General features: G+C 34.3%; 43 protein-coding genes and 3 tRNA genes (1 of these 46 running past the window's edge). 12 read left to right on the top strand and 34 right to left on the bottom strand.

The window, feature by feature from the left end; genetic code table 11:
• On the top strand, positions 1–1,686 hold the 3' portion of the coding sequence (locus EOD40_RS16755; protein WP_128197511.1) for a protein-disulfide reductase DsbD family protein. Its footprint begins 357 nt before the window's first position; only the last 1,686 of its 2,043 coding nucleotides appear in the window; the start codon falls outside the window, past its left edge; its stop codon occupies positions 1,684–1,686.
• A 292-nt stretch (positions 1,687–1,978) separates the two neighbouring features.
• Here EOD40_RS16755 and EOD40_RS16750 read toward each other — a convergent pair whose 3' ends face one another.
• A complete protein-coding gene (locus EOD40_RS16750) occupies positions 1,979–3,514 on the bottom strand; it encodes a YifB family Mg chelatase-like AAA ATPase (protein WP_128197509.1) in 1,536 nt (511 codons plus the stop codon).
• Between the two features lie 606 nt (positions 3,515–4,120).
• Here EOD40_RS16750 and EOD40_RS16745 point away from each other — a divergent pair.
• Entirely contained in the window at positions 4,121–5,446 is a 1,326-nt protein-coding gene (locus EOD40_RS16745; RefSeq protein WP_128197507.1) for an ammonium transporter, read from the top strand.
• 462 nt (positions 5,447–5,908) lie between these two features.
• On the opposite strand, the gene ypfJ is transcribed toward EOD40_RS16745, so the two are convergent.
• From ypfJ to EOD40_RS16660, 17 genes are all read right to left on the bottom strand, one after another.
• Entirely contained in the window at positions 5,909–6,775 is an 867-nt protein-coding gene (ypfJ, locus tag EOD40_RS16740; RefSeq protein ID WP_128197505.1) for a KPN_02809 family neutral zinc metallopeptidase, read from the bottom strand.
• A 22-nt stretch (positions 6,776–6,797) separates the two neighbouring features.
• Positions 6,798–10,862, bottom strand: coding sequence for a PAS domain S-box protein (locus EOD40_RS16735; protein WP_128197504.1), 4,065 nt, complete (start codon positions 10,860–10,862; stop codon positions 6,798–6,800).
• A 117-nt stretch (positions 10,863–10,979) separates the two neighbouring features.
• Complete coding sequence (locus EOD40_RS16730) at positions 10,980–11,735, bottom strand: hypothetical protein (RefSeq protein WP_128197502.1); 756 nt, start codon at positions 11,733–11,735, stop codon at positions 10,980–10,982.
• Positions 11,736–11,820: 85 nt separating this feature from the next.
• Positions 11,821–12,510, bottom strand: a complete 690-nt coding sequence (locus tag EOD40_RS16725) for an RluA family pseudouridine synthase (protein ID WP_128197500.1) — start codon at positions 12,508–12,510, stop codon at positions 11,821–11,823.
• 171 nt (positions 12,511–12,681) lie between these two features.
• Positions 12,682–13,500, bottom strand: coding sequence for a 3-methyl-2-oxobutanoate hydroxymethyltransferase (gene panB / locus EOD40_RS16720; RefSeq protein ID WP_128197499.1), 819 nt, complete (start codon positions 13,498–13,500; stop codon positions 12,682–12,684).
• An 82-nt stretch (positions 13,501–13,582) separates the two neighbouring features.
• On the bottom strand, positions 13,583–14,947 hold the full coding sequence (locus tag EOD40_RS16715) for an MGH1-like glycoside hydrolase domain-containing protein (protein WP_128197497.1): 1,365 nt from the start codon (positions 14,945–14,947) through the stop codon (positions 13,583–13,585).
• 25 nt (positions 14,948–14,972) lie between these two features.
• On the bottom strand, positions 14,973–16,262 hold the full coding sequence (locus EOD40_RS16710; protein WP_164905500.1) for an acetylxylan esterase: 1,290 nt from the start codon (positions 16,260–16,262) through the stop codon (positions 14,973–14,975).
• A gap of 80 nt (positions 16,263–16,342) precedes the next feature.
• Positions 16,343–17,671, bottom strand: coding sequence for a rhamnogalacturonidase (locus tag EOD40_RS16705; RefSeq protein ID WP_128197493.1), 1,329 nt, complete (start codon positions 17,669–17,671; stop codon positions 16,343–16,345).
• A gap of 213 nt (positions 17,672–17,884) precedes the next feature.
• A complete protein-coding gene (locus EOD40_RS16700) occupies positions 17,885–19,183 on the bottom strand; it encodes an APC family permease (protein ID WP_128197492.1) in 1,299 nt (432 codons plus the stop codon).
• A gap of 200 nt (positions 19,184–19,383) precedes the next feature.
• Positions 19,384–20,085 (bottom strand): VIT1/CCC1 transporter family protein, encoded by a 702-nt coding sequence (locus EOD40_RS16695; protein ID WP_128197489.1) that lies wholly within the window; start codon positions 20,083–20,085, stop codon positions 19,384–19,386.
• A gap of 171 nt (positions 20,086–20,256) precedes the next feature.
• The gene (locus EOD40_RS16690) at positions 20,257–20,808 is read right to left on the bottom strand and encodes a dihydrofolate reductase family protein (RefSeq protein WP_128197487.1); all 552 of its coding nucleotides are present in this window, start codon (positions 20,806–20,808) and stop codon (positions 20,257–20,259) included.
• Positions 20,809–20,915: 107 nt separating this feature from the next.
• On the bottom strand, positions 20,916–21,467 hold the full coding sequence (locus EOD40_RS16685; RefSeq protein ID WP_128197484.1) for an LURP-one-related/scramblase family protein: 552 nt from the start codon (positions 21,465–21,467) through the stop codon (positions 20,916–20,918).
• A gap of 164 nt (positions 21,468–21,631) precedes the next feature.
• On the bottom strand, positions 21,632–22,534 hold the full coding sequence (locus tag EOD40_RS16680; RefSeq protein ID WP_128197482.1) for an AraC family transcriptional regulator: 903 nt from the start codon (positions 22,532–22,534) through the stop codon (positions 21,632–21,634).
• 161 nt (positions 22,535–22,695) lie between these two features.
• Positions 22,696–23,121 carry a DMP19 family protein gene (locus tag EOD40_RS16675; protein ID WP_164905499.1) on the bottom strand — a complete coding sequence of 142 codons (426 nt, stop codon included), beginning with the start codon at positions 23,119–23,121 and terminating at the stop codon, positions 22,696–22,698.
• A gap of 198 nt (positions 23,122–23,319) precedes the next feature.
• Positions 23,320–24,549: an ATP-binding cassette domain-containing protein gene (locus tag EOD40_RS16670; protein ID WP_128197477.1), complete on the bottom strand. Its 1,230-nt coding sequence runs from the start codon at positions 24,547–24,549 to the stop codon at positions 23,320–23,322.
• Between the two features lie 224 nt (positions 24,550–24,773).
• Positions 24,774–25,538, bottom strand: coding sequence for a patatin-like phospholipase family protein (locus EOD40_RS18260; protein WP_128197475.1), 765 nt, complete (start codon positions 25,536–25,538; stop codon positions 24,774–24,776).
• A gap of 47 nt (positions 25,539–25,585) precedes the next feature.
• Positions 25,586–26,023: an acyl-CoA thioesterase gene (locus tag EOD40_RS16660; protein ID WP_128197473.1), complete on the bottom strand. Its 438-nt coding sequence runs from the start codon at positions 26,021–26,023 to the stop codon at positions 25,586–25,588.
• A 205-nt stretch (positions 26,024–26,228) separates the two neighbouring features.
• Between EOD40_RS16660 and EOD40_RS16655 the strand changes: the two genes are divergently transcribed.
• A complete protein-coding gene (locus EOD40_RS16655; protein ID WP_128197471.1) occupies positions 26,229–27,071 on the top strand; it encodes a transglutaminase-like domain-containing protein in 843 nt (280 codons plus the stop codon).
• Between the two features lie 24 nt (positions 27,072–27,095).
• Here the strand turns inward: EOD40_RS16655 and EOD40_RS16650 are convergent, their stop codons facing one another.
• Together EOD40_RS16650 and EOD40_RS16645 are read right to left on the bottom strand one after the other, a co-directional pair.
• Positions 27,096–28,379 (bottom strand): serine hydrolase domain-containing protein, encoded by a 1,284-nt coding sequence (locus EOD40_RS16650; protein ID WP_128197469.1) that lies wholly within the window; start codon positions 28,377–28,379, stop codon positions 27,096–27,098.
• Between the two features lie 289 nt (positions 28,380–28,668).
• Positions 28,669–29,058, bottom strand: coding sequence for a DUF1398 domain-containing protein (locus EOD40_RS16645; protein ID WP_128197467.1), 390 nt, complete (start codon positions 29,056–29,058; stop codon positions 28,669–28,671).
• A 283-nt stretch (positions 29,059–29,341) separates the two neighbouring features.
• Here EOD40_RS16645 and EOD40_RS16640 point away from each other — a divergent pair, with 283 nt between their 5' ends.
• Positions 29,342–29,824, top strand: a complete 483-nt coding sequence (locus EOD40_RS16640; protein ID WP_128197465.1) for a hypothetical protein — start codon at positions 29,342–29,344, stop codon at positions 29,822–29,824.
• Positions 29,825–29,889: 65 nt separating this feature from the next.
• Here EOD40_RS16640 and EOD40_RS16635 read toward each other — a convergent pair whose 3' ends face one another.
• The 10 genes from EOD40_RS16635 to thrA all read right to left on the bottom strand — a co-directional run bounded on the left by EOD40_RS16635 (position 29,890) and on the right by thrA (position 42,612).
• Entirely contained in the window at positions 29,890–30,288 is a 399-nt protein-coding gene (locus EOD40_RS16635; RefSeq protein WP_128197463.1) for a ribosomal maturation YjgA family protein, read from the bottom strand.
• Between the two features lie 162 nt (positions 30,289–30,450).
• On the bottom strand, positions 30,451–32,862 hold the full coding sequence (locus tag EOD40_RS16630) for an outer membrane beta-barrel family protein (RefSeq protein WP_128197461.1): 2,412 nt from the start codon (positions 32,860–32,862) through the stop codon (positions 30,451–30,453).
• A 9-nt stretch (positions 32,863–32,871) separates the two neighbouring features.
• Positions 32,872–33,639 (bottom strand): phosphatase PAP2 family protein, encoded by a 768-nt coding sequence (locus EOD40_RS16625; RefSeq protein ID WP_128197459.1) that lies wholly within the window; start codon positions 33,637–33,639, stop codon positions 32,872–32,874.
• A gap of 67 nt (positions 33,640–33,706) precedes the next feature.
• The gene (locus tag EOD40_RS16620; protein WP_128197457.1) at positions 33,707–34,051 is read right to left on the bottom strand and encodes a hypothetical protein; all 345 of its coding nucleotides are present in this window, start codon (positions 34,049–34,051) and stop codon (positions 33,707–33,709) included.
• 154 nt (positions 34,052–34,205) lie between these two features.
• Complete coding sequence (locus EOD40_RS16615) at positions 34,206–34,793, bottom strand: hypothetical protein (RefSeq protein ID WP_128197455.1); 588 nt, start codon at positions 34,791–34,793, stop codon at positions 34,206–34,208.
• Positions 34,794–34,970: 177 nt separating this feature from the next.
• A complete protein-coding gene (locus EOD40_RS16610) occupies positions 34,971–36,575 on the bottom strand; it encodes a coiled-coil domain-containing protein (RefSeq protein ID WP_128197453.1) in 1,605 nt (534 codons plus the stop codon).
• A complete protein-coding gene (locus tag EOD40_RS16605; protein WP_128197451.1) occupies positions 36,572–37,594 on the bottom strand; it encodes a hypothetical protein in 1,023 nt (340 codons plus the stop codon). Before EOD40_RS16605 ends, EOD40_RS16610 begins: the two co-directional genes overlap by 4 nt.
• 158 nt (positions 37,595–37,752) lie before the next feature.
• Positions 37,753–39,042, bottom strand: a complete 1,290-nt coding sequence (gene thrC, locus EOD40_RS16600; RefSeq protein WP_128197449.1) for a threonine synthase — start codon at positions 39,040–39,042, stop codon at positions 37,753–37,755.
• A 121-nt stretch (positions 39,043–39,163) separates the two neighbouring features.
• Positions 39,164–40,084: a homoserine kinase gene (locus tag EOD40_RS16595; protein WP_128197447.1), complete on the bottom strand. Its 921-nt coding sequence runs from the start codon at positions 40,082–40,084 to the stop codon at positions 39,164–39,166.
• Between the two features lie 80 nt (positions 40,085–40,164).
• Positions 40,165–42,612 (bottom strand): bifunctional aspartate kinase/homoserine dehydrogenase I, encoded by a 2,448-nt coding sequence (thrA, locus tag EOD40_RS16590; RefSeq protein ID WP_128197445.1) that lies wholly within the window; start codon positions 42,610–42,612, stop codon positions 40,165–40,167.
• A 670-nt stretch (positions 42,613–43,282) separates the two neighbouring features.
• On the opposite strand from thrA, the gene EOD40_RS16585 reads away from it, so the two are divergent.
• From EOD40_RS16585 to EOD40_RS16575, 3 genes are all read left to right on the top strand, one after another.
• Positions 43,283–43,927 (top strand): DUF47 domain-containing protein, encoded by a 645-nt coding sequence (locus EOD40_RS16585; RefSeq protein WP_128197443.1) that lies wholly within the window; start codon positions 43,283–43,285, stop codon positions 43,925–43,927.
• A gap of 29 nt (positions 43,928–43,956) precedes the next feature.
• Entirely contained in the window at positions 43,957–45,303 is a 1,347-nt protein-coding gene (locus EOD40_RS16580; protein ID WP_128197441.1) for an inorganic phosphate transporter, read from the top strand.
• 77 nt (positions 45,304–45,380) lie between these two features.
• Positions 45,381–46,229, top strand: a complete 849-nt coding sequence (locus tag EOD40_RS16575) for an EamA family transporter (protein WP_128197439.1) — start codon at positions 45,381–45,383, stop codon at positions 46,227–46,229.
• Here EOD40_RS16575 and rimK read toward each other — a convergent pair.
• Together rimK and EOD40_RS16565 are read right to left on the bottom strand one after the other, a co-directional pair.
• Positions 46,210–47,601, bottom strand: a complete 1,392-nt coding sequence (gene rimK, locus EOD40_RS16570; protein WP_394343678.1) for a 30S ribosomal protein S6--L-glutamate ligase — start codon at positions 47,599–47,601, stop codon at positions 46,210–46,212. The genes EOD40_RS16575 and rimK overlap by 20 nt on opposite strands.
• Before the next feature lie 147 nt (positions 47,602–47,748).
• Positions 47,749–50,298: an ATP-dependent Clp protease ATP-binding subunit gene (locus EOD40_RS16565; protein ID WP_128197436.1), complete on the bottom strand. Its 2,550-nt coding sequence runs from the start codon at positions 50,296–50,298 to the stop codon at positions 47,749–47,751.
• Between the two features lie 256 nt (positions 50,299–50,554).
• Here EOD40_RS16565 and gyrA point away from each other — a divergent pair, with 256 nt between their 5' ends.
• The gene (gene gyrA / locus EOD40_RS16560) at positions 50,555–53,197 is read left to right on the top strand and encodes a DNA gyrase subunit A (RefSeq protein WP_128197434.1); all 2,643 of its coding nucleotides are present in this window, start codon (positions 50,555–50,557) and stop codon (positions 53,195–53,197) included.
• A 40-nt stretch (positions 53,198–53,237) separates the two neighbouring features.
• Positions 53,238–54,512 (top strand): tetratricopeptide repeat protein, encoded by a 1,275-nt coding sequence (locus tag EOD40_RS16555; RefSeq protein WP_128197433.1) that lies wholly within the window; start codon positions 53,238–53,240, stop codon positions 54,510–54,512.
• Positions 54,513–54,564: 52 nt separating this feature from the next.
• Here the strand turns inward: EOD40_RS16555 and EOD40_RS16550 are convergent, their stop codons facing one another.
• Complete coding sequence (locus tag EOD40_RS16550) at positions 54,565–55,326, bottom strand: C40 family peptidase (protein WP_128197431.1); 762 nt, start codon at positions 55,324–55,326, stop codon at positions 54,565–54,567.
• A gap of 13 nt (positions 55,327–55,339) precedes the next feature.
• Entirely contained in the window at positions 55,340–56,518 is a 1,179-nt protein-coding gene (locus tag EOD40_RS16545) for an acetyl-CoA C-acyltransferase (protein WP_128197429.1), read from the bottom strand.
• A gap of 252 nt (positions 56,519–56,770) precedes the next feature.
• Here EOD40_RS16545 and EOD40_RS16540 point away from each other — a divergent pair.
• The 3 genes from EOD40_RS16540 (at position 56,771) to EOD40_RS16530 (ending at position 57,045) form a co-directional block, all read left to right on the top strand.
• Positions 56,771–56,854: transfer RNA gene (locus EOD40_RS16540), tRNA-Ser, on the top strand.
• A 13-nt stretch (positions 56,855–56,867) separates the two neighbouring features.
• Positions 56,868–56,942 (top strand) — tRNA-Pro (locus EOD40_RS16535).
• A 29-nt stretch (positions 56,943–56,971) separates the two neighbouring features.
• A tRNA-Arg gene (locus tag EOD40_RS16530) sits at positions 56,972–57,045 on the top strand.
• Positions 57,046–57,671: the final 626 nt, after the last annotated feature.

Below are 57,671 nucleotides of genomic sequence, written 5' to 3'. Positions count from 1 at the left end.
CTAAGTAAGGTTGAAGTAGAACTTAACTACCAAGCCTGTAAAGAAGTGTGTATTAATCAGTCTAAGAAATTTACATTACAAATTCCTGCTTCTGCAATTGCTGCCGTTACTTCAAATCAAAAAGAGAATCTTCTGAATGAATCAGTTCAAAATACAAAGCTTACTGATAGTACAAAAACAGATACGTTAACTCCCAGTCTTGGTGCAAGCGATATTGTGATTGCTCCTGAAAAAGCAGCTTTGCCAAAGACTCCCGAAACTGCTCCAAGAAGTGTTTGGTCTATCTTTTTTGTTGCTTTCTTGTTTGGGTTTACCGCTTTGCTGACACCATGTGTTTTTCCTATGATTCCAATGACGGTTAGTTTTTTTACCAAACAGAGTAAAACACGTGCCAGAGGAATACGAAATGCTGTTGTTTACGGAATTTCGATTATTGTTATTTATGTTCTGTTAGGTTCGATTGTTACGGCTGTTTTTGGTGCTGACGCATTGAATGCTTTGTCGACTAATGTTTGGTTTAATCTGGCATTTTTTGTTTTATTGGTCATTTTTGCGATTTCTTTTTTAGGTGCTTTCGAAATTGTATTGCCTAATTCCTGGGCAAATAAAGTAGATAATCAGGCTGATAGAGGTGGAATATTGGGAATTGTGTTTATGGCATTGGCCTTGGCTATTGTTTCGTTTTCTTGCACAGGACCTATCGTAGGAAGTTTGTTAGTTGAAGCTGCTTCTAATGGTGGTTTGGCACCAATTGTTGGGATGTTTGGTTTTTCTTTGGCATTGGCCTTGCCTTTTATGTTATTTGCTTTTTTCCCAGGTTGGTTGCAATCTTTACCAAAATCAGGAGGCTGGTTGAATACTGTAAAAGTAGTTTTAGGATTCTTAGAATTGGCTTTAGCCTTTAAATTTTTATCGAATGCCGATTTGGTTTTGCAGTTGCATATATTAGAAAGAGAAGTTTTCATCGCTATTTGGATTGCTGTTTTCGGAGCTTTGGCATTCTACTTATTTGGAAAAATAACGTTGCCGCATGATAGTCCAACGTCAAGTATTTCTGTTGGAAGATTATTAATGGGATTATTGGCTTTGACCTTTACTATTTATTTAATTCCGGGACTTTGGGGAGCACCTTTGAAAATAATCAATGCTTTTCCGCCACCGATGGAATACAGTGAAAGTCCAATGGGATTAAATGTTGCTGGGAAAAGAGAGTCTAAAATTGATTTACCGGAAGGTGCAAAAATAGGGCCTCATGGTTTGGTAGTTTTTGATAATTATCAAAATGGTTTGGCTTACGCCAAAAAAGTAAATAAACCCATAATGCTTGATTTTACAGGCTATGCTTGTGTAAATTGTCGCAAAATGGAAAATAACGTTTGGTCAGATCCTAAGGTATTGTCTATTTTGAAAGATCAAATCGTTTTGATTTCGCTTTATGTGGATGATAAAAGGGAATTACCAAAATTACAACAGTTTATTTCTCCAACAACGGGTGCTGAAATTGAAACCATAGGGGATAAGTGGACTGATTTTATGATATCTAAATACAAAACCAATACGCAGCCTTTATATGTGTTAACAGATTTAGAGGGCAATAGTTTAAATAATGAGCAGCCAACAATTAGTTATGTAGGAGTTGAAGAGTATTATAATTGGTTAAAAGCTGGAATTGCGAAGTTTAAATAAAAGTTGTAGACTGTAATTGTTTCGTTGTAAAAAAATAAACTAATCAAAGTTGTTTTTTGTTCAAAATCAGAAATTATGGCTTAATAATTTTCTTTTTTGCTTGATCAAAAAAGAAACAAAAAAATCAAGTCTTACGCTTTCTCGTCGGTCAAATTAGTTTTCGAATACTAAAAGAAAATAACTCGCTACGCTCAAACAGATTTTCTTTTTACGTATTCTTCAAACATTTGACTCTCGACTGCGGAAGCTAAGGACGTTTGGATCCAGTGAAAAATTACGATTTGGTTTGAAACTACCCCAACCACCCATCACGATCCAAACTTCTGTATTGAATGGCTTCGGCAATGTGATTAGAAATTACATCTTCGGAAGCTTCTAAATCAGCGATGGTGCGTGCTACTTTTAAAATTCGGTCGTAGGCCCGGGCCGAAAGATTCAATCGTTCCATAGCATTTTTCAATAATGATTTTGAATCTTCGTCCAGAACACAATATTCCCGGATGTGTTTGGTGCTCATTTGTGCATTGTAATGAATATTGTCCATTTTTTCAAATCGAGTCGATTGAATTTCGCGCGCTGCGGTTACTCTTTTTCGAATCGTCATACTGTTTTCCGTTTTTTGATTGTCGGATAATTTTTCGAAAGGAACAGGAGTAACTTCAATATGAATGTCAATTCTGTCTAATAAAGGACCTGAAATTTTACTTAAATAGCGTTGCATTTCATAAGGAGAAGCGGTTTGCGCAGTACTTGGATCATTAAAAAATCCACTTGGACTTGGGTTCATGCTCGCTACCAACATAAAAGAAGAAGGATAGGTAACCGTGAATTTGGCTCTTGAAATAGTTACTTCTCTATCTTCCAGTGGTTGACGCATCACTTCTAAAACATCTCGTTTGAATTCGGGTAATTCGTCTAAAAATAGAACGCCATTGTGTGCCATAGATATTTCGCCTGGTTGTGGATAACTACCGCCTCCAACTAATGCCACATTCGAAATTGTATGGTGTGGTGAACGGAACGGCCGTTGATTCATTAATCCTACTTCTTTTAATTTTCCGGCTACACTATGAATTTTAGTGGTTTCTAAGGCTTCATGTAAGGTCATTGGCGGGAGAATACTTGGTAATCGCTTGGCGAGCATTGTTTTTCCTGCACCCGGAGGACCAATTAAAATTATATTGTGTCCGCCAGCCGCGGCAATTTCCATGCATCTTTTAATGCTGTCCTGACCTTTAACATCGGAAAAATCAAATTCGGGAAAATCCAAATCTTTATAGAATTCGGCGCGAGTGTCGATTTTTGTTGGTTCCAGATTTCCTTTTCCTTCAAAGAAATCAATTATTTCCTGTACGTTTTCAATTCCATACACATCGAGTCCTTTTACTATGGCAGCTTCTTTTACGTTTTGTTTTGGAAGAAAGAACCCTTTAAAACCTTCTTCTTTAGCCTTAATCGCAATGGGCAAAGCACCGCGAATGGGCTGGAGGCTTCCATCAAGAGATAATTCTCCCATGATGATGTATTGGTCAATTTCCTCTCCTTTAATTTGTCCTGAGGCAACTAGAATACCTAAAGTTAGGGTAAGGTCATAAGCGGAACCTTCTTTGCGTAAATCGGCGGGAGCCATGTTGATGGTTATTTTTTTGCCGGGTAACATATAACCATTGTTTTTTAAAGCAGCTGCAATCCGATAACTACTTTCTTTTATGGCATTATCAGGAAGTCCTACTAAATGATAGCCGACCCCTTTGTCAATGTTGACTTCCACTGTAATTGTAGTTGCTTCTACTCCAAAAACGGCACTTCCATAGACTTTTACTAGCATATAGGATATTTTTTATTAAAAATAATGAATTTTGAAATACAAGATTAGTTTGGTTCGAACTTTTAATAAAAAATAAATAGATTTTAAGATTGTTAAATCGAACATTAATTTTTAACATTAATTACTGATTTTAAAAGAAATACTACTAATTTTTTTATCGAAAAGGAGAATAATATGATGCAAATAATAATTTTTATTACTAATTTTAGTACCTAAGTTCTTGATATGTTATAATTTAAATGGTTTGTTAAATAGTCTTGCTTTTTGTTTAGGTGTTTTTATTAAATATTTGATGAGCTTTTTTCTTGAAATTTGGATTATATCGATAAAATAATTGGTTAAATGGTTTTTCTATTGCGAAAAATAAAATACAGTAAGAATTCACTTTAATAAAAAGCTGTTGAAATTTAAGTTTTTGATAAAAATTCAAAAAAACGCAGTGTTTGAATTTAACAAATCGTTATTTTTTGCATATTTTGAGGTTAGTACCCGTAAATTTTTAGGGGGTAAATTGAATTAATGGTAAAAGTTTGAACATTTGTTGGTGTTTTTTAGGGGGGGTGTTAATGATTTTATATTTTTGATAAAATTTTAAACCAAATAACAATGAGAAAAATTATTTTAAGTGTGATTCTAATCGCAATTCTAGTATTATCTATTTTTTCAATGAATCTTTTTCCTGATTCGGCAACACTTGGTGCCCATGTTGTGAAATTAAAAATAGATACAGGAGATACAGCCTGGATGATCGTAGCTACTGCATTTGTATTATTAATGACTCCGGGATTAGGTTTCTTTTACGGAGGTATGGTTGGTAAGAAAAACGTTATTAGCACGGTACTACAAAGTTTTATTGCCATGATTATAGTAACTGTTTTATGGGTTGTTATTGGATTTGGATTATGTTTTGGTCCTTCAATCAATGGTTTAATTGGAGATCCGTCTACTAACTTATTCTTTCAAGGAGTAAGCGCTAATACAGCATGGGAATTGGCTCCAACTATTCCTTTCATTTTATTTGCTTTATTTCAGGCAAAATTTGCAATCATCACTCCTGCGTTAATTACCGGAGCTTTTGCTGAACGTGTTCGTTTTTGGGCATATCTTCTTTTTATGGTTTTATTCATAATATTTATTTACGCTCCATTATGTCACATGACTTGGCATCCTGATGGAATGTTCTTTAAAATGGGAGTATTAGATTTTGCCGGAGGTACAGTAGTACACATGAGTGCCGGATGGGCTGCTTTAGCTGGAGCTATGTTCTTAGGAAAAAGAAAAATACAACAAGTTTCACCTGCCCGTATTACTTATGTATTATTAGGTACTGGTTTACTTTGGTTTGGATGGTTTGGTTTCAATGCGGGATCTGCTGTTGGAGCGGGTAGTTTAGCTGCACAAGCTTTAGGAACTACAACAGTTGCTGCTGCTGCTGCTGCAATGGGATGGGTTTTCCTTGATAAAATTCTTGGACACAAACTTTCTGCAATGGGTGCTTGTATTGGTGCTGTAGTAGGTTTAGTAGCTATTACACCTGCTGCTGGATTTGTTAGTATTCCTCATGCAATTGCAATTGGTCTTATCGCTAGTTTTGTAAGTAATTATATGGTGTCTAAATTCCCTAAAGGTAAAATTGATGATGCTTTAGATGTATTTGCTTGTCACGGAGTTGGAGGTATGGTAGGTATGTTGTTAACTGGTGTTTTTGCTTCAAAATCTGTAAATCCAATTGTTGGTGACAATGAAGGTTTAATCTTTGGAGACGCTACTTTATTTTTAACTCAATTAAAAGCACTTATTGTAGTTTCTATTTTTGCATTCACTGTTTCTTATTTATTATTTTTCATTGTTAATAAAATTACTCCTTTAAGAGTTAGTGAAGACAAAGAAGAATTAGGATTGGATATTTCTCAACACGGAGAGTACTTGTAATCAATATTTCAGTCTAAATAATAGAAAAGCTTAGTTAACTTGTTTAACTAAGCTTTTTTTGATTTTATAAGCCTAGCAATGAAATTTTTATAAAAAGTAAAGAATTAGATTTACCAATTTTCTTTTTTGCTTGATCAAAAAAGAAACAAAAAAATCAAGTCTTACACTTCCTCGTCGGTCAAATTAGTTTTCGAATTAGCTTCGCTCTATTCGCCTTCGGTTCGAGTCTAAAAGAAAAGAAACTCGCTACGCTCAAACAGCTTTTCTTTTTACATATTCTTCAAACATTTGACACTCGACTGCGGAAGCTAAGGACAGTTGAGTATGCTTTAGATAATTAGAGGTTTCTTCCATACGATGTTTTTTGTGTATCGTTATTTCAGGACGGGACAGCACATAAAAAAAACAGGGATTGCTATTATCAGCAATCCCTGTTTTTTTGTTTATAATAAGTAGTTTTGTTTAGAAACCTAGTTCTTCAAAAGTATTTCCTTGTTTAATATCTCCTGATTCATAACCTTTCATAAACCAATATTTACGTTGTTTAGAGGTTCCATGTGTGAAAGATTCAGGAACAATATGACCTTGCATTTTAGCTTGAATTGCATCGTCTCCTACAGCATGGGCAGCGCTTAGCGCTTCGTCAATATCACCTTCTTCCAGCATATTGTTCATTTGCTGGTTGTAATGCGTCCAAACTCCGGCATAAAAATCAGCCTGTAGTTCTAAGGCAACCGATAATTTATTGGCTTCAGCCTTAGTTTTGCCTCGTTGCATTTGTCTCATTTTATCCGAAGTTCCTAATAAGGTCTGTACATGATGACCTATTTCGTGAGCAATTACATAAGCAGTGGCAAAATCACCTCCTTGTGCTCCAAATCGGGTTTTTAGTTCTTCAAAAAAAGTCAAATCCATATAGACTTTTTGGTCGGCGGGACAATAAAAAGGACCGGAATCGGAAGAAGCATTGCCGCAGCCTGTTTGAACTTCTCCACTAAACAAAACCACATTTGGCTTTTTGTATTCCAAATTATTTTCTTCAAAAATTTTAGACCATACATCTTCATTGTCAGCAAGTATCGTTTTTACAAAGGCTTGTTCTTCGAGTTCTTTTTTAGTTAAATCTCTTTGTTCAGTTGGTTGTTGGTTTTGTCCTTGATTTAATTGTTCCAGCACAGGAGTAATCATTTGGGCATTATCACCTCCAAAAACTTTTATTAATAAAATGATAATCGCAAGGACTCCACCGCCAATAACTGTTTTTCCTCCAGAGGACATTCCTCTGCGGTCTTCAACATTGCCACTTTGTCTTCTACCAATCCATTTCATAGTATTGTTTTTTAGTTGATTATTATTTAATCCATTTTGTCAGTGTTTTTTCGATGATTCCTTTTACAATTGGTTTCGAAATATAATCATTCATATCCATTTCGATGCATTTGTTTCTTTCTTCTTTTTCTGTTCCGGCAGTAATGGCTATAATAGGAACATTTTTTCCTAATGTTAGTTTTCTAATTTCCTCTGTAGCTTCATAACCATTCATTATTGGCATTTGAATATCCATAAAAATAATATCAGGAAGACTGTTTTCAAATTGAGCAATAGCCTCAAGACCATTTGAAGCCTCAAAAATACTAGCTTCAGGAATTGTGTTTTTTATGATGGTTTTTAGCAAAAGCATGTTTATTTTGTTGTCTTCAACAAGTAAAATCTTTGAGTTTTGTAAATTAGGATTTGCCTCAAGAAAGTTTGTGTTTTCTACAGTTGTTGTAAGTTGTTTAGAAGGTTTTGTCTCTAATGTTTGATTGTTTGTTTTTAAATCTAAATCAAAATAAAAACAACTTCCTTTTCCTATTTCGCTTTTTAACTTTAAGTGACTGTTCATCAGATTCAAAAGTTTGTTTGAAATAGTCAATCCAAGACCGGTTCCTCCAAATTTTTTGGTAGTCGAACTGTCTTCCTGGGAGAAGGCCTTGAATATTTTTCTTTGATTTTGTTCTAAAATTCCGATACCGGTATCAATTACTGAAAAGCGTATTACAGTTTGTGTATCGCTTGATTTTTGTTTTACAGAGATATTTAATTTAACGGTACCTTTTTCTGTAAATTTAACCGCATTAGATAACAGATTGATCAATACTTGTTTGATTCTCACAATGTCAATCCAGAAATAATTAGGAACGTCTTCGGCAATATTTAGCTCTAATTTTAAGTTTTTTTGATTGGCTTCAAAATGAATTAAGTCTACTACTTGGGTTAGTAATTCTTTTATTTTTTGTTTTTCAATATGCAATTCAAGCTTGCCGGCTTCTATTTTTGAAAAATCTAAAATGTCATTTACAATTTCCAGTAGAGTATGAGCCGACTGATTAACTGTAATCATGTGTTTTTCCTGAATATGATTCAGTTCGGTTTTCATCAACAAATCGGTAAAACCAATTATTCCATTGAGAGGAGTTCTGATTTCGTGACTCATATTAGCTAAAAATTCCGATTTGGCTTTATTGGCTGTTTCGGCATATTCCTTGGCTTTAATAGCTTTTTCGGCTTCCTTACGTTTACTGATGTCCAGCATGATACCTTCGATGTATTTAATTTCTCCGTTTTTAACAACGGTATCTATAAATTCATCTATCCAAACCATGTCTCCTTTTTTGTTTATGATGCGATAGGTCAAATGAAAGGCTTGCAGTTTTGATAATTTGGCACTCGATTTTATAAGTGTTTTTTCTAAATCATCAGGATGAATTAAATCTTTGAATCGGATTCTTTTTTCAAGGAAATCCTCTTTTGGATAACCTGTGAGTTTTTCAATTTCATCGTTAAGATATATTTTGGTATAATCTTCATCGTTTTCAGATAAGTAGACTGTTCCGGGGATATTATTGGCTAATAACCTGAATTTTTCTTCACTTTCGTTAATGGCAATCTCGTTTTCTATTCGCTCTATAGAAGAGCCAATATTCATGGTTAAAGTTTGCAAAATTTGGACTTCATCATCAGCCCAAATTCTACCTTCATTCAAATCATTTAAGCCAAGGACACCATGAAATTTATTTTTAACAAAAACAGGAAAAAGTATTAACGAAGCAGCATCCAGTGCTTCAAGTTTTTTCTTTAATAAAGGGTCTTTTATGTTTGAAACGACAACTGGGTAAACTTTGTTTTCTATTTTGTCAGGGTTAAATTCACCAAAAAAAGAATAAGGTAAATTTTGATAGTTGGGATTTAATTCGGTTAAAGTATCATTACCATTTGTCCAACGGTATTTTTGACTAATGGTTTGATTGGTGCTGTCATTTTGGTAATAAAAACTACGATATGAATTTGTTGCTTTTCCAATAATAATCAGTACATCAGAGAACACATTGTCAATGTTTTTTACATTTAAAAATCGTTCCGTACATAAACTCATTGCCGAAAGCAAATCACTTTTGTAAGTTAATTTTTGTTCTACTTCGAGTCTTCTTTTAGATTCAAAAGCAATGGTAATACTGTCAGCGATTGCTCTGGCAAAATTAATATCTTCATTATCCCATTGTTTGTTAGCATCGGTCACTTCTATGCAAAGAATACCTATGAGTTCCCCGTTTATAAAAACCGGAGTGTCTATCATAGAAAAAATATTGTTTTCTTCAAGATAGTCAGCATATAATTCTCTTGTTATGGGATTGTTTTTAACATCAGAAGCGACTAATGGCGTTTTGTTTTCTATGGATTGAAAATAATTAGGATAAAGCTCTTTAGTTAATTGACAGCCATTTGTAAATTCATTTGTTTTTAAATCATAGAGTTGGAGACATTTAATGGTGTCTTCAAAATATTCCCAATAACTCACTCTATTGGCTTCGATTGTTTTAGTAGTATTTTCGAGTATTGATTTTAATTTTGTCTCTAAGGTTTCTTGTATTGAATAACTTTTAGCATTAAATTGTTTTAAATTTTCATTGTACTTTTTATTTTTTTGTTCTCTTTTTTGCTTTTCAATTTCAATATTTTTGAAAAAAGTAATGTCTCTGGAAATACTGGAGAATCCTTTAATTTTGCCTAAATCGTTGTGGCTAAACATAACTTTTTGGGTTACCCATAGTATTTCGCCGTTTTTTTTCAAAATAGGGAGTTCCAGTAATGGAAATTCCAAGCCATTTTCTTGAATACTATTATTGTAAAAGGTATTTAGGATTGTTGTATAATCTTCTCTGATAAAGTTAGAGTAGTGCTGATTCAATATTTCGGTTTCAGCATAGCCCAGGGTTTTTAGTGTATAATTGTTTACAAAAACAATTTTGCCTTCTAAATCAATTTCATAAATGAAATCTTGAGCATTTTCAATTAAATTTCGGTATTGATTTTGAATTTGGACTTCATTACTTATGTCTTGTCCTATTCCAATAATTAAATCATCAGAAAATTGTTTGTTATTCCATTGAATAAACTTGATGTCCCCGTTTTTACATCTTAATTTTCGAATAAATATTTTGTCATTTATCTGACTTTCAAAAGATTCTTTTGAAGTTATTTCAGGATTTTCGGTTAGATTATAATAGCCAAAACCCATGATTTCTTTGATGTCATAGCCTAAAATACTTTTTACGTTTTCGCTGCAAAAAACAATTTTATTGCTTTTGTTTTTTGCCATAATCAGCGAATTTCCTTTATTGATAATTTGATTGTAAAACTGGAATTTGTCGTTTACATTTTGAATCGACATGTGACGAATATAATTGATAAAAACCACTACTAAAGTGTAATTAAAAATTACGGTGAGCCTGTTTAAAGGTGCCAGTTTTAATAATGAAGCACTAATAAGATAACTAAAAGTGAATACAACAAAAAGCCAATAGAATTTTGATGGTTTTAAAATATTGTATGAGAAATAAACAAATAAAAGAAAACTTAAAAAAGGGATATTATCATCTGTTAAGTGAATTAAATTCCGACAGACATTAAAAAAAGTAAGAACAAAAATGATACGGAATATCTTTTTTATATTGCGAAAAACAAAATCTGATTTGGTACTGGCATAAGCAATTCCTATTAAGATCAAAGAAATGCTAACATTGATAAATAGCATACTTTTAGGCCTTAACTTGAAAAACTCAAAGGTTATTTCTAAGATTAAAATAATGATTCCTAAGATGAGAAAATAAAGCTGATATTCTTTGTTTTCTGAATTTTGAGGACTAAAGTTCCGGATGAATTTATTCCCCAAGGCATATTTAATCCTTTGGAATTTATAAATCAACAAAAAAATAATTAAAAAGACAAATGGCACAACAGTTCGATAAAGGTTTTTATCAATAGGTAACTGATCCATGATATCAAACATTTTAATCACAGTAAAATTATGACCACTACTAAGACTAACAATACTTTCTGTAAAGGTTTTTAATAAAAAAGTATAGAGTAGTATCATATTTTAATAATTAAAATCGTATTTTTTTAACAAATGGTTGTTGAAATTTTGTTAAAAATAACAATAATTAAAAGAAAAACGTAATGCTTTTGTTGAAAAGATTTCAGCTGTTTACTTTTATTCTTCAAATCCAATAATGCTTCTGTAGATAGCATAATTCATAGAAGACATAAAAGGAAAGGTGAAGAAAAATCCAATAAGGAAAAAGAAAAAACCTGTTAGCATGGCTAAGTAAGCAATAACCATAAGTCCCAAAAGGAGTAGGGGCTGTCTTGAAACCAAGCTGGCACTGGTAGTTATGGCTTCTATAGCATTAAATTTATCGAAGATAATTAATGGAACTGCAAGTATACTTAAGAATGAAACACTCAAAGAAGCCAGAAATCCTAAAATAGGAATTCCTGTTTTGTCAAGAATTGAAGTAAATCCTAGGCTTAGGATTGAAATGATTAGTGTGGCTAAAAATAATTCTATGAAATAAGAGAATTTATAGTATTCGAAAACAGTAGAAACATGAAATTCTTCGTCTATTTCAGCGCAATGTGCCATTTTGATAAATCCGGCAAAATAAGGACTAACCAAACAGCTGAAGAAAGTGACACAGCCAACGTAAGCCAATAAAAAATTATCGGATAAGTTTTTTGGTTCAAAATTTTCAGGTTTCATTAGTGCCTGGAAATTAGCCAGACCATAAGTGAAGGCTATAATCAAAAAACTCGCAGCTATGAAAAATATAGTGGAAACTAAAAATAATAAACCGGCATATAGTGCTATTTTTTTATAATTTTCAAAAGCAAGATTGAAAACAGCTTCAAATTCTAAAGAATATCCATTGTTTTTTAAGTCTTGAATTCGGTCTTTTTTTGATTTCATAATGGCTTGAATAATGATATATTATCTGTTTTTAAAAAGGTATAAATCTAAGATATTTATTTTTTTAATCTGTCCGAAAAATAAATTATACTGCGTTCCAGATAGCATCGTTTGGCGTAGGAGCAATAATGGTAAGGATTTCTTTAGAAACAGGGTGGATGAAAACTAATTTTCGGGCGTGCAAATGAATTCCTCCATCGGGATTGCTTCGGTCAAAACCATATTTTAAATCCCCTTTTATGGGACAGCCTATTGCGGCTAATTGCGCTCTGATTTGGTGATGTCTTCCTGTATGCAAATTGATTTCCAGAGCAAAATAATTATTGAGTTCTTTGATGATTTGGTAGTCTAAACTTGCCATTTTACTTTCAGGAACTTCTTTTAAATGGGCTTTGGAAGTATTGTTTTTCTCGTTTCTTTTGATGTAATGAATTAATTTGGCTTCGTTTTGCGCAGGTTTATTTTTTACAACTGCCCAATAAGTTTTTTGGGTTTCTCTGTTTTTAAATAAATCGTTAAGTCTTGTTAAAGCCTTGCTGGTTCTGGCAAAAACCACAATTCCGGTTGTGGGACGATCTAAACGATGAACAACTCCCAGAAAAACTTCGCCCGGTTTATTGTACTTGTCTTTGATGTATTCTTTAACAATTTCGCTTAGTGGTTTGTCTCCCGTTTTATCGCCCTGGACAATATCTCCCACACGTTTATTGATTACAATAATATGATTGTCTTCATGCAAAACCTGAAGGTTATTTTTATTTGAAAGTTCTTTCATTAATGGCTTTATTTGAGTACAAAAATAGCGGTTTTATAATTGTTGTCTTTTTAGAATAATTGTGTTTTATTTTAAAAAGATCAATGCTCGAAACAGCGTTATCTTCATTATAAAGAGGAGCGGCATTTCGAGCATTAAAAGAAGTATTACTTTAAGGAGTTCGAGGAATAGTTAATATTGCTCTCTCTCGTTAGGAAAGTCTTTCGATTTCACATCGTCTACATATTGACTAATAGCCGAAGTCATTCCCTCGTATAAATTCATGTATCTGCGTAAAAATCTAGGGCTAAATTCGTTGTTCATTCCCAGCATATCGTGGATAACCAATACCTGACCGTCAACGCCTGAACCGGCGCCAATACCTATTACAGGAATCGAAATGCTTTCGGCAATTTGCTGGGCTAATTTTGCCGGAATTTTTTCTAAAACTAAGGAAAAACAACCTAGTTTTTCCAGCAGTTTGGCATCTTCAATCAACTTCAGGGCTTCTTGTTCTTCTTTGGCCCTTACGGTGTAAGTTCCAAATTTATAGATAGATTGCGGTGTTAAACCTAAATGTCCCATTACAGGAATTCCTGCGTTCAATATTTTTTTGATGGATTCTTTGATTTCTTTGCCTCCCTCTAATTTTACTGCATGTCCGCCACTTTCTTTCATTATTCGAATGGCAGAGCGCAAGGCTTCTTTTGGATCCGATTGGTAACTACCAAAAGGTAAATCGACTACAACTAAAGCTCTGTCGGCACCTCTTACTACAGAAGAAGCGTGATAAATCATCTGGTCTAAGGTAATAGGCAAAGTGGTTTCGTGTCCAGCCATAACATTAGAAGCCGAATCTCCCACAAGAATGACATCGATACCTGCAGAATCAACAATCTTAGCCATTGTATAATCATAAGCAGTCAACATGGAGATTTTTTCTCCTTGTGCTTTCATATCAATTAAGGACTTTGTTGTAATTTTTTTATAGTCTTTTTTCGCTGTTGACATAGTCGTAGTTTTATGAAATGCAAAAGTAGTAAAACAAATTTGGATGAAATGTAGAAAAAAGAATTTGCTTAAGATATATTGGCTAAAATTCTTCTACGACTGTTTGACCATCTAACCATGCAATCATGTTTATAACAAGATAATTCCAGTTTTGAAAGCCTTTGTTCAATAAGGGTTCTCCGGTTTCGGGTTCGTAATATTCGTGTAGTGCACCATTTTTTTCAAAATCCTTACCAAATAAACTAATTGTTTTTTCAGCTAACTCTTTAGCCTCTTTTTTGTATCCGTATTTTTCTAATCCTTTAAAAACCATATAGTTTGATATTCCCCAAATAGGACCTCTCCAATTGGATGGATTAGCACTTGCTCTTACACTGTACATTTTTTCCATTTTAGAAAGTGTCCTTACACCTGTAGGAGCATTAAAAGTTTTAGCGTTCAGATAATGTTCCTTAACGATTCTGTCAGCTTGTTCAGGAGTTGCAATACCAGACCAAAGTGCTAAAAATCCACTCCAACTCCCTATGCGCTGAATTAAACAATCATAATCTCGGGGATAGCCACTATGAATTATAAATGACTTACCTAAAGTATTGTCCTGATGGTTATCTATTGGTTTTAAATTCAAATCAACACTATAAAAGAAACCATCACGTTCATCCCAACAATTTTTTTGAATGGCTGCTTTTAGGGCAACTGCATCATTGGCAAATTCGTCTCCTATGGCTGTTTGATTTAATTGTTTGGCAAGATATACCATAGCCTGCAATTCTTTGTACATTAAACAATTGAGATAGATGGAAGCCGAACTTTTGTTAGGTCTGAAAAAAGTGCTTGGGTCATTATCAACACCGATGGCTACATCATTTTGCCAATAATAAAGTCCTGTTGCCTGGTTTCGATGATGGGCTTTGTAACTATTGACAAATGCCTGAAGGTGAAAGAATTTTTCCCTCAGCCATTCGGCATTACCTCTTATGTTTTTTGTTATAAATGCTGCATGTTGTGCTAAAACAGGTTTGTGCATATTAACATCGTAGATGTTTTCAGGTCGAATATCGCGTGGTTTTGAATCTTCCCAAATAACAATAGGCAAGTAGCCGTCCCAATCCCCATAATGTAAAAAATTGAGCACACAACCCTGTTCGTATTTTAGTGCTTCTTGTTTGTCTTTTGCGGTACCGATATCGGTAAGAATTTGACGAAGTGCAATATTACTTAGCCATGAATCCCAGTCCCATAATACATTGTCGTATTGATTGCTGCCAGGGGTAAGAAAAGGGTAGATTAATGATCCACTCCCTTTGCGATACATACCTTTATAATCCTTATAGATTTTTGATTTGATAATACTTTTATAATTTACATTGCTTTCGTTTTGCTGGCAATAGACAGAAAACGAATAACTAAGTAGTAACGATAAAAGAATAGTGGTTTTTTTGGTCATTTTTTTTGAGGTTAAGTTTGTTGTTTTATTCTATTCCACATTTTTCTTTCAACCACTTCATTGATTTATCATCGGTTTCTTTAAATCGCCAATGTGCCGAAATAGGGGTAATCACAATTTCTTTAGGCGCTTTTACTGAATTAAATGCCGAAAGGGTAGAAGTAGGAGGACAGGTATTGTCGTTATATCCTGTGGAATAAAATCCCGGAATGGTGATTTTTTTTGCAAAATTTACTATATCATAATATTCCATCGTCTTTATTTTCTCAGGACTGTTGTTTTTGTCACTAAACATAGCTGGCCAGCCTCCGGCTCTGTTGTTTAAATAGCCAGAGTTGTCGCTTAAAGCAGGATAAAATGAGCTAATATAATTGACTCTTTTGTCAATACCGGCAGTAACAATAGTCAATGCACCTCCCTGACTGCCTCCGGTTACCACTACATTTTTCTTGTCAAATTCAGGAAGACTGCTCAGGAAATCAATAGCGCGCACACAGCCTAAATATACACTTTTATAATAATAATTGTCTTTGTTGTCCAGGTTTATTGCCCAATAATCTTTTAGTTTTTCTCTTTCTTTTTGGAAATCTTTTTCATCCATTTCAGGCGAAATACCGTGAATTTCAGTTGTTAGGCTGATGAATCCCTGTTCGGCAAAAGAAGTTATGGGAGTTATTTTTTTAACACCTGCTCCCGGAGGATTCAATAAAACCGGGTGTGGTTTATTGTCTTTGGGTTTACTTAAATAGCCATAAAGATAATGACCCAATTGGTAATTTTGCAGACGCACCAAGTACACATCTACTGTAGCCGTAGAAAATTCAGGTTTGTGAGTTACTACAGCATCTAATGGAATTTTATTATTTTCGGCAATTGCTTTTTTCCAAAAATTATCAAAATCTTTTGGCATACTTACAGTTGGCTGAATTTCAAAAGGAGCATAGCCGGCTTTTATTTCGTCCTTGTATACATAGCCGTCAATCTTGGCTTCTACTTTCAGCTGGCGAAAGCCGGGAGTGTTCATAGTTCCAATGTTGATTTCGCCAACACCGTTTTCTAATTTAAGTGTTCCTTTCTTCTCTGGAGTTAATTGTTCAGGACCGTATTGGTATTCTATTTCTACATTTTCAACGGGTGAACCATGTTTAAGGACACTTACTTTTATGGTTGCTGCTTCGTTGAGTCTGTAATTCCAGTCAGGGTGATTTGCAGTCAGGACAATGTTTACTAATTTAATCGGAGCCGGGGTATTTTGGGCTCTTAGGCTTATCGTCAGCAAGCCAAGGAATAATGAGAAATAGGAGAGTAGCTTCATAGAAAAAGGTTTAAAAAAATAAAAGGGCATAATGATTTAAATTATACCCTTTGGTGATTAGAATAGTTATGTTGTAGTAATTATTTAATTACTTTATTATTAACAACTACGTTTTTAAGTTTTAAGCCTTTGATGATACTTTTATCAATTGCATCATTTTTAGCTTCAATTTTTAAGTTTTCAAAAGTAAAGTTGGTTAATTTATCACGATCGGTAACTTTCATATCGTAGAAAACATCACATTTGATGTCTATGTTTCTCATGGTAATATTATCGCAATAAGATACCGGTGCATCTTTTCGTCCTTTTAAATCAAAAAATTGAGTCCAGGGTTTTACATAAATCATGCTTTTAGCATAGCCTGTAATGTTTTCAACAGTAATGTATTCGTATTTTTGAGGAGTATCGGGACGCATTTTCAACCATAAAAGACGTACCGCATTGTTAACAGTACAGTTGCGAACAATAATATTTTTGTTGTGAATGGCTTCACTACCAGAAGTTAAAGCTCCGTGACAGAATCCAAAATCACAGTTTTCAATAATAATATTTTCGTTTCCACCATTACTAGCATCTTTATCAGCCCACGGTCCTTTTCCACCTTTTAAAGCAATAGCATCATCATTTACAGCCATATAGCAACCTTTAATTAGCATATTAGTACATACATCAATATCGATAGCATCTGTACTTGGTGCTTTTACCGGTTCGTGTGGAGAGAAAATGTGTAAATCAAGAATTTTTACATTGTTACATTGGTAATAATGACTGGTCCAGAAACCTGAATTGTGTAGTTTAACGTCCTGCACCTGAACATTGTCACATTTCCAAATGAATACTAAACGCGGTCTGGAAACTTCAAGATTGGTACAGTTTGGATTTTCTTTTCTTCTTTGCCAAAAAGCTTCCCAGTATTTCAATCCGTTTCCGTCGATAGTTCCTTTTCCGGTAATGGTAAAGCCGTTAACACCATAAGCATTGACTAAAGCCGTGAAATATTCGATGCTTTGACCTTCAATTCTGGAAGGCATTTTAGGATAATCATCAATATTGTTAGAACCTTTTAAAATTGCTCCTTCTGAAACATGTAAATGAGTGTTTGGTCTAAAAAATAAAGCACCACTCATGAAAGTTCCTTTTGGAATTACAACAACTCCACCGCCATTACGGTAAGCTTCGTCAATTGTTTTTTGGATGGCAGCAGTTTGTACAAGAGTACTGTCGTTTAGCGTTCCATAATCGGTAACAGAATAAAATTTGCCTAAATCGCTCGGATTTATTTTTGATGCGTCTAAAAACCAGGCAGGAATTTTAGTTCCATCAGGAAAAAGATCTTTATTGTTTTTTTGCGAAAATGTTTTTGGAGTAATTGCTAATAAAGCAAGAATGAATAAACAGATTTTTTTCATTTTTCTTAATAAAGGTTAATAAAGTTGGTCTCCACAAAAAGAATGCCTTTTAATTTTTAGCTTATTAAAGCATTTAAATTTTGGAAGAAACGAAGATATGAAAATTAAGAGCAAATATTCATCCTGCATTTCAGGCAGGATACTATGACTACCAGAAACAACAAAGCAGGTTTAGAATGCTAAACCTGCTTTGATATATTAAAAGTGAGTGATTTATTTTTTAATTTTTGAAAAGCGAATTAAAGCATAAATGACAGATAGTACGCCAATTGCAATGAGCGTTCCAATGATTTCATTTTGAGTCAAATTCGATAAAAAATAAAGAATGATAGTGATGGAAAGAATTGGGACACTTAATCCTCCGGGAATAGTAAATTCGTCCGGATTTGATTTTTGGGTATAACGCAATTTGATTACCGAAAATACAACTCCTAAATAAACAATCAATATGGAACTGCTTGCAATAACCACCAGACTTTCAAAACTGCCCGTTGCGGCAATTAAAAATCCCAGAAAAGCATAAACAATAATCGATAGGTAAGGAGTGGCAAAAGAAGAATGAATTTTAGCCAAAGCCTCAATCGGGATTACTCTGTCACGAGCCAGTGCATAAAGCGTTCGGGGATTATTTAAAATATCACCACTCAAAAATCCGAACATCGATATGGCAGCTCCCACAGTCAGAATTACAAAACCGATTGGCCCAAAAACAACATTTGCGGTAGCAGCAAGTGGGGTAGCGGTAAATTGCGGTAACTGATTTCCCAGAACTCCCTGCGCTACTGTTTGAATCAGCATATAAAGCACCACAACTGCCGAGATACTGATGAAAATGGCTTTTGGAATCGTGCGTTTAGGATTAATGACTTCACCGGAAACCACAATTCCCGATTCGCAACCCTGAAACGCAAAAAATAAGACCAGAGACGTTTTGCCCAGTTGTTGGATGTCGGGGAAACTTTCTATTGTCAGGTTGCTTGTCGCTACCGATTCCCATCCAAAAATAACCAGTAATAACAATGGAATCAGTTTAGCGATGGTGTTGATTTTTACCAGTCCAATACCTTGTTTTACACCAATGACATTAATAAAAGCCAGGCCAAAAAAGACGGTAGTTAAAAATAATAAACGCAGCCATTCTTCTTTAAACAGAGGATGAGCCGAACCCAAAACATTAACCAGGGCATTAGAAACGGCGGCATCGGCAAGAAGGGTTCCGCCTACAGTAAAAATCCCGGCTATGAAACCGGCGTAAGGACCAAAAGCAGTTTCAATATAAGAGTAGACGCCTCCTGTTTGGGTTACTTTGCTGGCAGCTTCGGCAAAACAAAGCATGATAAGTGCCATCAATATTCCACAAAAAATATAGGCAATAATGCTGGAAGCCCCCATGGATGCAGCGACAATGGCGGGAAGAGCAAAAATTCCGGCGCCAATAATAACATTCATAATATTGGCAGATAAGCCAAATACACCGATGGTTCGTTTAAATTTTTCTTCTTGGTTTATCATTTTTTTCTGGTTTACTAATAACTTGGTTTTATTTAGCTTTTGGAAAACGAAGTTATGCAAAAAAGATTTTGCCTGACCAAAGAAAAGCGGCTGGAGCAGAAATTAAACATTTTTGTGAAAACTTTGAAAAAATGTTAGGTTGTATGATTTTGAGTTTTTGAAAGTCTTACGACGACAATAAAAATAAAATTGGAAGTCAATTAAACTTTTACACCGAATAAATATCCAACAAAAGCTGATAATCCCATAGCAATTGTACCCCAAATCGTAATTCTTAGAATAGCTTTAATGATACTGGAACCGCCAGTTTTTGCCGATATTGTCCCTAAAACAATTAAAAATAAAATTGTAAAACCATAAAGCCAATACTCTAGACTTTTTACGGCTGCTAAGAGTACAACTAAGAGCGGTAAAAAGCCACCTACTGCAAATGATGCTCCTGAAGCTAAGGCAGCTTGAATAGGGTTAGCCTGACTGATCTCATTGATACCTAATTCTTCCCTAATATGTGTTCCCAAGGCATCTTTCTCAGTCAACTCAATTGCTGCTTGCATTGCAGTTTCTTTTTTCATGCCTCTTCTTTCAAAGATTTCAGCCAATATTTTTAACTCTTCTTCCGGCGTATCTTTAAGTTCCTGGGTTTCTCGTTCAATATCTGCTTTTTCAATATCCGTTTGAGAACTTACCGAAACATATTCACCGGCAGCCATTGATAGTGCTCCTGCTACAAGACCTGCTACAGTTGCTAAAATAATTGGTTCCCTTGTAGAACTAGCAGCAGAAACACCTATTGCAAGACTTGAAATAGATATAATTCCGTCATTTGCGCCTAATACTGCAGCCCTTAACCAATTGCTTCTGTGTATGTAATGATTGTCTAAATAGTTGTCAATTGTAATCATCTTTGATATATTCTACAAATGTTATTTAAAATTACATCTTACTTTCCGCCACTTGGCACAGTAACGGATTTTTATTAATTAGTTTTAAATGTAGGTAAAATTTCAACTCAATTCCCAGTTAAGAAAAATTAAATCAGAACATTTCGCTTAACAGCCAGTCTTGTTTGCTGTTTATTTTCCAGCAGGCTCATAATAAAGGATGATGGCTCCCGAATCAAAGGTTTTGGTTTTTACAAGTTGAAGAAGGATTCTGTCGTTTATATTTTCAAATAAGGGCAAACCGCTTCCTGCAACGACAGGATGAACACAGAGTTGGAATTCATCAATCAAATTAAGTTTAATTAGCTGTATAATTAAACTCCTGCTGCCAACGAAAATGTCTTTACCCGATTGTTTTTTTAGTTCTAAAACTTCTTCTTCAAGGTCTCGATTTGCCAGCTTTGCGCTTTCCCATTCTGTGTTTTTCAGTGTGTGTGAAAAGACAATTTTCGGAATTTTGTCTATCGCTATTGCAAAGTCATCCATTGATTTTTCACCTGAAGGATTTTTTATAAAAGGCTGCCAAAACTCCATTAGCTGATAGGTTATCCTTCCATATAGAATCACGCCGGCGTTATTTAACAGCTCAGTATAATGTTGATGTATTTCTTCATCCGGGATTATTGCTGTATGATCGCAAAATCCGTCAACCGTCATATTGATTGCAGCAATTATCTTTCTCATAATTTAATCTTAATGTTCAGTGTTGGTTACTTGCTAAGATATTTTATTGATTTTAATGTAAATATAGTTGATTACCTAGAGCTGCTCTAGTAGCTGTTATGAGCCGTTTACTTTGGTTTCCACTTTCCATTAAAACTTTTTTGTTCTTTGAAAATCAATCCGAAATCTACATTAAAAATTGTTCCAATTCCTTTGGAATGAATATTATCTAAAATTAAACAAAATGCGATTAATAGCTCCTTTTCGGAATTTCTATTTGCAACAATTTCATAGTAGTCTCCCGCAAGATAACTAATGGCTTCTTTTTCCCAATAAGCAATTTGGATATCGTTGTGAAAAATGGAAACTTTTCTCTCTTTATGGCAATACAAGTCATAAATGTCGGTCCCTTTTTTTAATTGATATTTAGTTTTCCAAAAATTTTTTGATTCCAACTTAAATCGTTCGCCACTTGGAACTTCAATTTTATATTTTGGGTAATTGAAATAAAGACATTTGAAAGTTCTAAAATTTGGTTTAAGTTCATCAGGCTTGTAAATATTAATTATTGATCTTGAGAACAAATCAGTTTCAGCGTAGAATTCTTCTTTTTTATCGATGAAGATTTTGTATTGGCTTCCAAAGGAAAACGTATGTTGTTTTATCGTAATTTTTATCATAAATGGCTCATCGTTTGGCCGCTTGGCGATATGGCGGATTAAGAAAGTCTAAACTTTCGGTTAATGACAAATTACACAAATACAAAACTATCTTTAAATTAAGCCTAAACCCGCCATATTGCCAAACGGCGGTTGTAGGCTGTTTTTTTTGAAACGTTTATTTTTTATTCAATTGGAATACAGAAATCTACGATGCTAATTTTTTCTGGATGTTCATTGAAATTGTTATTATAAATTTCATATGGATTTCGGTCGGCTTTCTTATATCCGTTTTCGCTCATCCAAATGAAAAGACTACTCCAAGATTTTTCAAACTCATTTATTCCAATTTCAAAATGTCCAACAATAAATTTTCCCTTTTCAATTGTTGTTAAGCCAATTTCTCCACTAACTTCAACTTTTTCTTTTAACGAAATACAAGCACTCATTCTAACTTTATCAGGTTCAGTTATTTTGAAACTATCGAGATAAATTGTAACAACTTTTAAGTTTTCATTTTCTAAAAGTCTTTTTGGAGTTGCCCACTTAATTAATTTGGCATAAGTGTTTTCCATTCCATTGTGCCCGATTTGCGTAATAAATGCTAAATCTAATTTTGGCATTTCTTTAATTTCAATTTTTGCTTTCATTTTAATCCAATTTTTATGATTATTAATGTTGCAAATATATTCCTCTAATATTCCTCTTTCTTCTCCATTCTTGCTTTCCACTTTTCCAATCTTGCTAAATTTATATGGATTTGATTTTCTGAATTCTGTTGGACTTATTCCGTAAAATTTTTTGAAAGTTCTTGTAAATGATGAATTACTGTTAAATCCATATTGCAAAGAAAGTTCAGAAATTGAAATTTCTCGTTTATGCAAAAGTATTGATGCAGTTTTTTCAATTCTTTTACGAGTAATGTATTCGTTAATTGTTTCGTTTGTAATTGCTTTGAAAATTCTGTGCAAATGAAATGGTGAATAAAATCCAATATTTGCGATGGTTTCTAAATTCAGTTCTTGGTCTAAATTCACATCAATAAATATCAATATGTTGTTAATTCTTTTTATGTAATCTTCTTTCATCTTTCAGTTTTCTGTCGCTCGAAAATAGCCTACAACGTTCCGCGGCTTGCAGCCGTGGCGGCATTTTTAATGTTTAATTGTAAAGATATGCAATTTTCGTCTTTAGATTTTCCAGCTGAAAATTCAAACCAGTCATGGCTGCAAACCGCTGTTATACAACGTTATTGCTCGGTCAAACTTCCGTTAGCATATTTATAAAATTCTGTATCGAGTTTATTTAATTCAGCGTCTATCTTTTCATCATACAATTCTTCAACTTCATTTTTTCGTAACTTTTCCACAAACTCTTTTTCTGGTATGTGATTAGGATTGATTATGTTGATTGCATTTTCTAGAAGTTTGGCTGTTTTGACTTTTCCATTTTTCTTTAACGCTTTCAAAGTTTCATAACAGTTTTGACCGCTTGAATTTATGAAGTATTGATTAAAACCTCCATTATTAACTTCCATTTCTAATTCCTCAATATTTGCTTTCGGAATCACTTTTTCAACTTCGGTTACTGTTCCTCTTTTTGATGAACTTTTTTGAGTACAATTTGAGAAAACTAATACTAAAAGTAGAAGTTGAATTTTAAGAAATTTGTCCATTGAAAAGCAGGGTTTAATAATGTTGTATAACTCGTTTATATGTATGATAGCTGTCAAATATATAAATAAATATTTACAAATAATCTTAAATTTCAATTTCAAAAAACAACTGATGAAGTAGAGTACATCCATAAAAAAATCCGACTTATTTGCATAAATCGGATTGATATTGATTTTTGACATTGCTATTGAACTACGTTATTTTATAACTCCAACAGAACCTTCGCTTGACGGAATTAATTCAAAAACAGAATTGGGAGCCAAATTAGGTTCAATGCGATGCGAAACATATACAATGGTCATATTCGATTCCTGTTTTAGCAAATTGATGAGTTGACAAACCATCGCTACATTTTCATCGTCCAGACCTTCAACAGGTTCATCTAAAATAACCAAAGGCGGATGTTTTAAAACCGAACGCACAATCATGGCTAGCCTTTGTTGTCCTACCGAAAGGCGTTTGAACATTTGGTTTTTAAGGTGTTTCATCCCTATTAATTCCAACCATTGATCGGCAATCTTTTTTTGCAAGGTAGTAGGCAGGTCGTACAATCCGATAGAATCAAAAAATCCGGACAAAATCATTTGTTCCAGTGTGTGATTTCTTGTGAATAAACTGGTCATATTGGTAGCAAAATAACCGATGTTTTTTTTGATGTCCCAAACGCTTTCTCCACTTCCTTTTTTGCGACCAAATAAATGTAAATCCTGACCATAACCTTTAGTACTGTCACCATTTATTAATGACAAAAGCGTACTTTTTCCGGAACCATTAGGGCCTATAAGCTGCCAGAATTCGCCTTGTTGAATTGTCCAGTTGATGTTGTTTACAATAGGACGTTCTTCATAACTTACCGATACATTATTCATCTGAATCAGTACTTTTTGGTTGTATTCTATAGCATGAGCGGGATGCGGAATCCCGGATTGAGTTATAATTTTATTTTCGTGTGCTTCGTGGCTAATGTTTTCCAGTACAAAAGCATCTGAATTTATTTGTCTGTTATTCGAAATAAAAGGCAGTAAATCGGCAGTGCGGTTGACAAGCAGGATAATTTTGATTTTAGCAGCCATTTCTTCCAGTGATTTTGACAATTCTACACGGGAAGCTTGGTCTAAATGATCCATTGGATTATCAAAAATGATAAAATCAGGATTTTGGTCAATACAATATTTAAGAAACTTCTTTTTACGCTGTCCTGACGAAAAGGTGCTTAACTTTCTATTCGAATCTACCGCAGTCAATTCAAGGTATTGAAATTCTTTCTGGATAAAATGGTCAATGGCTAAATCAGAGAACAGGATTCCTTTTAAGGTTTTAAAAGGAGCTAATTCAGCGTTGGCTTTTCCGGAAAGAATGCTTTCTATAAAGTCTTTTTTATTGATTTGATTCGATAATAAGATGTTCCAATGAGTGGCAGTAGTCATGAAAATGGGTCTGTTTTTATTGGCTGTAAAGATAATAAAAGATAACAGAAGGCAGAAAGCAGAATACAGACAACAGATTGAAGAAAATAGAATCCAGAATCCAGACCGCAGATTGGAGAAATTAGCACAGATTATTAAAATAATTTGCGACCCGAGGATAGCGTTCCGATAGCTATCGGAAAGGCGAAGCAATTAGCGGTTGAAAATTGGGTTCTAATTTATAACTAAATATTTAGGGCTTTTATTTGATCTTCCATAGTAAGTGCATACTGATAGCTGTATTCAAAAATTTCATCGGCATTTTTTAAGTTATAAAGGCTGTACTGACTCATGTTAGCCGGTTCAAAATACAAGTTGCAACTGTGGGTTTTTATTTCGACCGAACTTTTCATAGCCAAATGAAAACAGCGGTCCAGAATGTTATTCATGCTTACTTTATCGACTTCTTTTTTGATGGAATTGACATAACTGCCAATAATGGTGTCGCATTGTCCCATCAAGGGTTCGATGGGGAAGTTGTTGATTACACCTCCGTCAACATAAAGGGTGTTGTTGTAGTTTACAGGTTGAAACAACAAAGGCATGCAAGAGGAAGCCATTAAGGCCTGGGATAAATTTCCGGAAGAGAAATAGACTAATTCTCCCTTTAGAATGTCGGTTGCAGCAACATATAACGGAATCTTTAAATCGTCAAAACTGTTTGTTGGAAAACATTCCAAATAGATATCGTGAAAGCCTTTCATCGCAAATAAACCCTGTCTTTTCATTAATAGATTGGAAAAACTAAAGATTTGCCCTTTTTTTAAAATACCTAAAATTTCATTTACCTTATAACCCGCCGCATAAAAAGCCCCGGCTATCGCTCCCGCACTGGTACCTGAAATATGAGTAGGAACAATGCCAAATTCTTCCAAGGCTTTTAATAGCCCTAAATGAGCTATGCCTCGGGCACCTCCACCGGATAATACAATCCCTATTTTACGTTCCATAGGTTTTTCGCTATTGAAAATGAGTCAAAATCGTTGTTTTTTCTTTTTTAAGATTCCATAAAATCCTCACATTTAGGAATATTGGCTAATGCCTGAATGGCAATTTCGGGAACAGGATTGACTAATTTACGCAATTTGGTATCCATCCAGGCACCATCAACGGTTAAAGTAGCACAAAGTTGGTTTTCTTCGGTGCGAAATTCATGTTCAATAGACCAACGGGAAGCATCGGCTCTCATTTTGGCTACTTTGGTATGGATAAAAATACTGTCGCTAAGTTTAATTTCTTTTCTAAAAACACATTCTTCCCTAAAAAGAACAGGACCAAAATGCTGTGTTTGAAATGCTTTCATGGTCAAACCTAAACTTTCTAATATTTCTACACGATGTTGGGCTGCACAATCGTAATAAACACTGTGACGAACGTGAAAATTTGGATCAATATCGGCCCAACGAAAAGATAATTGTTTACTGAAAGAGGTCATATTCTATTTTAAATTTAGTTATATAGACGAATCCATTGTCAATTCGAGCGAAGTCGAGAATGTTTTCAAAAAATGAATGTTCTCGTAAATTTAAAAAAAATAAGCTAAAAAGAAAGAAAAGGACTCTTTATAGTTTTTTGATAAATGCAATTTATGGAGTTTGTTTTTGTGATACTATCTGGTTGAGAATTAATATCTTTACAAGATGAGATTTAAAGTGAGCAGTTTTTTATCCTATGAAGTTTTTTCTACAACGACCTTTATTTTTAATATTCAGGTTGCCAATTCGCCAACTCAAGTAATTATTTCGGAGTCCCTTACCATTACTCCCGAGATTAAGTATCAAGAATTTGTATTAACCAATTCAGAAACCCGTTTTATTAAAATGAAGGTAGAACAAGGAACTAATTTTACAATTAGTTATGAAGCTGAAATTGACGTTTTCCATGAGGTAATCGCTGCTGAAAAGTTGTCGAAATCTGTTCCAATTATTGATTTAGATAACGAAGTATTGCCTTTTATTTCACCAAGCAGGTATTGTGAATCGGATAAATTGTTGGATTTTGCTCATCAGCAATTTGGGCATTTACCGAATGAGTTTACTAAGGCAAAAGCAATAAATGAATGGGTTTTTAACTCCATAGAATACAAAGCGGGAACAAGTGATTCCAGTAGATCAGCTTGTGATGTTTTGGCTTTAAAAGAAGGTGTTTGTAAAGATTTTGCTCATCTTGCAATTGCTTTATGTCGTGCTTTGGACATACCGGCACGTTATTTTACGGGTTATGCTTATGCGTTGAATCCACCTGATTTTCATGCTTGTTTTGAAGCTTATGTGGGAGGGAAGTGGCTGTTTTTTGATCCAACTAAATTAAGTGTTGCTAATGGATTGGTAAAAATAGCCAATGGTAAAGATGCCAGCGAAGTGGCTGTTGCCAGTTTTTTTGGTGAAGTGAATTGTACTTTTATGAAAGTAGATTGTAATCCTGTTTCAGCTGATTTTATTCCTTTTGATAAAGAAGAAAAAACAGCGGTTTCTTATGGTTGAAACTGCTGTTTTTTCTCGAATGGATTAATCATCAATGGCTTGTTCTGCCAATAGTTGGAATTTCCAGCCTGTATTATCACTCGTTTTTTGAGTTTGTTTTAAGATAATACCAATCAGTTCCTCTTTTGGGTCGGCAAAATATTGCGTATTGAAATAACCGCCCCAATTGAAAGTTCCTGCACTGCCTTGACCGCCCATATCTTCGCCCATCTGGTTTAAAACTCTAAAACCCAGGCCGTGGTAGGCATCGCTTTTACCCCAAACATCACCAATTTGGTTTGCCAACATGAATTGGACTGTGGTGCGACTCAATAAACGAATTCCGTTTAGTTCGCCTTTATTCAGGAACATTTGCAGGAAAGTGGCATAGTCTTTTGCGGTGCTTGAAAGACCGGCACCACCTGAGAAAAAGCTTTTAGCTCCTGATTTTGGATAATTGGTATCATAGAACGTATTTGGAAACGGAATCCAATTACCATTTTCCTTGGTTTGAACACTTACTAATCGGTTAGATTTTGATTCCGGCAAATAGAAATAAGTATCTGTCATTCCCAATGGTTCAAAAATGTGGGTTTTGTAAAATTCATCCATCGGCATTCCTGACATGATTTCGATAAAATAGCCAATGACATCCAAACCTTCGCTATAAGTGAATTTCTCTCCCGGATTGTGGTGTAGAGGTAGTTTTGCTAGTTTTTTGACACTTTCGGCAATGGTGATTTTATCGGTTGTAAACAAATCGGTTACGCCGGCGTCCTGATAGATTTTTTTAAAACGAGGATCGCTATCAATTTGTCCGTAACCAATTCCGGAAGTATGCGTGATTAAATCACGAACAGTAATTTCCCTTTTAGCCGGTTTAGTGGTGTATTTTCCATCGGGATACACAGAGTCTAAAACTTGGGCGTTTTTAAATTCAGGGATGTATTTTGCAATAGGATCATCGAGTTTGAATTTCCCTTCTTCCCAAAGCATCATTACGGCTGTAGTAGTAATGGCTTTGGTTTGGGAGGCAATTCTGAAAATGGCGTCGGTTTTTAAGGTTTTTGAAGTGGCATTGTCAGCCATTCCAAAAGCTTTTAGATACACAATTTTTCCCTTACGAGCGACTAAGGCTATGGCACCCGGAATTTCCGAATCGGTGACGGCTTTGTTTAACATATTGTCAATTCGTGCCAATCGTTCGCTGGACATTCCTACACTGCTTGGTGTAGCTTCAGTGAGTTTAGGCGAATTTTTTATCGAATGGGTTTGTGCATAATTGCTACAATTCCAAATCATAAAAAGTGTAATGAAAATTTTTTTCATGGTTGGTTTTTTTGGTTTAATCGTTGTAATCTATATAGATTGGTTTTATTAAGAGTAAATATTTCTTTTTTGCTTGATCAAAAAAGAAACAAAAAAATCAAGTCTTGCGCTTCCTCGTCGGTCAAATTAGTTTTCGAATGCTAAAAGAAAATAACTCGCTACGCTCAAACAGCTTTTCTTTTTAAGCATTCTTCAAACATTTGACACTCGACTGCGGAAGCTAAGGACGTTACAATAGAATAAGTGAAAATGATCTGTGTTCTAGTTGTTAACACGATATCGAATATTGTTATTCCGGGATTTTCTCTATAAGAATAGGGCTTTCGGCACTATCATAATAGGTACAAGTCATTTCGATAATGTCTACACGCCATTTGGTAATACCACATTGGGCTGCATGTTGGCAAAAGGTATAATAGTCGGTTTGACCGTCTTGGTGCATTACCAGAAATTCGATAAAACGTTCTTTGTTAGCCACAGCAGCAATAGTCAGGGCATCGTATTTTTTATCGGTATTTGCGGTAAAGTCGTTGTCGCCATAGTAAGAAACGCGACCGTCAGCCACGATGGTATCATAGCCTTTTACGCCTAGATTAATTAAGTCCTGAATGTAATTGGGGAAATCAGCACCCGATTTTACTTTTTCATGTGCTGCTTTGATTTGATCTATTGAAAACATATTCTAAATTTTTAGGTTTTCAAATATAGGTTAAAATGAAATTATACCAAGTACTGATTCTATTTTAGTTCAATCGTTCTGGTGTAATAGCATTTTTGATTTTTATAAGTGAAGAGCTGGATATTTAGTTTGTTACGTGATTCTTTTATTTTGTATTCCTTATAAAAATAATTTTTTGTTTAAAAATCATTGCTGTTTTATGGATTTGGCTTGCAAAGGCTATATATTTATGCGTAATTTAGTAACGGCTATTCCCACAATTATTAATTAAAATATTATTTCTATGAAAAACTTAGGTCTATTTTGTTTACTGCTGACTTGCATTGGATTTCAAAGCTGTAAAAATGATCAAAAAGCCAATGATGCTAAAACTGCTCCTGCCAAGGCCGAAAAGCCAGTAAGCATAAATTGTTATAAAGCATTGTATGAAACAGATACTATTGATTTAAAACTAAATACTTTAAAGGGGGGCAAAGTATCGGGGAATTTGGTGATGAAAATGTATGCTATGTCGGAAAAAGTGGGGGTGATAGAAGGGGAATTCCACGGAGATACCTTATTTGCTGACTATACTTTTATTCAGGGAAAAAATGAAAACGCAAAATTCAAAAACCCATTGGCATTATTAAAGCGAGGAGATACCCTAATTTTAGGTAATGGAAAAATAGAAACCTATTTAGGACGTTCTTATTTTGCTAAAGGCGCACCGATAGATTTTGATCGTGTGAAATATAAATTTTTAACTGTTGATTGCGTTGATAAATAAGATAGGGGATTTAACAGCACAATTTTGATTGATAAAAAACATTAAAATAAAAGCAGCAGCGGAATTTAACAATTTTTAGCTGCTGCTTTTAGTTCTTTTTTAAGCCAATATTTTTCTGTTAGCAGTACGATAGCAATTCCAACAATATAAGCCAATAAATCAGTCCATGCGAATGAAGTTCCAATAACCGTTCTTGCAATTTTTGATTTTTCTAAACCTAGCTTTTCAACAATATTTAAAAATTGAAGAAATTCAATTGCAAAAGAGAAAGCCAATACAGCTAAAGCAGTAACTAAAACCGATAATTTAAGAAAGGATTTTAAAAAGCAATAGATTAAAATAACAACCAAAACATCTCCAAAATAGGGTCTGACAAAATTATCATTGACAAAAAGCGCAATCATAATTTCGACGCAGAAAATCAAAACAGCGAAGCCAAAATAGTTTTTGTTAAATGTAATCATAATGGTGATTTAGGTTGCATCTAAGATTAGTTTTTCTAAAACCTTTGAGCTGTTTTTTTATTTAGGCAGGTATTCGATACAAAAATCAATAGGCTAAGATATCAAAAAAAAAAATCCTCTAAAACAATTGTGTTAGAGGATTTTTGCTTGATTAGTGTGGGCTTAAAATTTATAATTGTATCCTAAACGGATCACTTGGGTTTCATAATAGTCATTACTACTGTAGTGAAAACCGGCTCCCTGAATTTCTTTTTTAGGAACCATTGTGTTGAGTAAATCAGTTGCGTTGATAAAGAATTCCCCTTTGCCATTTTGAACCGTTTTTTTGATTCCAAAATCTACCGAAAAACGTGATTTTATTTTCCCTTGCGGAATAATATCAGGGGCTAAATAAATTGCGGTTAATTGTGCGTCTATTTTTTTAGCAAAATGAAAACTGTTATTCCATTTTAGATTTCCGGAAACGATAACTTCTTTTGGAGCAGAAAATAAATGCGAAGTAGGATATTTATTTTCTACCGTAAAAGCATCAATCTGGTTGCGATAGGTATTCATGTTGACATTAAAAGAATACAGTTTACTAACGTCCTGGGATAATACCATTTCGATACCTGAATTGTAGCTTTTGTTTACGTTTTGAAAAGTAGCATAAATAATTTCACTCCCCGGAACAGTACTGGAGATTCGGGTAATGGTCGCATCTGCAAAGCGATGGTAAAGGGCGGTGTACAAATTTCCTTTTTCCCAATTTTTTTTATAACCCAATTCCAATGAATTAGTAAATTGAGGTTTCAGCATTGGATTCCCCACTTTGATAATTTCGGCATCATCATATTTTGGAAAAATTCGAATATCAACTTCATTAGGTCTGTCGACTCTTCGGTTAAAAAAGATCGATAATTTATTATCCTCATTAAATTTATAAGCCAGGCGCATATTAGGAAATGGTTGTGTATAGTTGTAACCATCACTTTTATAGGTGTTGTGATTTGGATTTACCTCGTAATTCAAATCGACATATTCAACGCGTAAACCTAATTCGGCTTCCCATTTTTGATTTTCAAAAACATAATTTCCATAGATGGCAGGGATGAGTTCTTTGTAGGTAGCAGGTCCGCCTGCATTAGCATCTATAACCGAATTTTGTCCGGGTTTGAAGTCCATATTGGTAGGAATGTCTCTTTTACGTAATTTGATTCCTGTTTCGATACGGCCTTGTTTCAGGGGTTCGATATAATCAAAATTCAAATCATAGACTTTTTCGTCTGATAACAATTTGAAGGCATCAGTTCCCGAGGAATTAGTGAGAATGTTGTCGTAATAATATTTTTCATCTTCTCTGTGAAAAGTATAATTAAAGCCCACATTCAACAAACGACCCGGTTCTTTAAATTTGTGTTGGAAAGCTGCCGTTGCCATTACCGTTGTTTTTAATTCGTCTTCCAAAAATTGCCACAACCTTCTTCTTTCTGATAAATCAGCATTAAAAAAAGGCTGATCCCCTCGGTCAATGATTTTTTCGCTGCCAAATAATCCCGAAATGGTTAAGGTATTTTGGTCGTCGATAGTCCAATCGAAACCTGATTTTATTGTAGTAAAATGCGTGTTCCGGTTTCGCTTTAACTGGGAATTAATAATGTCGCCATTGTCGTAATATCGGGTAACAAATTCGTTTTTGTTCAAGGTTTCGGTATATAAATAATCGCCCTGAAAAAAAGCATTGATTTTGTTTTTGCGGTAATTCAATGAAAGTGATGGATTGATTTTTGGCGTCAAAGTATATTGCGGACGTATCGTAGGCAGGTTTTCTTTTCGAATCCATAGCGAACCCAAGCCTGTTGTTAGCCCAGCTTTACCATTAAAACCTTCTTTTTTATTTTTTTTATAAATGATATTGATGATACCCGCATTTCCATTGGCATCATATTTTGAAGAAGGATTGTTGATGATTTCGATTTTTTCAATGGCCGATGCCGGAATATTATCCAAACCGCTTTGACTGCCAAAACCCGTTAAGGCCGTTTGTTTGCCATCAATCAAAACCATTACTTTATCACTTCCTCTCAGTTGAACCTTACCGTCTTGTACTGTTACACTTGGGAGGTTTTGCATGGCTTGTAAAACAGAGCTTCCCGATTGTGTAATATTGTCAGCAATAGAGAAGGTTTTTTTATCCATTTTAGAGTTAATGGTCGAAGTTGGGGCATTAACAACCACTTCATCCAGTGAATTTACATTTTCGGTCAATTCGATTACTTTTAAGTCTAAATAATCAGATAAATTACCAATGTATAGTTGCTGTTCGTGTGTTGCATATCCTAATGAGGAAATTTCGAGAATGTATTTTCCTGATTTAATATTCGCCAAATTAAACCGGCCACTTTCGTTTGTGATAGTTCCCGCTACAAATGTTTTTTGACTGGCGGTTTTCAAAACCACATTGGCAAAGGATAAAGCGGTGTTGGTTTTATTCTCTTTGACAAGTCCCGAGACCGTTACTTGCTTGCTTTGTGCCCATAATTGGGTTGTGAGTAAGTAAAAAAGGAGGAGTATATTTAAAAATTTTATTTTCATGAGTTTTTATTATTTTACATTCAAAATCATTCCAACTCCCAGCTGGGAGCCATTATAAAAGGGCGAAATGATTCCAATATTGTTTTTGTTTTTCTTTTTTAATAAGGTATTGATGTAAGGAAATGTCCAATAGGCAATTTTGGTAGAAAGGATTCCTATACCAGCCCCCATGACCACATCAGTCAGCCAATGACGATCGTTGTATATGCGGAAAGCTCCGGTTCCCGCCGCCACCAGATAACCCGAAATTCCATACCAAATGGAAACATCTTTGTATTCCTGCCATAAAAATTCAGCTCCGGCAAATGCGGTTGCTGTATGTCCGGAAGGAAAAGAGTTGTTTGAACTTCCGTCAGGGCGTTCAACTTTGGTTATGGATTTTAAAGGTAAAACGGTTGCCGACATAATCAAATAGGAGGTTGCCAATATAATGGAACGGTCTCTCAGGTTGTTTTTTCCTTTTATTCCAATATTGTTAAGCGCATAAACAGCTACAGCCGGGGCATATTGGGAAAAATCATCAATGGTTATCTTCCTATCGATATTTTCTTCAACCTCTTCTTTAATTTCAGAATTAATGGATTGCAGAGCATCACTTTTAATGCCAATGATACCATAACTCATCAAACTAACCGGAAGTATTAATTGTTTGTAATTGAATTTTAGATTTTTATCTTTTACAAAAACAATAGTGTCCTTTGAAATTAATTCTTGAGCATGAAGGTTTGAGCCTACTGCAATAAGCAGTAAAGCAATATAAAAATTTGTCTTTTGCATGGTTGTTTAATTCAAATAAGTAATGGATATAATCTTGAGAATTATATCTAAAAATACAAATTAAGAATTAAACTATCGGAGGGCGGAAAATAGAAAAATTAGGATTGTATAAATAAATCTGATTTTTGAATTCAATGGCTTCTATTTGGTAGGAAGCAACAAAAGGATTATTGTTCTTAAATTCAAAAAAAGTTATTTTCTGTGCTAATTGTGTTACTTGATTTAGTGATACGAAGTCTACAGTTTGATGGGGTTTATCGTCATCTTTTTCACTTTCATGAGCTTCAAAAATTCCGTCTAAATTCATCAGATGTTCCCCTATAAAATCACAAATATTCAAATCAGGATCTTCCGTTTCTTTGCAATGACTATACATTTCAGGTAAATGTACCAAGGTTGAAAAATCCCCCATTGGCAAACAAATGATACCTAAAGTATAGTATGTGAATAAAAAGAAGTTAAAAAGAGGTCTCAAAATTGTATGAAAATAGAACCCAAATATAACTTATTTATAGCGATTGACTGTTTATAAAAAGTTAATTGTCTAAAATAGCTTAGGCTGTTTTTTATGATTGATTTATTTTAACTTTTGGTATGTTGGTTTTAGTAATCGTTTCAATCATTTTGTTCTCATTATTCTTGACATAGTCCATAAACTTTGTCACGTCTTCTTTGGTTGAAGCGTAGTTTCTGTAAGAATAGGCATATAGAATAATCATGTTCTCCTTTCCCGCTTGCTGTTGCTGGTACCTGTACACATTCCATTCCAGAATATTTCCTCCACTAATAGTAAACGAAATGATTTTGTCGTTTTGATTGGATACTTGTACTTGTTTGAAACTGACTATCGGATTGACCTTTTTTATGTTAGTAAGCTCGTTGATTTTCATTTGGCTCACATTTTCAGGATTCAAAGTGGTTTTTATGGCTTCCACCATAAGCATTTTTTCATATTTTTCCAGTTTGTCTGATTTTCGAAGGTATTCTTGTTTGAAATAAGTAGCATTAGGATGGGAACTCCAGGCTAACTCATACTTTTCGTTATTGAAATTCAATTCAGTGCCTGTTGATAGAAAATCAATAATATCATTCATTGTAAAGGACATCATTGTAAAGCAGCAAAATCCAATTATTAAAATTAAGTTCTTTTTCATGTTTTGTTTTTTATTTTATTAGGGAAGGATTACTCGCAAGCTTGTCATTCCGAAGAATGAGGACACGAGTGATAGCGAACTGGCGAAGCAATCTCATCCAGTAACTCTACAAAGTATTTCTATTTGTTCATCTTTGTGGGCACGGATTAAAAATCCGCACTATCGGGGGTTATAAAATTATTGTAAATTAAATTTATTCAATATTTCTTTAAAATCGGATAAATAATTTTCACTTAATAATTTACTATCAGGGATGTTTGAATAATCAATAACATTAATACCATCAATAAGGAAATATTTATTTGAATTATATTCCTCTTTTTTTAGAGTAGAAGTTAAAATAACTTGTTTTTCAAGTTTTTTATATTGAGTTATCATTTTTTCCTCTTTTGATGTTGATAATTCACCTTCTCTGAATGAATCAATTATTATAGGATAGTCATGATTTAAAATATTATTTATGGCTAATAGTTTACAAAAATAATATTCTTGGGTTTCACTTCCTGAATAGGTTTCACCAACTTTAGTAAACACATCATCAAATTCTAATCTTCCATTTTCGCCGAGATATTCGTAATACTCTTTCATTGAATCGAGGATTCTTTTCTTTGTATCACTTTTCATTGAAATGTTAGTTGTTGCCCTAGTAGTATTAGAACTTATTTGATTTTCAATTTCTTCTAATTTATATTCTAAGTCTCTTACCTTTTTATCAATATCTGTAGAATTATTAATATCATCCTCGAAAAGAATATAATTTTTTGCTTCAGGTTCTTTAATATTTGCTAGTAGATTTATGATGTTTTCCTGTTCAGATTCGATAGAAATATTGAACTCTCGAATAATTTCTTTTTTAATTTGGATATTTTCTTTAATTGAGTTTAGGATTTTTTGTCTTACAAAATCATTACTTACATCAAAATCAAAATCTTCGTTTGTAAATATTATTTGTTTACTACCGCAATCTGCACAACGAACTTTACCCTCATTGAGATTTCTATTAAGAGAGTTTAATTCAAAGAATAGAGATTCTAATTTAATTTTTCTGTTTTCTTCTCTATTTCTTTTCTTTTTTATTTCTGTGATTTTATTGTTTAAGTCTTTTAATTCGAGAGCTTGTTTTTTATATTCTTCTATATTTCCTGTGGAGCTGATTTGAACAGCTAAATCGGGATTTCTTTTTAAGATTGATATTTTTTTCTGTTCGTTTTTAATCTCAATTTTTAAGTTGTTTTTTTGATTTTTTAAATTTTCAATTTCAGAGGAATCTATAATAGCTTCTTTTACACCAACTATAGAATAGATCATGTTTAAAAAATCAACCTTATTATTTTGCCCTTTTGAGATTAAATTAGAAGTATTTCTTTTATCTTGTCCTAAAAAAAATAATTCATACAGTAGACTTAAATCAACTTTTTTTAATTGACCATCTTTTACAATTTCTGGCAGTTTGATAATTTCTTTGTCAAAATAATACTTAAATTCAGTGATACTATTAAATAAAATAGAATCTTCATTGTTTAAAACGATTATTGAGTTTCCTTTTCTTAAAAATTCGAATGTTTTATCGTTAATTATTATTTCTGAATAGAAAAAATAATTTTTTGCTATGAATCCTGTCGGAAATATTGAGTCATAACCTATAGAATGTAAAATTCCCTGCATGACAAGGGTTTTACCTCTGTTATTTTCATTGCTGAATATAATATTTGTTTTGTCGGAAAATTTATTTTCTATAAAAGCTTCATTTTTATTGCCTAATGCTACGGTTTTTATAATCATTGTTTTCCTTCTATTATAATTGATATTAGATATTTTATTGTTATTTCATTTAAATAACTTATTTTTTGAGTATATGGATTAAATACATTTGTAAAAACAAATTCAACATCTTGAGTTAGGTTTGTCTCCAAAAATTCTAATATTTTTTCACATGTATTCCAAAAAGGTCTATTTGAATTTTTATTGAAAAAAGCTAGTGAAAGATTTGAATTACAATCCTGTAATAAATCTTCAAGGTCTTCAATATCCAAATGTTTTATTACATTAAAAAAAGGTTTTGGAATCGATTTAAATTTAAAAACTTCACATCCAATTATTCTGCTTATTATAAGTGTTTCAATATCTTTTGAAGATAAATGTCTTTGAAGATTAATAACATCACTGACATTTATTATTGTTTGGTCTTCAATACATGAATTTTTTTTACTGGATTGTAAATCCCTTAATTCTTTAAAAAAGTTATTGTAAAAATCAATGGGTTTTACATCCTTATTTTTGAATTTGGTTATGGATTTAATATACTCAAGTTCTGTCTTCGAATCTTCGATTATAATTACTTTATCAAGAAATGCATTAATTTCTGTTTGATATGATTTTGAATTCCCCTTAACTCGAATAATTTCTTCGTTTAACCCATTTGTAATTCTTGATGCTGTTTTTTGCTCAAAATTTTTATAATTATATTCTCTTAACTTTGTATTTATTTTATATATTTCATTTAATTCCTGAGTAAAGAAAATGAATTCATGAAAAGAAAATCCAGAAATATAATTATCAAATAAAGTATAGAAGTATTTACCAATTTTCTTTGGTGTTAAGTTTTTTTCATTCTTAGATTGGACATCCCAAATTTTATCAAAATTCTGGTTTAAACCACTAACATCATTAAAACAATCAAATGTGACGTGGAAAATTTCCTTTTTGTCTTTTCTTTGACCAATCAAATATAAAAGTGATTTAGTCTCAAAAACTGAAGCTTTTTCATTATTTTTTTCAGTATTTCTAAAAGTGTATGTCATTTAAATCCTTTATTATTTTTTTAGAAAAACTAATTTCTAATTGATTTTTTCAAACATAGTAATTTTACTTACATAAAACTAATTAAATGTAAATAAAAAACCACAAAAAAACGGCTAAAGATTTCTCTATAGCCGTTTGTATATCTGTATTTTGAATCTTATCCTAAAAAGGCTTTCAATTCGTCATAAGTTTTGATTTTAGTACTTACTTTTTCTTTGTTCAGTACGCTTTCAATTTGAGTTGGAATAGGCAATGTTACTCCTAAAGCCGGTTCTACCACATCTAAAAATTTGATAGGATGAGCAGTTTCTAAGAAAACCCCAATAGCGTTCGGGTAATTTTCCAATTCTTTTTTCAAACCTAAATAACCTACGGCTCCGTGTGGTTCGGCAATGTAACCATCGGTGTTGTATATGTTTTTCATGGCTACTAAAGTTTCTTCGTCAGTATAAGTATAAGAAGAGAAATCTTTTTTAAATTGTTCCAAATCGTTTCCATACATTTCCTGAATACGGATAAAGTTACTTGGGTTACCTACGTCCATCGCATTTGAAATGGTTGCAATAGATGGTTTTGGATCGTAAATCCCGTTAGTTAAAAATCTTGGAACAGTATCATTAACATTAGTTGAGGCAACAAAATGCTCAATGTTTAATCCTAATTTCTTGGCGATAATACCCGCGCAGATATTACCGAAATTCCCACTTGGGCAAGAGAAAACTAAAGGTTTGTTTTGTGACTTCAGGGCTTTGTAAGCAAAGAAGAAATAAAACATCTGTGGCAACCAGCGTGCAATATTAATCGAGTTCGCCGAAGTCAGGTTTTTATGTGCCAGACTTTCATCTAAGAATGCTTTCTTCACCATATCCTGGCAATCGTCAAAAACACCATCCACTTCCAGTGCTTTGATGTTTTGTCCCAGCGTAGTTAATTGTCTTTCCTGAATGTCGCTTACTTTTCCTGAAGGATAAAGAATCACCACTTCAACTCCTTGTACGCCAAGGAAACCACTGGCAACAGCTCCTCCGGTATCTCCGGAAGTAGCTACCAAAACAGTATTGGTATTGTCTTTTTTGTCTTTGTTAAAATAACCCAGACAACGCGACATAAAACGCGCTCCAACATCCTTAAACGCCATAGTAGGCCCGTGGAATAATTCCAGAGAATAGATTCCGTTTTCTACAGGAACCACAGGAAAGTCAAAACATAAAGTCTCGGCAATGATTTGTTTTAGGGTTTCTGTTGGGATTTCGTCACCAACAAATTGCTGAATCGCTTCAAAAGCAATTTCCTCATGACTTAAATTCTCAATATTGTCAAAAAAAGATTGTGGAAGCGCAGTGATGCTTTCCGGAAAATACAATCCTTTATCGGCTGCTAATCCTTGTATTACGGCTTCCTGAAAAGAAACTTTTGGTGCGTTATGGTTTAAACTGTAATATTTCATTTTTTTATAATAGTCCTTAGTTTATTAGTACTTAGTCCTTAGATTTATTTTTTATGAGTCCTTAGCAGTTAGTCCTTAGTCCTTAGTTTTTTACTAAAGGCTAAGGACTAAGTACTAGGGACTAAATTACTTTCATTCCGGTATCATTTACTTTACACACATGAATTTCATAAGGTAAATTCATCGTATCGTAAACCACACTCATGCCTTTGGCAATTTTTTCGGCGGTTTCTTTTCCTCTGCTTAATGCAAAAATAGAAGGACCGGAACCTGAAATTCCTGAACCTAAAGCTCCGTTTTCTAAAGCCGATTGTTTGATTAAGTCAAAACCAGGGATTAATACGCTGCGTAACGGTTCTACAATTTCGTCATGCAGTGAACGTCCAATTAAATCGTAATCTTGAGTGTACAATCCGGCAACTAATCCTCCCACATTTCCCCATTGGGTAATAGCACTTTTTAGGGAAACGGTTTGTTTTAATACCGAACGGGCATCCGATGTTTTCAATTCAATTTGCGGGTGAATTACCGTTGCAAACAATTCGTCAGGGCTATCAATTTTGATAATATCCAAAGGATTTGAACTTCTAACCAACGTGAATCCGCCTAAAAGGGCAGGAGCAACGTTATCGGCATGGGCATTTCCTGAAGCCAATTTTTCGCCTTGCATTGCAAATTTCACTAATTCTTTTCTGGAGAACGGATTGCCTAATAATTCGTTGGCAGCAAAAACTGCTCCCGCTGAACTGGCAGCCGAACTACCAATACCGCTTCCGGCTTTGATGTGTTTGTAAATTTCGATTTCGAAACCAAAATCGGCATCTACTTCTTCCAGCATTGCTAATAAAGCTACTCCCGCAACGTTTTTCTCGGCTTCCAAAGGTAAATTAGCACCTTCAATTTTGCTGATGCGAACGCCTTTTTCAGTTGTTTTTCGAACAATCATTTCGTCACCTACATTGTCTAAACACAATCCTAGGACATCAAATCCGCAGGAAAGGTTGGCAATAGTTGCAGGGCAAAATACTTTTACTTCATTCATAAATTTATGTTGTTGGTTGTCAGTTGTTGGTTGTCGGTTGATTTTAGCTATCAACCATCAACTAAAAACTTTAAACTACATTATACGTTTCCTATTCTAATTACATCGGCAAAAATTCCCGAAGCTGTAACCGCTGCTCCGGCACCGGCACCTTTTATCAATAAAGGTTGGTCTACGTAACGGTCAGTGAAGAATAAAACAATATTGTCTTTTCCTTCTAAGTTGTAGAAAGGATGGTCTTTTGGGATGAATTGCAAACCTACGCTTGCTTTTCCATTTTCAAATTGAGCCACAAATTTCAATCTGCTGTCTTTTTGTTTTGCTTCTGCCAAAATACCTTCAAAATGACTGTTGTAGGTAATTAACGATTTGAAAAACTCCTCGTTGTTTTTAGTGTCCATGCATTCCTTTGGTAAGAAAGCCTGGTTTTCAATATCTTCAATTTCCATTTTATAACCGCTTTCGCGAATTAAAATCAGAATTTTTCTGGCAACGTCAATTCCACTTAAGTCAATCTTTGGATCAGGTTCTGTAAATCCTTGAACTCCTGCTTCTTTAACTACATCATGGAACGAGTTGTTTTCGTCAAAATTGTTAAAGATAAAGTTCAAACTTCCTGATAAAACCGCCTGGATTTTATGCACTTTATCACCTGAAGCGATTAAGTTTTTAACGGTATCGATAATTGGCAATCCTGCACCCACATTGGTTTCAAATAAGAAAGGGGCATTGTATTGTCTTGATAATTTTTTCAAATTTTTGTAATTGTCATAAGCCGAAGCACAGGCAATTTTGTTACAAGTTACCACACCAACACTTTGTCTTAAAAAGTGTTCGTAAGTAGCAGCCACATCAGCATTGGCAGTAATATCTACAAAAATAGAGTTACGTAAATTTAACGCAGCTACTTTTTCCAGAAATAATTCTTTGTTAGCTGTTTCTCCGTTGTCAAGAGCTGTTTGCCATGAGTCTAAATCAATGGCATCGTCATCAAAGTGCATTTTTCTTGAATTAGACAAGGCAATTACGCGAACATTGATTTTAAGATTTTCTTTTAAGAATTTCTTTTGTTGGTGGATTTGCTCGATGAATTTCTCACCTACATTTCCAACCCCCATTACGAATAAATTCAGCTGTTTGGTGTTTTCCTCAAAGAAGTTTTCGTGTAAAGTGTTCAGGGCTTTTTTAACGTCTCTTTCGTTAATTACTGCCGAGATATTTCTTTCGGAAGCACCTTGGGCAATCGCTCTGATGTTCACGTTATTTTTACCCAAAGTACTAAACATTCTTCCGCTTAGTCCCTGGTGGTTTTTCATGTTTTCACCTACCAATGCAATGATGCAAAGGTTTTTCTCAACAATGCATGGGTCGATTTTGTTTTGTGCAATTTCGATTTCGAATGCTTTGTTGATGGCATTTTCGGCAACTTCGGCGTCACTATTTAAGATTCCGATGCAAATAGAATGCTCAGAAGAAGCCTGAGTGATGAAAATTACGTTGATGCTTTCATTCGATAAAACTTCGAAAAGTCTTTTTGATGAACCCGAAACACCTATCATCCCAGGACCTTCCAGTGTAATCAAAGTAATATTGTCAATATGACTGATTCCTCTTGCCGGATTTCCATTCGAAGTAGAAACATCAGAAATGTAAGTTCCTTCAGCTTCCGGTTCGAAAGTGTTTTTGATATGAATTGGAATATTCTTTCTTAATACCGGTTGGATTGTTGGCGGGTATAAAACCTTAGCTCCAAAATGCGATAACTCCATCGCTTCCTGATAGGAGATAGATGCAATAGGCTGGGCTTGTTTTACAATTTTAGGATTAGCAGTAAACATTCCGTTTACGTCAGTCCAGATTTCCAGTTCAGTAGCATTTAAAGCTCCAGCCATAATAGCTGCAGTGTAATCTGATCCACCACGACCTAAAGTTGTATTGATTTCGTCTAAAGAAGAAGCTATAAATCCAGGCATAACCACTACCTGAGAGTCATTCGAACTAAAAAATGTAGTAGTTAATAAGTTAGTTACTTCAAAGTTTACGGCTGCTTTTCCGTAATTGTTGTTGGTCTTAATCAACTCACGGCTATCTTTGTAACTGCTGTTTTTAAGGTTTTGCTTTAAAGATTCGGCAATGATGTAGGATGAAAGTAATTCGCCAAAACTTAAAATAGTATCAGATGTTCTTGCAGATAATTCGCCAAGAAGGAAACAACCATCTAAAATAGTTTCAAGGTGGTTGATGATTCTTTTAATGTGGCTTAATAAACTGCTTTGTTCGCTTACAGGAATTAATTCTTTTAAAGCGTCTAAGTGTTTTTTCTCGATTTCAGCAACGATGTCTTTGTATGTTTCATCATTTGAAGCGGCTTTTGAAGCTGCTAATTGCAATAAATCAGTTACTTTGCTAAGGGCAGAAACAACAACAATTAGTTTGTCCTTTTTAGCTTTGTTGAGAACAATATCTAAAACTAGTTTTATATTTTTTGCATTGGCTACCGAAGTTCCGCCAAATTTTAATACTTTCATTTTGTTTGTTTTATTTTAAAAATGCAATATTTTATATACACCCAACACCTTTCTTCTAATAAAAAAGTATGTATCAATCAGGATTATATGTAATGATGAATACCCCTAAGGGGTAGTAGTAGTTGTAACAGAAACTGAAACCCAAATTTGAGTTTTTATCGAAGAGTGATATGTAGTTCTGTTGTTTGTCATAATAGTTCCCAAAAATACAGTTTTTTATAAAAAGCAAAAACCTTTATTTGGTTTTTGTGAATAATTTTAAAAAAAGAGCAAATATATGTTTTTACTGTCTTTAATTATAGCGATTCGGCTTTAAATTTTTTGAAATAGCTTGTTTTTTGTGAAAAATAATAGGTTAAGAATGTGTTTTGAAACTTTGGGATTAATGAGTAGAAGTTTGAAAAGAAGTCACGTCTTTGATTTAATGCTGTTAATGAAATGCTTAAAAAGGGTTCTCGATACAAATTTTTAGAAAAAGCTGTTCGCATTTTCTGAAAACTCACTCGAACGGACGTTTTTGATATGTTTTTTCGCTTAGTTATCATTGCGTAAAAAACATTCGAACTGACGAGAGCATGAAATTTTAAGATTTTAGGAGTATTAATTTTTGAAATAACTTTAACATGAAATAAAAAAAAGTATTTTTGCTATCTAAAAAATAAAGCAAAAAATGTCAATAAACAGTATTTTCCAATTTTTAGTACCAAAGGATAAAAAATTCTTTCCACTTTTTGAAGAAGCTTCTAGCAATTTGATTGAGTTGGCTTCTAATTTACACGAAGCTGTAAACCTTCCTTTAAAAGAAAGAGAAGTTCTTTTTCATAAAATTGATGAATTAGAGCAAAAAGGAGAAGATATTACACGTCAGACAAATTTAGAGTTGAGTAAAAACTTTATTACTCCATTTGACCGTGAAGATATTCATTCATTGGTAACTTCTATTGATAATGTTGCTGATCGTTTGCACGGTGCTTCAAGTATCATGCGCTTGTATCAGGTAGATAAGATTACTAAATCAATTCGAAAATTGACAGAGATTAACCTTGAAGCTTGTCAGAATATCGAAATTGCGGTAAAAGAATTGAGAGATTTTAAAAACGCACACAAAATTAAAGCGGCTTGTGCTAAGATTTCTAAGTTAGAAAACAAATCGGATAATGTTTATAATAAAGCTGTTTTTGAAATTTTTGAAAACGAAACTGACGCTAAGAGCATCATTAAATACAAAGAAGTATTATCTATTTTGGAATCGGCTACTGACAAATGTAAGAGTGTAGCGAGCGTTTTAGAATCTATTTCGGTTAAACATTCTTAAATTTAATTATTCTTTTGAAGTAATCACGTATGACTTTACTTATCACAATTATAGTTTTAGCACTTATTTTTGACTACATAAACGGTTTTCATGATGCTGCTAATGCTATTGCAACGGTAGTTGCTACAAAAGTATTGACTCCTTTTCAGGCAGTTGTTTGGGCTGCTTTTTTTAATTTTCTGGCCTATTGGGTTTTTGGTTTAGGAGTGGCTAATACAGTCGCAAAAACTGCTGATGCCAGCCAAATTAATTTAACCGTAATTCTTGCGGGAGTTGTTGCGGCCATCGTTTGGAATTTAATTACCTGGTGGCAAGGGATACCTTCCAGTTCATCACATACTTTAATTGGAGGTTTTGCAGGAGCAGCGATTGCTCATGCGATTGCAATACACGGATTTTCAGATTATACTATTATTGAAGATGGAGTAGAACATACTAAGCATTGGTATGATATTGTAAGCTGGTACAAAGCAGGAAAAGACGGTGGGATGCCTTCGGGGGTTGTTATCATTATTGCTTTTATTGTTTTGGCACCTTTATTAGGAGTGTTAGCTTCTTATTTTATATCGATTTGGTTATTGAATGCTTCGCGAAAAAAAATTGGCCCTAAGATATTTACAGTAGCATTAATGATTGCAACTATCTGGTTCGTTAATGGTGAGTTAGTTTCTTTTGCTGATATCGAAAAACCTCGTTTCGAATCTCATTTTTGGAGTGTAGTTTTTGAATCACACAATATTAAATGGTTTTTGGTAGCTTTTATCATATTGTCAATTTCAATATTTGCTTTAGTATTTAGTAGTTTAAATTTACACAAATCTGAAGCAGTTTTGAAAAAAATGCAATTATTATCTTCGGCAGCTTTTAGTTTAGGTCACGGAGGAAACGATTCGCAAAAAGTAATGGGTATTATTGCGGCTGCAGTAGCGGTTTATATTAAAACCAGTGGTGTTGACATTGTAAGTCTTCCAGATTGGTTACAAGTAGTTCTTCCGGATGATGATAAAGGAATAAAAGGAACAATGCCGGAATGGATTCCTTTAGCTTGTTATACTGCTATTGCTGTTGGAACATTAAGTGGTGGTTGGAAAATTGTAAAAACAATGGGTTCCAAGATTACCAAAGTAACTTCTTTTGAAGGGGTTGCGGCTGAAACGGCAGGTGCTTTGACACTTTATTTTACAGAACATTTTAAAGTGCCGGTAAGTACAACACATACCATTACAGGATCGATTATCGGAGTTGGTTTGACCAAACGTGTTTCGGCTGTTCGTTGGGGGGTGACTGTAAGTTTGTTATGGGCCTGGGTATTGACTATTCCTGTTTCAGCATTTTTAGCAGCAATTTGTTATTACATTTTAAATATTTTCTTGTAAAATTAGATTATAAAATATAGAAAGCCATCTGACGCGTCGGATGGCTTTTGTGTTTTTGAGCTTTAAAGTTAGTTTTTATGTTGTATTTGTTATTGAGTATTGTATGTAGTGTTTCGGTAGGAGTGATTTTTAAAATAGCCCGAAAATGGTCAGCCAATGCAAAGCAAATAGTATTATTCAATTACATTTTTGCCTTATTACTTTGTTATGTTGTTTTTTCTCCTGATGTAAAAAACATTAGTGCTGAAACTCCTTTTTCTCTGTATTTGAGTTTGGGGATTTTGTTGCCTGTAGTTTTCCTGTTTTTGATTGCTTCTATCAAAAGTATTGGAATTGTAAAGACTGATGCGGCTCAAAGATTGTCCTTGTTTGTGTCTATTGTAGCGGCTTGGTTGCTTTTTAAGGAAGTGTTTTCGATTACTAAATTAATCGGAATTGCAATTGGTTTTTCGGCTTTGTTTTGTGTGTTGAATAAAACTGCCGACACTACCAAATCGGATTTAAAGTATCCTGTTTTGGTGTTTCTGGGTTTTGGTATTATTGATATTCTGTTTAAAAAAGTAGCTGCTTTTACAGCGGTGCCTTATACAACTTCCCTGTTTGTAATTTTTAGTATTGCTTTCTTTTTTATGTTTTGTGTGGTGCTGTACGAAATGATAGTTGAAAAGAAATCCTTCGCAGTCAACAATCTGTTTTTAGGTTTTTTGGTTGGTTGTTTTAACTTCGGAAATATATTGTTTTATTTAAAAGCGCACCAAGTTTTCTCGACAAATCCATCGACAGTTTTTGCCGGAATGAATATGGGAGTGATCTTGCTCGGAAGTATTGTAGGGGTAGTTGTTTTTAAAGAAAAATTGTCAAAACTGAATTATACAGGGCTTGTTTTAGCCCTGTTATCCATATTGTTTATTGTTCTTTCGATTTAGGATTTGCAGCGTCTAATTTGAAATTTTTTTCGATAGCCTTAATCATTTCGCCGGCAATGTCTTTGTTGGTTGCTGTTTCTATTCCTTCAAGACCAGGAGAAGAATTTACTTCAAGTAATAAAGGTCCTTTTGTAGAACGAATAATATCTACGCCGGCAACTTTTAAATCCATTGCTTTAGCCGCTTTAATGGCTATTTTTTTCTCTTCGGAAGTAGCTTTTATAATGGAAGCGGTTCCTCCAAGATGAATATTAGCCCTGAATTCACCGGGCATTGCTTCACGCTGAATGGATGCTACCACTTTACCATCAATCACAAAACAACGAATGTCTTTTCCGTTAGCTTCCTTGATGAATTCCTGAACCAGAATATTGGCATTTAAACTTTTGAAAGCGTTAATAACACTTTCGGCAGCTTTCTTGGTTTCGGCTAATACGACTCCTTTTCCTTGAGTCCCTTCTAATAGTTTAATTATTAAAGGGGAGCCTCCGACCATTTTTATTAAATCGTCAGTATCCAAAGGCGAATTGGCAAATCCTGTAGTAGGAATTCCAATGCCGCTATGAAGTAATAATTGTAGTGAAAATAGTTTGTCTCTGGACTGTGTAATGGCAGTTGAAGAGTTTAAACAAAATACGTTTAAAGCTTCAAACTGACGTGTTAAAGCACAGCCGTAAAAGGTAATACTTGGTCGGATTCTAGGGATGATAGCGTCAAATTCATTCAGGATTTTTCCACCACGATAATGAATTTCAGGTTTTTTAGCGTCCAGTTTGATGTAGCATTCCTTGATGTTTAAGAAATGCATTTCATGACCTCGCATTTCTCCGGCCTCCATGATTCTTTTGTTACTGTATAGTTCGGGATTGCTGGCCAGGAGGCCAATGCGTAATCCGCTAGGTGCTTTTTCTGAATTTTTGTAGATTTCCTTCAGGCTGTCATTGGTAGGTTGTCCTAAGAGGAATTGTTGCTCCGGATCAACCAGAACTCTTCCGCTCATGGCTTCGCGACCTAACAGCATTCTGAAACCCATAGTGTCTCTATTGGTTAGGGTTACTTCTATAGGCCAGGTAGCATCTCCAATTTTAAGATTGGTTTGAATGACATAACGTTGTTCTCGGAATCCGCTGGAGCTTTTTACGATTCTTTTGTCTATCAGAGGTGCTTCGCAATGAATAATTGTCTTAGAGTTGTTTTGGATAGGGTTAATGTCGAATTTAACCCAATTGGAATCGTGTTTGATAAATGGCGCAATATTGATAGCGTGCAGGGCAGAGGTTTTTGCTCCTGAATCGACTCTGGCTTTTATTGTTGGGATTCCTAATTCAGGGAAAGAACACCATTCTTCGCTACCTACGACAACTTTATTCATTGTGATTTTTTATTGAATTTTAGACTGTTTTGTTAAACGCCAAATGTAGTTATTTGTTCTTTAAATAAAAGAGAATTGTGTTAAAAGAATAAACCCGTTAGGTTATGAAAACGTAACGGGTTTATGTGGTGTTGAGAAGGGCTTGGATTATAAATTGGTAGCCTCTCCTGTTTTGTGAATTTTTACAGTTAGTTCTTGAGAACCATCTTCGATATCCATGAAGATTTCGTCGCCAGCTGTAATTTTTGAAGTAATAATTTCTTCGGCAAGTGTGTCTTCAACATATTTTTGAATCGCTCTTTTTAAAGGTCTTGCTCCAAATTGTTTATCAAAACCTTTTTCAGCAATAAACGCTTTGGCTTTATCAGAAAGATTTAAATTGTATCCTAATTCAGCTATTCTTGCATATAATTTTTTCAATTCGATTTCGATAATTAAATCAATATCGGTTTTTTCTAAAGCGTTAAACACAATTACATCGTCAATTCTGTTTAAGAATTCAGGAGCAAATGTTTTCTTCAAAGCGTTTTCAATAATGCTTTTCGAATTGTCATCAGCCTGTGCTACTTTGGCAGCAGTTCCAAAACCTACTCCCTGACCAAAATCTTTTAATTGTCTTGCTCCTACGTTAGAAGTCATGATAATAATAGTGTTTTTGAAATCAATTTTTCGACCTAAACTATCTGTTAAATAACCGTCATCAAGTACTTGTAATAACATGTTGAATACGTCCGGATGTGCTTTTTCAATTTCGTCTAAAAGAACAACAGCATACGGTTTTCTGCGTACTTTCTCGGTTAATTGTCCACCTTCTTCGTAACCTACGTATCCTGGAGGCGCACCAATTAAACGGGAAATGGCAAATTTTTCCATGTATTCGCTCATGTCAATTCGTACCAGAGCATCTTCAGAATCGAATAATTCTTTAGCTAAAACTTTGGCTAATTGTGTTTTTCCAACTCCTGTTTGTCCTAAGAAAATGAAAGAACCAATAGGACGATTAGGATCTTTTAATCCGGCACGGTTTCTTTGGATTGAACGGGCAATTTTAATCACAGCTTCTTTTTGACCAATAACTTTACTTTCGATAAGGTCTGGTAATTTAGCTAATTTATTGCTTTCTGTTTGTGCAATACGATTTACCGGAATTCCGGTCATCATAGAAACCACATCAGCAACATTGTCTTCAGTTACCTGAATTCGGTTGCTTTTAGCATCTTCTTCCCATTGTTCCTGAGCGATTGCTAAATCTTTCTCGATACGTTTTTCATCATCGCGAAGTTTAGCAGCTTCTTCGTATTTCTGTTTTTTAACGACAGCATTTTTTAATTCTCTAATTTCTTCTAATTGACGTTCTAAATCAAGTATTTTTTTAGGAACTTCAATGTTAGTAATGTGTACGCGAGAACCAGCTTCGTCCATAGCATCGATAGCTTTGTCCGGTAAAAAACGTTCCGACATATATCTGTTTGTTAATTTCACACAGGCTTCAATAGCTTCTGGAGTGTAAGTAACATTGTGGTGATCTTCGTATTTGTTTTTAACATTGTTCAAAATGGTAATTGTTTCTTCTACAGTAGTAGGTTCTACAATAATTTTTTGAAAACGTCTTTCTAAAGCACCATCTTTTTCGATATACTGTCTGTACTCATCTAATGTTGTTGCACCAATACATTGGATTTCACCTCTGGCTAAAGCAGGTTTAAACATATTGGAAGCATCTAATGATCCAGTAGCGCCACCAGCTCCTACGATAGTGTGAATTTCGTCAATGAAAAGGATGATGTCGTCATTTTTTTCTAATTCGTTCATCACGGCTTTCATGCGTTCTTCAAACTGTCCGCGGTATTTAGTACCGGCAACTAAGCTTGCTAAATCTAAGGTAACAACACGTTTATTGAAAAGAATACGGGATACTTTCTTTTGGATAATACGCAATGCTAAACCTTCGGCAATAGCTGATTTTCCAACTCCCGGTTCACCAATTAACAATGGGTTGTTTTTTTTGCGACGACTTAGAATTTGACAAACACGTTCTATTTCTTTTTCGCGTCCTACAACAGGATCCAGTTTTCCTTCTTCTGCCATTTCGGTTAAGTCTCTACCGAAGTTGTCCAAAACAGGGGTTTTAGATTTCTTGTTAGACTTATTTGCAGGATTGTTGAAGTTACCTTCTTTTAAACTGTCATCTTGTCCTAAATCGTCATTGTAAGAGTCTGTAGCTCTTGGTAAGTTTTCTAAGAATTCTTCTTCGCTTGGTGTCATATTTAAATATTGTTCTTTGGCTACATCATAATCTATTTTTAGTTTATTGAGTAGCTTGGTTGTAGGATCGTTTTCGTTTCTTAATATGCATAGTAATAAATGAGCTGTACTAACTGAGGGACTCTGAAAAACTTTGGCTTCCAGGAACGTAGTTTTCAGCGCACGCTCCGCCTGACGAGTCAGATGCAGGTTTTTCTTTTCTAAATTACTATCAATTCCAGGGATTGCAGGGCTTAGGATTTCTACCTTTCTGCGTAAATGATCGAGGTCTATAGATAAACTGTTTAATATCTGTATTGCTTTACCATTACCATCTCTAAGGATACCAAGCATTAAGTGTTCAGTCCCAATGAAGTCATGACCTAGTCGTAAAGCCTCTTCTTTACTGTAGGTAATAACATCTTTTACTCTTGGTGAAAAATTATCATCCATAATATTTATTTCTAGTATGTGTAAATTTAGTGAATTACTAATTGAAAAACAAAAACCGTACCTAAGTACTTATGTCAGCTAATAGACAAAAAAAAAGGCAGAAAAGCTTGGATTTGGCTTTAAATTATTAAACAAAAGCAACTGTTAAGTTGTTAATAAATCATTGAAATAAGTGTATTGAAAAGCTTTTAAAAATTTCAGAAATCCGTATATTGGCACGTTTTGAAATGAATATAATTATTTAATATAACAACTTATGTCAGAAGGAGAAAAGTTAATTCCTATTAACATTGAAGATGAAATGAAATCAGCTTACATTGACTATTCAATGTCGGTTATTGTATCAAGAGCGCTTCCGGATGTTAGAGATGGTTTGAAACCTGTACATCGAAGAGTACTTTATGGAATGTATGATTTAGGAGTAACTTCAAGATCTGCTCACAAAAAATCGGCGAGAATTGTCGGTGAAGTTTTAGGAAAGTATCACCCACACGGAGATACATCTGTTTATGATGCCATGGTTCGTATGGCTCAGGAATGGAGCATGCGTTATTTATTAGTTGACGGTCAGGGTAACTTTGGTTCTGTAGATGGGGATAGTCCGGCAGCGATGCGTTATACTGAGGCCAGAATGCGCAAAATCTCAGAAGAAATAATGGCAGATATCGAAAAAGAAACAGTTGATTTCCAATTGAACTTTGACGATACTTTATATGAACCAAAAGTAATGCCAACACGTGTTCCTACTTTATTAGTTAACGGAGCAACAGGAATTGCGGTAGGTATGGCTACTAATATGCCACCACATAACTTAACAGAGGTAATTAATGGTACGCTGGCTTATATAGACAATAATGATATAGAAGTTGATGAATTAATGACGTATATCAAAGCTCCTGATTTTCCTACCGGAGGTGTGATATATGGTTATGAGGGGGTGCGTGAAGCTTTCAAAACAGGTAGAGGACGTGTCGTAATGCGTGCCAAAGTTGGTTTTGAAGAAGTTGATGGTAGGGAATGTATCGTAGTTAGCGAAATTCCATACCAGGTGAATAAGGCAGATATGATTAAGCGTACTGCTGATTTAGTTAACGAGAAAAAGATAGAAGGTATCGTTAATATCCGTGACGAATCGGATAGAAATGGTATGCGTATCGTTTATATTTTGAAACGCGATGCTACGCCAAATGTGGTGTTGAATACCTTATATAAGTATACCCAACTGCAATCTTCTTTCAGTGTAAACAATATTGCCTTGGTTAATGGTCGTCCGCAAATGTTGAATTTGAAAGATTTGATTCATTATTTTGTAGATCACCGTCATGATGTGGTTATCCGTAGAACTCGATTTGAATTGCGTAAAGCAGAGGAAAGAGCACATATTTTAGAAGGTTTAATTATTGCTTCGGATAATATTGATGAAGTAATTGCTTTAATCCGTGGTTCTAAAAATACCGAAGAAGCCCGTGAGAAATTAATTGAAAGATTTAATTTGTCGGATATTCAGGCGAGAGCTATTGTTGAAATGCGTTTGCGTCAATTGACAGGTCTGGAGCAGGATAAATTAAGAGCAGAGTTTGATGAATTAATGAAGTTAATTGAGCATTTGAAAGCTTTATTAGAAGATGTTAATTTGCGAATCGAGTTGATTAAAGAAGAATTAGTTGAAATACGTGATAAGTATGGTGATGCTCGTCGTTCTCAAATTGAATATTCAGGAGGTGATGTAAGTATCGAGGATTTAATTGCCGATGAGAATGTGGTAATCACTATTTCGCATGCGGGCTATATCAAACGTACCAATCTTACAGAATATAAAACTCAAAATAGAGGAGGGGTAGGACAAAAAAGTGCAGGAACAAGAGATCAGGATTTCTTAGAGCACATGTTTGTGGCAACAAATCATCAATATATGATGTTCTTTACGCAAAAAGGAAAATGTTTCTGGATGCGTGTTTATGAAATCCCAGAAGGAAGTAAAACGGCTAAAGGTAGAGCGATTCAGAATCTTATCAATATTGAGAATGATGATAAAGTGAAAGCTTTCATCTGTACTCAGGATTTAAAAGATCAGGACTATATTAAAAAGCATAACTTAGTTATGGTAACTAAGCAAGGTCAGGTTAAGAAAACATCTTTAGAGAAATATTCTAAACCTAGAGTGAATGGTGTTGCTGCAATTACAATTAAAGAAGGTGATGAATTATTAGGTGCTGAGTTGACTAATGGTGAAAGCCAAATTATCCTGGCGGTTAAGTCTGGTAAGTTAGTTCGTTTTGAAGAAACTAAAACCCGTCCGATGGGAAGAACAGCTTCCGGAGTACGTGGAATTACTTTAAAAGATGATACTGATGAAGTAATTGGTATGGTTACTGTTGATAAGAACGATATTAGCGATTCGCAAATTTTAGTTGTAACTGAAAATGGATATGGAAAACGTACTAAGTTAGTTGATGAAGATGGAGAAGATGTTTATAGAATTACCAATCGTGGAGGAAAAGGAGTTAAGACACTTAATATCACAGAAAAAACAGGAAAATTAATTTCGATAAGCGCTGTTACTGATGCCGATGATTTAATGATTATCAATAAATCAGGATTAACCATTAGAATGGCTATTGAAGATTTACGTGTAATGGGACGTGCAACCCAAGGTGTTAAGCTGATTAACCTGAAAGGAAATGATTCTATTGCAGCTGTTGCCAAAGTAATGAAAGACGATGAAGAACAGGTAGTAGTTGATGAAGATGGAAATGTTATTGAGGATGCGACCATCGAAAGAGTGAAACCTGTTTTGGAAGTTCTTGAAGATGATGGAGCTGTAGAAGATGATGAAGACGATGAAGAAGAAACTCTTGACGAAGAAGAGGATGATTCTGAAGACGATGATGAGGCTTAAATTGTGATTAAAAAGTATTAAAAATTAAAAAATAAATTTTATGAAAGGTAAATATGTAATGTTGGCATCGGCTTTAGTGTTGTCGGTAGCTACTTTTGCTCAGAAAGATGAATTGAAAGCTGCTGAGAAAGCAGTGAAAAAGGGCGATATGGCCGAAGTGTTGACAATTTTAAAAGGAGCTGAGTCGGTAATAACTAATGCTTCGGCTGAAGAAAAAGCACAGTATTTCTTTTTAAAAGGAAATGCTCACATGGATTTAGTTAATAAAAAAATCGATAAGGATGCTAATATGACTTTGGCAGCAGATGCATATAAAAGCCTGATTGCTGCCGAAAAAGAATCAGGAAAATTAAAGTATTCTGCGCAAGCGGCGACTTCGATTACTATGATTAAAAACTTATTGATCAATAGTGGAGTTGAGGCTACTAAAGCCAATAATAATTTAGATGGAGCTAAAAAATTATATGAAGCTTATCAATTGGATAAAAAAGATACAATCAATTTATATTATGCAGCTTCAACTTATGTAAGTGCTAAAGATTATGACAAAGCACTGGAGTTGTATAATGAATTGAAACGTTTGAATTATTCAGGAAAAGGGACAGAATATTTAGCTACAAGTAAGGTAAATGGTCAGGAGGTTGGATTTGCTTCTGCTGCTGAAAGAGACAGATCAGTAAAATTAGGAACTCATGAAAAGCCAAGAACTGAAGAGATTCCTTCTAAAAGAGGAGAGATTTACAAAAACATGGCTCTTATTTTAGTGGATAAAGGACAAATTGCTGAAGCTAAAAAAGCGGTTGCTGATGCCAGAACAGCTAATCCTGATGATTCTTCATTGATGTTAACAGAGGCTAATTTGTATTTGCAAACTAAAGATTTCGATAAATACAAACAGATTATTACCGAAGTGTTGGCAAAAAATCCTAATGATGCAGGATTGGTTTATAATTTAGGTGTTATTTCTGCTAATGCAAATGATAATGCAGAGGCTGAGAAATATTATAAAAGAGCGGTTGAAATCAAACCTGATTATATAAATGCTTATATCAATTTAGCTGTTTTAAAATTACAAAATGAGAAAGTGCTGATTGAAGAAATGAATAAATTAGGTACTTCTGATAAGGATACAAAACGTTATGAAGTATTGAAAAAGAAAAGAGAAGATTTGTTTAGAAGTACTTTGCCTTATTTGCAAAAAGCTTATGAGTTGGATCCGGAGAATATGGATGTGGCTAAAACGCTTTCAGGAGTTTATGGTGCATTAGAAATGACTGCTGAGAAAAATGCTTTGAAAGCTAAAATGAAAAAATAAGCTTGAGATAAGTGCTAAAAAAAACCTCTTTAAATATTTAAAGAGGTTTTTTTTAGATGATTTTTTTTATGACTCTGAGTTTGTGGGTGTGTTTATTGGTTTCGGCATTAAAAATACCCAAATGATCAATGCGATCGATTCTAACTTTGCCACTGGCGTGAATGATGTAATTGTTTTCCATGATAATGCCTACATGGATGATGTTGCCTTCTTCGTTATCAAAAAAAGCCAAATCACCGGGCTCGCTTTCTTCAATAAAACTCAAAGCTTCTCCCTGTGTAGCTTGTTGCGAAGCATCTCTTAAAAGTTTGTAGCCATTCAATTTGTAAACCATTTGCGTAAAACCGGAACAGTCAATTCCAAAAGGTGTTTTTCCTCCCCATAAATAAGGGGCATTTAAGTATAGGTAAGAGGTGCTGATTATGTTTTTTTTGTCTTTAATGCCGTTTACCTTTGTGCCTTCAAACTCATAATTCTGAGTATTGATTTCATTATTGTTCAAAAATGATAATGAGGCTCCCAAGGGAATAGGAATTAATGTATTTGAAGGTCCTGTAATGTATTCGATTAAATCCGAATTTAATATCAGGGTTTCTTTGGATAATTGTTCGTAATTAGATTCGGAGATCTCTTGATATTGTTTAGAATCTACCCAGCCTTCATAGCCATCATATTGTAATTTAATACGGGACCATTGTTTGTGTTTTTCTAATATTTTAAAATGTTCGCCAAATAAGACTTGAGAAACAATTTCACTTTTGTCACTTGGCTCAAATCGAAGTGGGATAATAGCTAAATTACAGATTCCAAACATTAATTATATTTTTTTAGATTCTTTCAATAACAATTGCTGAAGCACCGCCACCTCCGTTGCATATTGCAGCAGCTCCAATCTTTGCATTATTCTGTTCCAAAACATTTAGTAAGCTTACAATGATTCGGGCACCAGAACAGCCTAAAGGGTGACCTAGGGCAACAGCTCCTCCGTTGACGTTAACTTTTTTGCTGTCTAGACCAAGAATTTTGATGTTGGCCAAACTAACAACTGAAAAGGCTTCATTGAATTCGAAAAAATCAACATCGTTGATTGTGATTCCTGCTTTCTCCAAGGCTTTAGGTAGGGCTTTAGCAGGACTTGTGGTAAACCATTTTGGTTCTTGTGCAGCATCGGCATAGCTTTTAATATAAGCTAGGGGTTTTAGTTTTAATTCGGCTGCTTTTTCTTCACTCATTAATATTAAAGCGGCGGCTCCATCATTTATTGTGGAAGCATTGGCTGCGGTTATGGTACCATCTTTTGAAAAAACAGGGTTTAAAGTAGGGATTTTATCTAATTTGACATTAGTGAATTCTTCGTCTTTAGAAACGATTATAGTGTCTCCTTTGCGTTGAGGAACTGTAACAGGAACTACTTCATTATTAAATTTCCCAGATTCCCAGGCTTCAGCCGAACGTTTGTAAGATTCGATAGCATAATTATCCTGTTCTTCTCTGCTAATTTTATATTCTGTAGCACATAGGTCTGCGTAAACACCCATCGCCTGATTGTCGTAGGCATCCATTAGTCCGTCTTTTTGCATTCCGTCGATAAGAGTGGTTGGGCCAAATTTGGTTCCGTTTCTTAAATGGGTATAATGTGGAATTAAACTCATGTTTTCCATCCCACCAGCCACAATAATTTCAGCATCACCAGCTTGAATAGCCTGAGCGGCCATCATGACCGATTTCATTCCTGAAGCACAAACTTTATTTATGGTAGTACAGGGAACAGTAGTGTTTAATCCGGCATAAATAGCAGCCTGACGAGCGGGGGCTTGTCCAACACCGGCCTGGATAACATTACCCATAAGTACTTCGTCAATTAGAGCAGGGTCTAGATTAATTTTATCTAAAGCGCCTTTTATTGCTGCGGCACCAAGTTTAGGGGCTGAAATATTTGACAATGCTCCCATAAAACTTCCGATAGGTGTTCTAACGGCAGAAACGATAACGACTCTTTTACTCATGACTTAAATTTAAATAATGTTTAAATGTATACTTGTAGCAAATTTACTCTTTTTTGTATAAAATTTAGATTTTCATTTGTTGATTCTCTTTTTTGAAAATTAGTTTTAATTTTATTTGAATCTATGTATTTGATTGTTAGAGTTTTTAGGATTTTATAAAAAAAAATAATAAAAAAACTGCGAAAATAGTTGTGAGAAACGAGATGATGTGTTACATTTGCAACCGCAAAACAAGACACGTTCTTTGAGCTTGGAGAGGTGCCAGAGCGGTAATGGAGCAGATTGCTAATCTGTCGACGAGTAATCGTCGCCAGGGTTCGAGTCCCTGTCTCTCCGCTTAATTTTGCCTCGGGGTGTAGCGTAGCCCGGTTATCGCGCCTGCTTTGGGAGCAGGAGGCCGCAGGTTCGAATCCTGCCACCCCGACAAGACTTTATCGTTAAGTTAAAAAAAATGGTCGCATAGCTCAGCTGGATAGAGCACCTGCCTTCTAAGCAGGCGGTCGAAGGTTCGAATCCTTCTGCGATCACTTAAGAAACCCACTGTTTTCAGTGGGTTTTTTGCGTTTTATAGCTTTTCGTGTTTTTTACTAGATAATTTAGGAAACAGAATTTGTTTTAATCTATTGAGTCTATCTCGTTCCAAACGAGATGGGTTTTTTTATGTTTTTGAATGAGTTGATTTTATGCATATATATATATATATATAAGAGTGATTTTTTGAAGCTATTTCCCGTTATCCGTTTCAATCTTTTGTATCGAACGTTGGCGCAAAAGGATTTTCACTACTATCGGGGCTAGGGGTTGTGCTTGAAATAGTGATATGTCCTATATATGTAATAGTATAGTTTGTTAGAAAAACCTTTGTGGGCTTTGTGTCTCCTTAGTGTTCTCTGCCTGTCGGCAGACAGGTTTGTGTTTAAAAACAGTATTGGTTTGTTTAAAATCTTACAAACGCTAAAAAAGCTAAAAAATAAAAACCACGTTTTCAGAGTGTTGAAAAATACTTTCAAAATAGTTTCGAAAAGTTATTGTAGAAACGAATAAAGGTTCTACTTTTGCACCCGCAACAACGCATACGTTCTTTAAAATACTGACAAACATTAAATCGGAATTAGAGATTTATTTCTTTAAAAAAAAGGTTTAAAAAAGTTTG

It is taken from the genome of Flavobacterium sufflavum (genome assembly GCF_004016525.1).
Classification (GTDB): Bacteria; Bacteroidota; Bacteroidia; order Flavobacteriales; family Flavobacteriaceae; genus Flavobacterium; species Flavobacterium sufflavum.
This window is presented reverse-complemented; position numbering and strand designations above follow the sequence as displayed.

Excerpts from the sequence above, each read along its gene's own strand:
- EOD40_RS16710 (WP_164905500.1), bottom strand. The coding sequence starts at position 16,262 with ATGAAGCTACTCTCCTATTTCTCATTATTCCTTGGCTTGCTGACGATA.
- ypfJ (WP_128197505.1), bottom strand. The coding sequence starts at position 6,775 with ATGAAATGGATTGGTAGAAGACAAAGTGGCAATGTTGAAGACCGCAGA.
- EOD40_RS16675 (WP_164905499.1), bottom strand. The coding sequence starts at position 23,121 with ATGGACAAATTTCTTAAAATTCAACTTCTACTTTTAGTATTAGTTTTC.
- EOD40_RS16705 (WP_128197493.1), bottom strand. The coding sequence starts at position 17,671 with ATGAAAAAAATCTGTTTATTCATTCTTGCTTTATTAGCAATTACTCCA.
- rimK (WP_394343678.1), bottom strand. The coding sequence starts at position 47,601 with ATGAATAAAGTTGTCGTAGGTAGCGAAGAATGGTGTTCTTTCCCTGAA.
- EOD40_RS16690 (WP_128197487.1), bottom strand. The coding sequence starts at position 20,808 with ATGAGAAAGATAATTGCTGCAATCAATATGACGGTTGACGGATTTTGC.
- EOD40_RS16545 (WP_128197429.1), bottom strand. The coding sequence starts at position 56,518 with ATGAGTAAAAGAGTCGTTATCGTTTCTGCCGTTAGAACACCTATCGGA.
- EOD40_RS16630 (WP_128197461.1), bottom strand. The coding sequence starts at position 32,862 with ATGAAAATAAAATTTTTAAATATACTCCTCCTTTTTTACTTACTCACA.
- EOD40_RS16605 (WP_128197451.1), bottom strand. The coding sequence starts at position 37,594 with ATGACATACACTTTTAGAAATACTGAAAAAAATAATGAAAAAGCTTCA.
- EOD40_RS16695 (WP_128197489.1), bottom strand. The coding sequence starts at position 20,085 with ATGATTACAATTGACAACTATTTAGACAATCATTACATACACAGAAGC.
- EOD40_RS16750 (WP_128197509.1), bottom strand. The coding sequence starts at position 3,514 with ATGCTAGTAAAAGTCTATGGAAGTGCCGTTTTTGGAGTAGAAGCAACT.
- EOD40_RS16645 (WP_128197467.1), bottom strand. The coding sequence starts at position 29,058 with ATGTTTTCAATAGATCAAATCAAAGCAGCACATGAAAAAGTAAAATCG.
- thrA (WP_128197445.1), bottom strand. The coding sequence starts at position 42,612 with ATGAAAGTATTAAAATTTGGCGGAACTTCGGTAGCCAATGCAAAAAAT.
- EOD40_RS16730 (WP_128197502.1), bottom strand. The coding sequence starts at position 11,735 with ATGAAATCAAAAAAAGACCGAATTCAAGACTTAAAAAACAATGGATAT.
- EOD40_RS16735 (WP_128197504.1), bottom strand. The coding sequence starts at position 10,862 with ATGATACTACTCTATACTTTTTTATTAAAAACCTTTACAGAAAGTATT.
- EOD40_RS16595 (WP_128197447.1), bottom strand. The coding sequence starts at position 40,084 with ATGAATGAAGTAAAAGTATTTTGCCCTGCAACTATTGCCAACCTTTCC.
- EOD40_RS16670 (WP_128197477.1), bottom strand. The coding sequence starts at position 24,549 with ATGACTACTGCCACTCATTGGAACATCTTATTATCGAATCAAATCAAT.
- EOD40_RS16580 (WP_128197441.1), top strand. The coding sequence starts at position 43,957 with ATGACTTTACTTATCACAATTATAGTTTTAGCACTTATTTTTGACTAC.
- EOD40_RS16700 (WP_128197492.1), bottom strand. The coding sequence starts at position 19,183 with ATGATAAACCAAGAAGAAAAATTTAAACGAACCATCGGTGTATTTGGC.
- EOD40_RS16615 (WP_128197455.1), bottom strand. The coding sequence starts at position 34,793 with ATGAAAAAGAACTTAATTTTAATAATTGGATTTTGCTGCTTTACAATG.
- EOD40_RS18260 (WP_128197475.1), bottom strand. The coding sequence starts at position 25,538 with ATGGAACGTAAAATAGGGATTGTATTATCCGGTGGAGGTGCCCGAGGC.
- EOD40_RS16680 (WP_128197482.1), bottom strand. The coding sequence starts at position 22,534 with ATGAAAGAAGATTACATAAAAAGAATTAACAACATATTGATATTTATT.
- EOD40_RS16625 (WP_128197459.1), bottom strand. The coding sequence starts at position 33,639 with ATGCAAAAGACAAATTTTTATATTGCTTTACTGCTTATTGCAGTAGGC.
- EOD40_RS16745 (WP_128197507.1), top strand. The coding sequence starts at position 4,121 with ATGAGAAAAATTATTTTAAGTGTGATTCTAATCGCAATTCTAGTATTA.
- EOD40_RS16685 (WP_128197484.1), bottom strand. The coding sequence starts at position 21,467 with ATGATAAAAATTACGATAAAACAACATACGTTTTCCTTTGGAAGCCAA.
- EOD40_RS16660 (WP_128197473.1), bottom strand. The coding sequence starts at position 26,023 with ATGACCTCTTTCAGTAAACAATTATCTTTTCGTTGGGCCGATATTGAT.
- EOD40_RS16555 (WP_128197433.1), top strand. The coding sequence starts at position 53,238 with ATGAAAGGTAAATATGTAATGTTGGCATCGGCTTTAGTGTTGTCGGTA.
- EOD40_RS16640 (WP_128197465.1), top strand. The coding sequence starts at position 29,342 with ATGAAAAACTTAGGTCTATTTTGTTTACTGCTGACTTGCATTGGATTT.
- panB (WP_128197499.1), bottom strand. The coding sequence starts at position 13,500 with ATGTCAACAGCGAAAAAAGACTATAAAAAAATTACAACAAAGTCCTTA.
- EOD40_RS16635 (WP_128197463.1), bottom strand. The coding sequence starts at position 30,288 with ATGATTACATTTAACAAAAACTATTTTGGCTTCGCTGTTTTGATTTTC.
- thrC (WP_128197449.1), bottom strand. The coding sequence starts at position 39,042 with ATGAAATATTACAGTTTAAACCATAACGCACCAAAAGTTTCTTTTCAG.
- EOD40_RS16585 (WP_128197443.1), top strand. The coding sequence starts at position 43,283 with ATGTCAATAAACAGTATTTTCCAATTTTTAGTACCAAAGGATAAAAAA.
- EOD40_RS16565 (WP_128197436.1), bottom strand. The coding sequence starts at position 50,298 with ATGGATGATAATTTTTCACCAAGAGTAAAAGATGTTATTACCTACAGT.
- gyrA (WP_128197434.1), top strand. The coding sequence starts at position 50,555 with ATGTCAGAAGGAGAAAAGTTAATTCCTATTAACATTGAAGATGAAATG.
- EOD40_RS16620 (WP_128197457.1), bottom strand. The coding sequence starts at position 34,051 with ATGGGGGATTTTTCAACCTTGGTACATTTACCTGAAATGTATAGTCAT.
- EOD40_RS16655 (WP_128197471.1), top strand. The coding sequence starts at position 26,229 with ATGAGATTTAAAGTGAGCAGTTTTTTATCCTATGAAGTTTTTTCTACA.
- EOD40_RS16715 (WP_128197497.1), bottom strand. The coding sequence starts at position 14,947 with ATGACCAAAAAAACCACTATTCTTTTATCGTTACTACTTAGTTATTCG.
- EOD40_RS16575 (WP_128197439.1), top strand. The coding sequence starts at position 45,381 with ATGTTGTATTTGTTATTGAGTATTGTATGTAGTGTTTCGGTAGGAGTG.
- EOD40_RS16725 (WP_128197500.1), bottom strand. The coding sequence starts at position 12,510 with ATGAAAGAACTTTCAAATAAAAATAACCTTCAGGTTTTGCATGAAGAC.
- EOD40_RS16650 (WP_128197469.1), bottom strand. The coding sequence starts at position 28,379 with ATGAAAAAAATTTTCATTACACTTTTTATGATTTGGAATTGTAGCAAT.
- EOD40_RS16550 (WP_128197431.1), bottom strand. The coding sequence starts at position 55,326 with ATGTTTGGAATCTGTAATTTAGCTATTATCCCACTTCGATTTGAGCCA.
- EOD40_RS16610 (WP_128197453.1), bottom strand. The coding sequence starts at position 36,575 with ATGATTATAAAAACCGTAGCATTAGGCAATAAAAATGAAGCTTTTATA.